Genomic DNA, 57,671 nt, shown 5'->3' with positions numbered 1-57,671 from the left:
TGGTGACCCAAAAATTAAGCCAGCGATTAGCTTTCGCCTGTTTGAAAATCGCATTGTGAGAGGCATCATGAACAAGATTGATTGCAAGTAGTAAGGCAAAGCAGATAAATAGCGGATAAAATACAAAAAAAGTCCATGTACTATTTAACCACAATGCAGCAGCATAACACCCCAAGCAACAACTCATCAGCAAGATGCTTTTTAGGTAAAATTGACTGTCAGCAAAACGGTGATCGCCATGCTGTTGCAAATAGTGGTTCGCTGCCTTCATCAATGCTTGGCGAAACGCTTGATCAAGGCGTTGTTGATAGCCAAGCGGCCTAAGTGGTTCAGGACGCATGCTTAACCTGCTTAGGCTGTCGGCCTATGCCAAACAGTAATAGTAGACTATGTAGCCAAAGAGCCGCAGTAAAGATTAGCCAAAATGGGCTAAGCCATTGCCAAATAAATAACACGCAAACAAATAATATAGAAGCAATGGTGAACCAGCTCCATAGGCCGGTTGTACTGCCGTCAGAAAGCCCCGATAAAGCTAAAGTACCCGAGGCAAGTAGCACAAATAGAATGACTTGCTGGAGAGTGGTTCCTTGGTAGCCATAACCATATAAATACACATAGCCAATCACTAATGTGAAAAGTAACAGTGTCCCCAAGACAAGCTGCCATTGGTTGATTTGATACTGTGAAACCTTTTGCTTAATCGACTGTGGTTTGCCCTTGAATATGCGCCAAAATGGACGGTTATTATCAATAAACGGATTTTCAGTTGCGGGTTCACCTTTGATGCCATAGTGGTACTCGGTATCAGGAAGGGCAGAAAATGTGCCGAACCATTTATCCCAAAAAATAAAACTACCGCCAAAGTTACGATTTGAATAATGGCCTTCTTTTACATGGTGAACGCGATGGTGAAGTGGGGTAACCATGATTTTCTCCCACCAACCGAGATGTGGTATCAAGGCACTATGGTTAAAAAACTGGATGCTATAGTGCAGGATCGAAATGGTGATAAAAATCTCTAACGGCACTCCAAGTAGCGCTAATACCATAAAAAAGGGAATTGAGGTTAATGATGAATACCATGAATTGCGCACACCCAGTGAGAGGTTAAAGTGTTCACCTTGATGGTGTACCACATGGACGGCCCACAATAAACGGAATTTATGGTGTAAACGGTGTAACCAATAGAAGCCGAAATCCCAAGCAAATAAGGTAAAAATCCAGACTAAGGCGATAGGCCAATGATCCACGACACCCAATGAAAAGTGGCTAACCACAAAACCGTAGCAAAATAATTCTAATCCACGAAATAGCCACAACATGATATGGCCTGAATTGAGGTTAAATACCCATTCTTGCCAGCTAATTGAACCTTTCTGAGTTTTCACAATAATGACTCCCTCAAGAGTCACAACCAGCAACATGAAGATAATAGGAAAAGTTAATTCATTCACTAGCGCTTTCTCCATGGGGCAAACGGTTTTGTATCCAGCGGGCAATATATAGTGCCGCGATTGCTGTGATAGCCCCTGTGACTACATCAATAAATAGATGGCGCTTCAATACTAAAACAGAAAAACAGATAGCAGCGGCCCATAATAAATAGAGAGTCGTACGAAATTTGTGGTGTTGTGACCATAATGCACTGAGCACGACAAGAGTCAATGAGACATGTAGAGAAGGTAATAAGTTTTGTGGGCTATCGACACTTATCAAATCACACAGTGCTCGTTCAGACAGTGAAATACATTCAATAAATGGATAATGCATGGTGGTTGGATAAATCAGATAAACAGCCCCCGAAACTAAAGCACAGACTATCATGGCTAACATTAAAGAGCGTATACGATGGTAGGCGCTAAATAAGTAACCGAAAGGGATAAATAGGAAAAAAGACAGATAAACCCATATTGCATTGGTACTGTATGCGACAGTATTATCAACCCAACTTGGGGACAATAACGTCGCATGATCACTGATTTTGCCGGTGAAGTTATACACAATGCCGACAGTTCCCCAGCCAATCAGGCAAGAAAGCAAGCGTAAGAAAATATGATTAAAATTCATTCAGCACCTTCACGCGTGATCCTTCTGCGCTTTACGGCAAAAGACGGTAACACGGGGTCAACGGTGAGAGTCCAAGAAAGCTTATCGGTATCAATATGCTGTTTTGCAAAATAAGCTACTAGATGGCGCTGGCACTGGGTTAATTGATGCGCAGAGCATTCACTCTGTAATGTCAGGTGGTTACCTTTTTGGAGTAGCCTAAAATCAGCCGTGATGGGTAATTGATTCACGATAATACGCGCAACGGGATCGGCAAACAGTGTGACTAAATTACCATCATGATCAGGTAATAAAAGTTGATCGTCACAACGGCCTTCTATTTGCTCAATAGCTAATTGAGGATCACCGCAAGGACAAGGTGTATCTCGTACGACTAAAATATCATCGAGTTGATAACGAACGATTGGCTGTGTTTTACGAGTAAAATCGGTAATGATTGGTGAAAAACGCCGTTCATCTAACCAATGTGGTTCAATATGCAAAAAAGCCTCATTGAGATGCATCGTCCCATGCGGACATGTGCAGCCTAAAAAACCTTCTGTCGCTTGATACACTTCAGCGACATGGGGAAAGCATTGCTGCAACCGTTGCTTATCATGGGGTTGTAAAACCTCGGCAACGGAAATGACTTGATTGACATTAAGCTGTATACGCTGCTCTTCTACCGCTTGAGCAATTGCACATAATACTTGAGCTGGGGCGACAATGATGGATGGCTGATAACGTTCCAATGCCTGTAGTTGCTGGCAAAAATCTGCATAGAGATCGTAGAAACGCAGTGAGATCCAACGGTTATTCACACTCTCATATAGGTTATTATTAGCACGTAAAAACAAGGCCACGCGCTCACCCTTGAATAAGCCATTTGGCAACATTTTGGCTAACATGCTACCTGACCAGATATGCTGCTCTTGAGGGCTGACGACAAACAACCCACGACGCCCAGAGGTTCCAGAGGACAGCCCAACACTGTACTTGCCAACTTTGGGGGCAAAATCACGTGATTGTTCGCTTTGCTGAGCACAATGGAATAGTACTTGGCTAGATAAACCTGCGGTATTCATTTGATCGAAGTGATCCATCATGATTTGTTTATTCATAATGGGAAATTGTTCAAGAGGGCGATCAATAAAGGCTCTAAAATAGGGGCTTTTACGCAATACCTTATGTTTGAAAGCCGTAAGCTGTTTTTGCTGATAAGCTTCTAGTTCAGCTCTACTTTTAAAATGGCGATGGCGAGTACGCCAATAATGCCATAGCATTGCGACTATCAAATTAACTCCCCTTCGTGACACAGCTGAATGGCAATATTTTGCTTATCAAGTTCATGTAATTTATTCAGAGTTTGATAATAAGCTTGTTTATTATCCATGATGATATGTGCAATCGCCATTGGGCCACGTAACTCACGGTAATTGGTTGGGGACCAAGCGGCATCCCCTGCCAGCAATACCCAGCCATGCTCAGTGAGGACGCATAGGCCGATATGCCCTGGGGCATGTCCCGGTAGTGGAACAATCAATAATGTTTTTTGTGAGTTGACAGCGAAGCCTTGACCTAAGATTTGTAATTCAGCGGGCAGATCAACGGCTTCAAAACCTTCATAAAACTGTGCGCGTTGTTCAAAGTCCTCTGGGATCAAACCGCGAACAAAAGCCCCTTTAAGCGCTGCAAAGCCAGTTAGTCCGCGTGTTTTTTGCCAGCCATCGCCTGAACAGAGAAGCGGCACATCGGGGAAATCACGGAGACCTGCAATATGATCACCATGAAAATGTGACAAAATAATGCCATTGAGATCGCTAGGGGTGATCCCTTCACGAGCAAGTTGGTTAATGAGTGCATCTTTAGGGTCAAAATAGACAGGTGTGACAGTACGGTATAAACGCATGATGCCATTACGGGTACTTTCATAAAAGTGGTTTGCATAACCCGTATCAAATAGCCAACGCTGCTTTTCATTATGTATGAGCCATGCCCTAGCAGGAAATTTACATGCCTTAAAACTGGCTCCTTTGAGCGCTACGCAACCGGGGTGAGTACAGTATCCGACTTCGAATTGCTGGATAGTTAACATCATTTCTCCTGCTGACGGAGCCATTGTGCAGTTAAATGGATCCCTTCTTCCATATCAAAAATAGGGGTATAGCCTAACTCTTGCTGTGCTTTACGGTTATCAAGTGTCATGGTGAAATACGCCGCACCTAAACTATAGCGAGTGAGCAATGGCTCTTTTTTGGTGAGGTGAGAAACACCCTCCAGCAATGTCGCTAGTGTGAATAACACGGGATAGGGTGCAGCGCTTATCTGACAATCTAATTGTAACTCATTAAATAATTGCTCTAAGGTTTGCCTGAGTGGTTGAGGTTGCTGGTTCGTTATATTATAAGAAGCACCACTCGTGAGTTTGTCTTGAGTTGTGGCCAACATCATGCTGTGCACAACATTGCCAACGTAGGTTAAATCAAAGGCGTTTTTTCCACCATCAGGTAGAATGAGTTTGCCATTTCTGGATTTTATTTGCGCCAATAAACGTGGCAACAGCACGCGATCATAAGGACCAAACAACCCTCTAGGCCGAAGAATGGTATAACGGGTTTGCGGATAGTAAGCAACACTACGAGCAATAGCGGTTTCCGCTAAATATTTGGTTCTTGCGTAGTGATTGGCGAAACGGAAATTGGCTTGTGATTCAGGAATATTTTGCTGATGTGTGAAATTAAAATAAATCGCGGGGGTTGAGATATGAATAAATCGCGAAATCTGCTGTTCACCTGCGGTATCGGCTAACATTTGTGTTGCATAATAATTGATGCGAGCGAAATCATCATATTTCCCCCAAGGGGATGATAGCGCAGCACAATGCCAAACAGCATCACAATCGTGCATCATGGTTTTGGCATCTGTACTCGATAAATTAGCAAGATCACAAGGGAAAAATTGTGCGCCTTGTTGGGTAAGCAAAGTACCGATTTCTTGATTTCTCCCACAAGCCACCACTTGGTGTCCCTGTTGAAGGAGGCCATCAACAGCATTACGACCAAGGCCGCTGGTTGCGCCAGTCACTAAAATTTTCATGGGATCAGCACCATAGAGCAAAAAGCTAACCCAGCAGCGGTACCAATCAGCATGACATTAGGTTGTCCATAAAAACGCCCACTGATGATTGCTTCATGGAGTGCCGAAGGGATCGACGCCGCGACTTGATTGCCGCGAAAACGATAAATATCAATTAATTGTTCTGATTTAACTCCTAAGCGTTGCCGCATATGTTCAAGGGATAAGTGGCTCGCTTGGTGGGGAACGACGGTACCAATCTGATTAAGCTGTAACTTTGAGTCAGTTAATACCTGCTGCATAAAATCTTCTACCAATGAAGATGCCATGCGGAATAGCTTTTTGCCTTGCATATGAAATAAAAAGTCATCGTCAGTCATGCCTGCGCGTGGGTTTTTACGTGTTCCCCCCGCGCGGATCTCGCACAGCTCGATGCCTTTAGTATGTGTTTCATGGTGATAAGTGATAATTCCGCTGGTGCCATCCCCTTTTTCGACAATCATGCATGCGGCACCATCACCAAAAATTAATGAGGATTCTTGGTCTTGCCAATCAATACCGCGAGAGGCCAAATCTGCCGAAACAATCGCAATGCGTTGATATTGGCTAGTGGCAAGAAAGCCTGCTGCAACTTGCAGTGCAGTGATAAAGCTGACACAGCTGGCATTCACATCAAAGCAAGCAATACCTTGTTTCAACGAAGATTGCTCAAGAATATGCGCGGCGGTGCAAGGCAGTGCTTGTACGGAAATCGCTGATGCTGAAATCAGCATATCAATGCTGTGTGGCACAATGTGTTGGGTTTCTAGCGCGTGATGGATTGCCTTGGCGGCTAGTTCAGCTTGGGAGTCGTTATCTTTCGCATGGAAGCGATGTTCAATACCGGAGCGTTTAGCAACATAACCTTTTGGTTTGTTGAGTTTAATATCCAACTGCCATGATTCTATTTTATTTTCAGGAAGCGCAATGCCTGATGAAATAATTTTTATTGGAGTTAGGCCATTAGGCATCGTGAGACTTACCTTTATAAATCATTATATTCGTCATACTTCAAGATGCAGGGTTGTTGCCTAGCTGCGTCGCGAATTATTTAGAGTATATAAATAGCAGAGTTCCTTTACCTGTCATATAGGATAAATGCTGCTATTTAAACAGGGGACCCTTGATTGAAGTGATGGACTGTTTCTTCAAGTAAAGTTGTTATTATATGTTGTAAATGGGCTGAATGTGATGAGAGCCAAGCTACATCAATCGGCCAAGTCGAAAATGGTTTATCTTCAAGAGGAATAAAGTGGATATCGTGATGGCTAATATGTCGAGCGCTATACGGTAATAAACTGATCCCTGCTCCAGCAGCAACTAAAGCAATAATGGTTTGAATATCACTAGACTCTTGGGCTGGTTTGAGTGATAGCTGCTGATGTTCTAAAAATTGGCTAATTTGCTGAGACAAACCCGCACCTCGCGCTTTGCGTAATGCCAAATAAGGATGGATTGTTAACAGCTGTTCTATGGGTTTATCCACCCATTGTGAATGTGAAATAGCGAGAGCTAAGGTTTCTTGTTTTAGCGGGTAGATTGAAAATTGTGATGGAAGTTTTTTGTCAGGGCGACGTAGAAAGGCTATTTGTAGCTGGCGGTTTTCCAATTTTTGGATCATGGTCTCTGATGGCATATCATCCAACGAAATTGTTGTCTGAGGTAAATGTTCCCGTAAGTGGGCAACAAAAAAAGAGGCTTCATGAAAAGCTGAAATGCCAAAACCCACGCTCAGTGACGTTGGAAGTTGTGTATTTAACTCAATAGCTTTATGTAGCAATTTTTCTGTTCTTGATAGAATTTGTTGAGCTAAAGGTAATAACGTTCGACCACTGTTTGTCAGGTGTGCTCCATGGCGCCCACGTTCAAATAAAACCACTGAAAGCTGCTGTTCAAGTAGCTTGATTTGTTTGGTTAGCGCCGGTTGGGTGATATGCAACAGTGATGCGGCCGCATGATAGTTAGCCGTTTCAGCTAAAATGACAAATGCACGTAATAAACGACTATCCATCATGCCTCTTTAATAATCTGAATGGGCCAAAACCATAATTAGTTTTATCAGTATATGACTTATTATGACTTAACACAGGGCTTTGAGATAGCCACCGCAGTATCAGCAAAGCGTACACTTCGGGTATCACGTTCATAACCCATGGTTTGTGTTAGCGCACCATATAGCTCAGGGCGGCGCCCTGAAAGCCAACGACGGCCTGTTGACATCGGGAGCAGGTCTAAATCGAGATCAGCAATAATGATGTCATCTTCTATTGCATGACTTTCTTTGATGATGCGGCCATATGGATCGATGAGCATGGCATTACCCGTGCGTATCTCGTCCTCATCTCGGCCGACTCCATTACTGAAAACGTAAAAAACACCATTATCATGAGCTCTAGCAGGTAGCCAGCGCATTAACCAACCACGGCCGTGTTCACCTTGAAATGCGTTACGCAGTGCTTCTGGTGCTTGTTGTCTATTTTCCCATAATGCCATCGGGATTGGTTTCATGCTGTGAGGGCTACGAGAATTTGTTCCACCTGTTTGGTGAGGTGCTAAAATAATATCAGCGCCCATTAATGCAGTAATACGTGAGTTCTCGATCAGGTTGTTATCCCAGCAGATCAAAATACCCGCCTTTACCCCCCAAGGTGTATCGAATACCGTGTAGCTATCACCTTGTTGGATGATTTGATGTTCAAAAGGATGCAGTTTTCGATGTGCGTGATAGCTACCATCAGGCATACAGGCGACCCAAGTATTATAGCACTTATCATCTAAACCTCTTTCAATTAGCCCAACACCAATAATCATATTGAGTTCTTGTGCTCGTTGCCGGATCGGAGTGAGTGATGGGCTATTATGTAAGGTTTCACTGAGTTGATAAACATCTTCATCGGACAATTTGGGTACATGCCAATAACCTGTAATACACATTTCAGGTAAAGCTAAAATTTGCACATTTTGTGAGGCAGCCTGATCGATAAAATGATGGATCTGCTGAAGGTTATAATCTTTGTCGGAAGCTTTATGTTGAAACTGTACGGTCGCAACTCGTATTTGTTTGGTCATGGCATCAACTCCTCTCTAATGAAAAGTAGATGACACCATATAATGAAACCTAAATATAATGAGATATTCTCTAATTCAATAACTATTGGTTATCGAATGGAGCGGCGATCTGGATAGAATATTGTATGCTTATCGCTTGAGTTGTTGGCCAAAAAGAGGGGTATTTCATCGATTGATTTTTAATTTTTTGTACAAACTGGTATTTAATATTGATAGTTGTATTTTTTCTAATCAATTTTGTGAGTTATTGTCACATTTTTTTTGGGGTTTATGTTGTTTTATCATAATTGATGTATTAAATAGAAACACTTTTTATTGGTTTGTTACATTCACCTATCCATATAACTGATTGATTATAATCATTTATTATTCTGAAAGATAAACTAAATACTAGTAAATATAACCAATAAGTCTGATTTATTATGAGTTATAAGGTTAAAATCAGCTAAGCATTGATTAAGTATATAAAATGTATCTAAAAGGAGGCGATCTTAGTTTTTAATATGTTCCGTACTCCTTTATTGTGTATTGATTTGCTGCTGCACTCTTAGATTGAAAGGATCGGATAACATAAATAAACCATTGTGAATGGTAAAATTATTATAATCTAAAATAAGTGATTTAAATTAAATTTTAATTTAAATTATTTTAATTTCTCTATATATATCAATAATGAAATGAAATTATTTCATAATAGTACATGGAGTTTATTATTAAATTGTAACTAGAGAATTTTTTTATACAAATACAACGTTTAAGTGTAATATGTAATAGTTTTATTTATCATTGAGTTATGTGTTTAAATTTATTTTTTTCAAGAAGATCAAACATAGTAAAATACTAACTAAATTATTTTAAAATTTAAGATTTTCTCAAAGGATATATTTGATAGGTTTTATCTAATTTGATTGATTGTATCGATCGTTACAAACAGTTTTACTTTCAAATAATGAAATCTATAATTAAGTCAAATCCCATATTTATAATCTGGGCTGTTTCTTTTAATTATGACGATTTAAAATAACAATTTACTAAATTTACTATAGTTAAATCTTACTGATTTTTATTTTCGTCTATAGATCGCTTAATATGAGCTCGGGTCTGAACAAATGAAAAATGTAAACCAGATCGTTGGTAAAGAAATTCGCAGAAGAAGAAAGAAACTAGGTCTCTCTGGTATTGAGCTTGCCGATCTTATTGGTGTAAGCCAGCAGCAAATTTCTCGTTATGAAAGAGGGGAATGTAATATTACCTTAGGTAATCTTCTTAATTTAGCGAAAGCACTAGAAACAGACTTGATTTGTTTTTTTAATGACGATATTTTTTTAATTGAAAAATATTCTGAATCAAAGAAAACAGCCGAAAATAAATCTAACACTATGAAGTATAGAATGGTGAATCATTATTTATAGTTTGTAATTTATCTTTAATAAATCGCCTTAATAAAAATTAAATTCTACCTGACGATTTTATATCGTTAGGCAGTTTGTATGTCAGTCGTCTTTCTTAAAATAGGAATATAAAATGAAATTATCTAAAATTGCATTAGCTACAATCATTGCAGCTTCATTTGTAACTGGTGCCGCAAATGCAGCAACTGATCAAGGAAGTGGTGTTATTAACTTTAAAGGTAAAGTGATCAATGCACCATGTACTTTGCCTGGTGATGGCACCGTTAACGTCGATTTAGGTCAAGTTGCAAACAAAGTATTAGAAACTGGTAATAAATATAGCCAAAGCGTTCAATATACGATTGCATTAGAAAACTGTGACTTAGGCGAAGTTAAAGATTCAGATGATAATGTTCTATTCCCAGCTGTTAGCAAAGTTAAAGTCACTTTCTCTGGTACCCCTGATTCAACAAAAACTGAGCTATTAGCGAATACAGGTACATCTAAAGGCGTTGGTGTTCGTTTGATTAACGCTGATGGTGCAGTAATGAAAGTTGGTGATACTAGTGTTGAATTACCAATGGTTGCTGGTCCTAATAAGTTGACTTTCAGTGCACGTGTTGAAGCGAACGGTAGTAAAGTTGAAACAGGTAGCATTATCTCTCAAGCAACTTATGCATTAAATTATCTGTAATTTAATTCGTTATATTTTAAATTATCTAATTACTGATACAGTAAAAATACTTAAATCATGCATGTTATTTGCAAGGTTTGAGGGCTGTTTATCGTCTAGATAATACTTGAACTATACCGAAAATATTAAGTAACAGGTAATGAATTGCCTGTTACTTTCCATCTTTTGTTTTAATTGGTTTACCTATTTTGACAGGGATCATCATGTCTTTATCGCCTCAATTTAAAGTGAATAAAGTATTATTCTCTATTCTGCTGGCACTGTCTGTATCCGGTGTTTCTAAGGCTGTAGAGTTTAATATGAATATTATTGATGCAAAGGATAGAGATAATATTGATCTCAGTCAGTTTTCTAACCCTGATTTTATACCCGCAGGTGAGTATCTTACGGATATTACATTAAATGGCCGAAAGCTCTCTGGACAATATTTAATTAAATTTAATGAAATTAATAAAGATACTTCTTCACTTTGTATAACCTCTGAAATGGTGCAATTATTTGCACTGAAAAAAAAAGTTAGCAATGAAATATTAAAGAATAAAAATGGTCAATGTGTTGAACTACCTAAATCAACAGATATTCACTATCGTTTCGATAAAGCTAACCAAAATATTTTATTTTCAGTGCCTCAAGCTTGGCTCGAATATGATGATCCTTATTGGGTGCCACCATCCCAGTGGGAAAATGGTATAACAGGTGCATTTATTGATTATAATTTATTTGCTAACTATTCTGCACCGAAAAATAATAGCGAAACGGTTAGTGCGAGTAGTAATGGTACCGCTGGGGTTAACTTAGGTGCGTGGCGCTTTCGTGCTGATTATCAATATCAATATAATCGTTCACAAGGAACAAGCAATCAGCGATTCGATTGGACTCAGCTGTATGCATTTAGAGCGTTTCCTGAATTAGGTGCAAAAATATTATTAGGTGAGTCTTATTTGAAAACGGATATTTTTGATAGTTTCCGTTTTGTAGGGGCGTCATTTTTTAGTGATAGCCGAATGCTACCCCCTTCTATGCGTGGTTATGCACCTCAAATTACAGGAATTGCACAAACCAATGCAACCGTCATTATTTCCCAGAATGGGCGTGTGATTAAGCAAACTCGAGTTGCACCGGGTCCGTTTAATATTCAGGACATTACTGAAGCGGTGCAGGGAACGTTGGATATTGCCATCGAAGAAGAAAATGGCTCAAAAACAACTTATCAGGTGACCGCGACCTCACTGCCATTTTTAACTCGACAAGGCCAGCTGCAATATAAGTTTTCAGCTGGTGAATCAAGTCCTTTCGGGCGTTCACAGCGAGTTGAACCACGATTTTTTGCAGGTGAAGTGTCCTATGGGCTATGGAGTAATACGTCCATATTTGGCGGTTTGATCGCGACAATAGATAATAATAACTATCAGGCTGTGAACATTGGTATTGGTCAAAATATGAACCAATTCGGTGCTATCTCGTTTGATATTACACGAACCAATGCAAGACTTGATCATTTTGGTACCTATTCTGGAAACAGTTATCGACTGAATTATTCTAAACGTTTTGAATCTACCAATTCACAAGTTACTTTTGCTGGCTATAAATTCTCGGAAAAAGAATTTTTAACCATGCCGCAATATATTGATGCGGCTAACGGTGTGTTGGATTTTAGACGCGATAAAAACGTTTATACCGCATCTTTTAATCAATATATCAGCCCACTTGATGTGACTTTGTATTTCAATGCCTCTCATCATCAATTTTGGAACAGTGAGTCGACAACAACATTTGGCATGAGTCTGAGCAAGATTTTCAGTTTAGGTAAACTGAAAAATATTTCGGCTACATTGTCGCTGAATAAAATTAAATATCAGGAAACGGATGATAACCAAGCCTATTTATCATTCTCTATTCCTCTAGAGAGTGGTGGTTCAGTAAGCTATGACATGCAATATGCAGATGGTGGTAAAAGCTTAGGCCAATCTGTTGCCTATTATAGTGAGAACCTTAATAACAACTATTGGAGTGTGCGTGTTGGTGGAGATAAGCGTGAGTTAGGTCGTATGGAGCCGAATCTTAGTGGTAGCTACCAATATTCATCACCATACGGTGTGTTAAACATCAATGGTACTGATAACATTAATTCTTACAGAGCGTTAGGCGGAAGTTGGTATGGTTCGATGACTGCGACAAAATATGGCGCTGCCTTGCATCGTAATGGAACCGCAAATGAACCTAGGATCATGATTGATAGTGGTGATGTTGCCGGTATCTCAATTGACAATGGCCAATCAGTGACTAACCGCTTTGGGGTAGGCGTAGCAACCAGTTTAAACAGTTTTTCTAACTCTGATGTATATATCGACATGAACACTCTACCAGATGATGTTGATGTGAATGACAATATTATTGGTAAAACCCTAACCGAAGGTGCGATTGGTTATCAAATGATCCGCGCAAACCAAGGTAAACGCATTTTAGCCGTAGTTCGTTTAGAAAATGGTAAATATCCACCATTAGGTACCAGTGTGGTGGAAATAAATAGCGGTAGAGAAGTGGGGATCATTGCTGACAATGGCATTGTTTATTTGACAGGTATTAACCCAGATGAGGAATATTCTGTTAAATGGGCTGGTGGAAATGAGCAATGCCGTTTGAACTTCACTAATTTTTCCGAGAAACAACAAAGTAAAGTTTTACTTCCCTGCCTTTAAAGGAAAGCGTTATGAATAAAATGTATCGATCCTCTGTTTGCTTTGCATTTATATTGCTGAGTGTGCAAACAGCATCAGCGGCAATTAATATTGACCGTACAAGGATTATTTTTCCGGGACAGGATAAATCTGTTAGTTTAGTTATTAATAATCAAAGCAAAACGATGCCTTATTTGGCGCAATCATGGATGGAAGATGAAAAAGGTAATAAGGTTTCTGAGCCTTTTACTGTGCTTCCTCCAATGCAACGAGTTGAGCCAAATGCAAAAAATCAAATAAAAATTATTAAAACTGAAGGATTAGATAAATTACCTCAAGATAGGGAATCATTATTTTATTTAAATGTGAGGGAAATTCCACCTGTTTCTGATAAAGAGAATGTGGTGCAAATCGCGATCCAGAGTCGTTTAAAAATGTTTTATCGACCGCCTCAAATTGAAAACAACAGCGATAAAGTATGGGCTAAGGAACTTAAATACACTCACACAGGCCGCAATTTAGTGATTGCTAATCCAACAAAATATTATGTCACGTTGGGGTATTTAAGCAGTGACTCAAAGAATAATTTTCCGGGTTTTGAAAGTGTAATGATTGCCCCGATGTCACAAGAAACGGTCACGGTTCCTGCCACACCTTTTAGTCAGTTATACAGCGGTTATATGGATGATTATGGTGGAATGAAAATGCTTACCTATCAGTGTGCTGCCTCCGTTTGCCAATTAACTAAAGATAGTAAATAGGAATTGACGATGAGAAATTGCTACGCATCAATAGGCTTGTTTATTTGTATGCTATTTTCTAGCACTATTTATGCAGATAGTAGCATGATGAAAGGTGATTTGAATTTTACCGGTCAAGTTATTTCATTGCCTTGTAAGATCAGTTTTTCATCATTGGATCAGAATATTGATTTAGGACCGATTTCTCTTAATTTTTTTAATGAAATAGGGGACAGAAGCCCCAAACAAGAAATTAAATTGAAATTTGATGATTGTATTTTTCCTTCATTCAATCGTAATGACAGGGAGCCAGTAGTACGGATCATGTTTATTTCTGAGCCAACAAAAAGTACTGACCGTAATTTATTTGGCGGTAAAACCCTTTTAAACGGTTACGGTATTCGGTTAATGGATAAAAATGGGAATACGGTGCCAAATGGAGAGTATCGTAATTACCCTATTTATTTTGACGATAACCAGCAAATAACAATTTATTCAATGTTAGAAAGCTATCTTCCTCGAAAAGATTTAACTGTAGGTAATATTAAAACACAAATTACGTTGAGTATTGCCTATCTTTAATTAAGGTGTATAACGCATGATACACAGAAATATCAAATATAGTAGTTTCTTACTTTTATTATTATTAACGTTTTTCAGTACAAGGGGATTCGCTTTAGATTGCGTGGAAAGTGGTACCGGTGTGGTTATTAAACCTCCTGTCCCTGTTGGGCAACTGGCTATTCCAGCAGATACGCCTGCTGGTACCATTATATGGCAGTCTGATCCTATGACTGTGACAGTATTTTGCGATAATGTACTTGGGAATATGGTTGACGTCGTTCATATGTATTTCAACCCAACATCCCAGAAATTAGGAACTGGCCTATTACTAGGCGCTAATTACCAAGGCCAGCAGCTGGAGCGTGATAAACAAAAAGTCAGTTTAGGGACACCACCTATTAGTGGAAAACAAAATGTTACGGTAGTCGTTAATTTCACATTGTATATTAAAGTTACAGGGGTTGTTCCCCCATCAGGACATTACGATGGTGATAATCAATTTACCGTTTTCCAATTTGATGGTAGTGGTGGAATAAATACGACACCAGGTGCAAAAAACCTAAGATATTCAATTTCAGGGTTGACAGGCATTCGATTTTTAAAATGTGGTGCAGATATTAAAGTTTACCCTGAATCTCAGCAAATTGATTTTGGCCAACTGATGATCACGGAATTGAATCGCGGCCAAGAGTTTACTAAGCAATTTCAAGTTCAAGCGTTAAAAAGAGGCTGTTTAGATAATTTCTCGATGAATGTTAATTTTGAAACAACCGATAAGCTTAACGGTGATTATGCGATTGACCTAGGAAATGGAACAAATTTGACCATCGCAGATGATAAAAACAATCTAGTGAAGTTTAACTATTTCGAGTTTTTTGGTTCCTTACCTAAGGGAAGCACATCTGTTACGCGAACGTATAATGCATCGATTAAGAAATCCAGTACGGTGAAAACAGGGAGCTTTAATGCCTCGACCATTGTACGAATAAATTATTATTAGTGATGTTTGTGGAAGTGTTTTGCCAGGGAATGGCTTTATTGCGCATTAACAAAAAGGTGGCAGGATTAACTGCCACCTGCTTTATTATTTAATACAATGTTTACAGGTTTGATCTTGAACCTGCTCAAAGAAGTTATTCCCTTTATCATCCACTAAAATAAAGGCAGGCAGTCCTTCAACTTCCATTTTCCATACAGCTTCCATGCCGAGTTCTGGGTATTCAAGGCAGCTTAAGCTTTTGACGTACTCTTGCGCAAGTATTGCTGCTGAACCACCAATACTTCCTAAATAAAAACCTCCATGTTTTTTACATGCATCGGTGACAGTTTGGGTGCGATTTCCTTTTGCTAACATCAGCATGCTACCACCATGGGATTGAAAGAGATCAACATAAGGATCCATTCGATTTCCAGTGGTAGGACCTAAAGATCCGGAAACTTTATCTTCAGGTTTTTTTGCTGGTCCTGCATAGTAAACCATGTGATCTTTAAAATATTGTGGTAGCTCTTCGCCACTATCGAGGCGTTCTTTGAGCTTCATATGGGCGATATCACGCGCAATGATGAGTGGCCCACTGAGTGACACCCGCGTAGAAACTGGATGTTTACTGAGTTCAGCTAAAATATTTTTCATTGGTTGGTTTAAATCGATATGCACCACTTTAGCTTCATTGTGATGGCGTAATGACTCTGGAATATATTGCGCAGGATTGTGCTCCATTTTTTCAATCCATATTCCGTGTTTATTGATCTTCGCTTTGATATTGCGATCAGAAGAGCAGGAAATCGCTAATCCGATCGGACAAGAGCCGCCATGACGAGGCAAACGGATAACTCGAACATCATGTGCGAAATATTTCCCACCAAACTGAGCACCAAAGCCGAAGTGGCGAGTCGCTTCTAATAAGGTTTCTTCTAATTCAATATCGCGGAAAGCTTGACCATGTTCATTACCTGATGTCGGTAAATTATCATAATATTTTGTTGACGCCAGTTTTGTCGCTTTTAAGGTTGCTTCTGCTGAGGTACCACCAATAACAAAGGCGATATGATAGGGAGGGCAAGCTGTTGTACCTAGTGCCTTCATTTTTTCAATTAAAAATGCTTTGAGTTTGTTGGGCTCTAAGATTGTTTTTGTTTCTTGAAATAAAGCGGATTTATTGGCTGAGCCAGCGCCTTTATTGACGAATAAAAAATGGTATTCATCGCCTTCGGTGGCAAAAATATCAATTTGAGCAGGTAAATTAGTGCCGGTATTGACCTCGGTATACATATCTAGCGCAGCATTTTGTGAAAAGCGTAGATTCTCTTGCTGGAAAACTTGATAAACACCCCGTGATAATTGCTCCGCGTCGTTACAACCAGTCCAAACTTGCTGGCCTTTTTTAGCTACAATGGTTGTTGTGCCAGTATCTTGGCAATTGGGTAAGATCCCTTTTGCAGAGATTTCTGCATTACGCAGTAGTTGTAACGCGACATACTTATCGTTTTCACTGGCTTCTGGATCCGACAAAATAGCGGCAACTTGTTTTTGATGGGCCGTTCTTAAAAAAAATTGGGAATCATAGATAGCTTGTGCTGCGAGTACGGTTAATGCTTCTGGTTCAATCTTTAATATATCCTTGCCAGCAAATGATTGTACAGAAACATACTTGTTAGTTAATTGATAATATTCAGTATTATCCTCTGCTAAAGGATACGGATCTTGATAGAAAAACTCTTTATTAGGCATTTTGTTCACTCACATATTAATTCAGTGGAATATATTCGTCATACTGCAAGTTGTGCGTTGTATGTTGAGGTAGGGTGATGAAACCCACTTATTACCTAGCTGTCCCTCGAATTATTTAGCGTATTTTGAAAATATGCCCCGTACAGGCGACTGTTATTACTAATTAAATTTTGTGTTTAGATGGTCGATAAAACCGAAATAGATGATACAAAAACTGAATACACTTATTTTTAATAGGGATATTATATTCAATAAAATGGACGAAATAATATGATATTGATTAACATTATAGGTATTAGCTTGCTATTAAAGTGAGAATTGGCATGGGATTGCTGAAGGGATATGTTATTAATGTTACAAGCTATTTGCTGATGAAACCTAAATTAACATGTGTTTATTCATCTTGAGCCAATATTCAGGCATTGATCGGATTTCTACCACTTAATTAACAAATTACTTTTAACAATAAGACCTCTCACGCGATATATAGAGATAAAATATCGATGATGCTTATCATCTTAAGTGTAATAAAAATCATTATAAGACGTAACTCTATGAATAATATATTTAACTTATTTAGAGTATAGTTAGGGTGTGGAGGAGGAAGGACAAAAACTTCAGATCACTAACAATCTTGTTAAGTTGCTTATTTTTCTCATAAAGACAATTATTTCATTGAATTTTCAAAATGAAAGACAAATGAAGTGCCGAAAATGGCTTTCAATTTGCACTAACTGTGTTTATCATGCAGCACTTAATGAAATTTAAATGGCGCTACTGGTTTTGGGCTTTGCTGGGGTTATCTCCGATGAGCTTATACAGTCTTTAACGGTAGCGATTCTATCTGCATTATTAGTAGGGATAGAGTGTAATATAAATGACTGAGACAACCTCTCTGACACCACTCGTTGAATTAAAAGCATTAAATAAAGCTTTTGATGGCAAACAAATTATTTCTGAGCTTGACTTAACCATCCAAAATGGTGAGTTTCTAACCATTTTGGGGCCTTCTGGCTGCGGCAAAACAACGGTTCTGCGTTTAATTGCTGGCTTAGAAGATGTTGATGACGGCAAAATTATTCTTGATGGTCAGGATATTACTGATATCCCTGCCGAGCATCGCTTTGTGAATACGGTATTCCAAAGTTATGCACTTTTCCCGCATATGACTGTTTTTGAAAATGTCGCTTTTGGCTTGCGAATGCAAAAAAACCCTGCTGATGAAATTCAAAAAAGAGTTGACCAAGTATTGCGCATGGTACAGCTTGATGATTTCGCGCAACGCAGACCCGCTCAACTATCTGGTGGGCAACAGCAACGTGTTGCGATAGCGCGAGCGGTGGTGAATCGCCCAAAAGTGTTGCTTCTGGATGAGTCGTTATCCGCCCTTGATTATAAGCTGCGTAAACAGATGCAGAACGAATTAAAAGCGCTACAACGCAAGTTAGGTATCACTTTTATTTTTGTTACGCATGATCAAGAAGAAGCGCTTGCCATGTCAGATCGCATTATCGTAATGCGAGAAGGTAAAATTGAGCAAGATGGTTCTCCTCGTGAAATTTATGAGGAGCCAAAAAACCTGTTTGTGGCTCAATTTATTGGTGAAATCAATATTTTTGATGCAAAAGTACTTTATCGTATTGATGAACAAAGGATCCGTGCCAGTGTAGAAGGTCATGAATGCGATATTTTCACTGCACTTCCTGTAGAAGAAGGCCAATCGGTTCATGTGTTACTACGTCCTGAAGATCTTCGAGTAGAAGAAGTCAACGATACAGAAAACTATCCAGGGTTGATTGGTTATGTTCGCGAGCGTAACTATAAAGGGATGACGTTGGATTCTGTTGTTGAGATGGAAGATGGCAAAATCATTATGGTCAGTGAATTCTTCAATGAAGATGATCCTGATGTTGATCACTCCTTAAACCAAAAAGTTGCTGTAACTTGGGTTGAAAGTTGGGAGGTAGTACTGGATGATCAAGCGTAAACACAAGATCCTGCAAAATGTGATTATCACAGGAGTCGTTGCTTGGTTAGTGTTGTTTGTATTTTTACCAAACATCATGATCATTGGTGCTAGCTTTTTGACTCGTAGTGATACAGACCTTGTTGATATGATTTTTACATGGGATAACTACATTCGTTTGTCTGATCCCATGTACGCTGAAGTTATGCTTCATTCGCTAAATATGGCGTTGATAGCCACTTTTTTCTGTTTGATTATCGGCTATCCTTTTGCGTTTATATTGGCAAAATTACCGAAACGCCTCCAACCTTTAATGCTGTTTTTATTGATAGTGCCATTTTGGACTAACTCATTAATCCGTATCTATGGATTAAAAGTTTTTTTAAGTACTAAAGGGTATTTAAATGATTTTTTGCTATGGATTGGCATTATCGATAAACCTATGAGGCTGATGTATACACCAGAGGCTGTCATATTAGGGTTAATCTATATACTGCTACCATTTATGGTAATGCCGCTCTATTCCAGTATTGAAAAACTGGATAAATCTTACTTAGAAGCAGCAAGAGATCTTGGCGCGAGCAAGTTCCAGACATTTGTGAAAATCATTATTCCGTTAACTATGCCAGGGATTATCGCAGGTTGTTTATTGGTTTTATTACCTGCAATGGGGCTGTTTTATGTGGCGGATTTGATGGGGGGAGCAAAAAACCTCTTGATAGGTAACGTTATTAAGAGTCAGTTCCTGAATATTCGCGATTGGCCGTTTGGTGCAGCAACGAGCATCTTCTTGACAGTGATGATGGGGCTATTGCTATATGTGTATTACCGAGCTGCTAAGCTACTGAATAAAAAGGCATATGAAGAATGATCGGTCGCACGCTACGAGGTGGCTTTATGGCCATCATCTACGCTTATCTTTATATACCCATTATCATTTTGATTGTTAACTCTTTCAATGAATCACGTTTTGGGATTAATTGGCAGGGCTTTTCGACGAAATGGTACGAACTGTTAATGAATAATGACAGCCTGCTGCAAGCGGCTGGGCATTCCATAACGATGGCGGTATTATCGGCAACCTTTGCAACCATTATCGGCACATTAACCGCTGTTGCGTTATTTCGTTACCGCTTTAGAGGTAAGCCATTTGTTGGTGGAATGTTGTTTGTGGTGATGATGTCGCCTGATATTGTGATGGCAATTTCTTTGCTTGTACTTTTTATGATCTTAGGTGTTTCCCTAGGTTTTTGGTCACTATTATTTTCGCACATCACTTTCTGCTTACCTTTTGTTGTCGTAACGGTATACGCAAGATTGAAAGATTTTGATGTGAAAATGTTGGAAGCTGCTCGTGATTTAGGTGCTGGTGAATTTACGATTTTGCGTAAAATTATCTTACCTCTTGCATTACCAGCGGTGGTTGCAGGTTGGCTACTAAGCTTTACTTTATCAATGGATGATGTGGTTGTTTCATCATTTGTGACTGGGCCAAGCTACGAAATCCTACCATTGAAAATTTACTCGATGGTCAAAGTTGGGGTTTCCCCAGAAGTTAACGCACTGGCTACCGTGTTATTATTAATGTCGCTGATTTTAGTTTGCTTGAGCCAATGGGTGATGCGAGATAAGCTGTCCAAGCAATCACAATAGTTTTAGTGTTAAAAAACTGAGCGGCAGCGATTGTCGCTCAATTCTTTTAATGCCATTTGGCGAAGAGGGTAGGTTCTGTTAGGAACCTATAAGATACATATACGCAAAATAATTCGAGTTTGTAACGGTTAGTTGTAACTTGATGCATGGCGAGTATAAACAACACTTTGTTGAGGAATGCTCAGTAATGAAAAAATGGTCCTATTTACTGGCTGCTGGTGTGATGGCTGCAAGTATTGGCGTGGCAACTGCCGCTGACGAAAATAAAGACGTACTGTATTTCTATAACTGGACAGAATATGTTCCCCCCGGTTTATTAGAGCAATTTACTAAAGAGACTGGGATCAAGGTGATTTATTCCACCTATGAATCAAATGAAAGTATGTATACCAAGCTCAAAACCTACAAAGAGGGCGCTTATGACTTGGTGGTACCTTCAACTTATTTTATCTCCAAAATGAGTCAAGAAGGGATGCTGCAAAAGATCGACAAAGACAAATTGAGTAATTTCAAAAATCTCGATCCTAACCTGCTACATAAAGAATTCGATCCACAAAATGATTACTCAGTGCCTTATATTTGGGGAGCGACAGGTATTGGGATTAACGGTGAAGCTGTTGACCCTGCGACTGTCACTTCTTGGGCCGATTTCTGGAAGCCTGAATACAAAAATAGTTTACTGATGATGGATGATGCACGTGAAGTATTCCAAGTTGCTCTAACTAAACTAGGCTATTCAGGGAATACCACCGACCCGAAACAAATAGAAGAAGCCTATAAAGAGCTACAGAAACTACGCCCTAATATCTTAGCTTTTAATTCTGATAATCCAGCAACTCCATTTATTGAAGGGGAAGTCGATGTTGGCATGCTTTGGAACGGTTCGGCGTTTGTTGCTCGCCAAGCAGGCTTACCGATTGAAGTGATATGGCCAAAAGAAGGCGGTATTTTCTGGATGGATAGTTTAGCCATTCCTGCGAATGCGAAGAATCCTGAAGGGGCTCATAAGCTAATTAATTTCTTATTACGTCCTGAAATTGCAGCTCAGGTCGCTGAGTCCATTGGCTATCCAACACCAAATCTTGAAGCGAAGAAAATGCTGCCAGCAGAAATTGCTAACGATCCATCACTCTATCCAAGTGAAGAAGTACTGAAAAAAGGTGAGTGGCAAAGTGACGTTGGTAATACCAATATTTTGTATGAAGAGTATTTCCAAAAGCTAAAAGCTGGCCGCTAATTGATTTGTTCTTGTTTATCTTAAAAATCTTAACGACTGCCGACAAACAGAATAGGTTTGTCAGCAGTTATAGGCATCGCGATTGGCGATGCCTTTTCTTGATTATTTCGCTATATTTTTTGTCACAAACAGTGCGTAGGCATCAGCCCATGTCTGGATAAACTCTTTACTCTTCTGGGCAAAATTATTTTGCTCATCCACCATACCATCAAACCATTTCAAAAAGCACTCAGGTTGATTGAGTGTTGGCATATTTAAAAATGCCAAGCTATTGCGCAGGTGCTGTTGTGCAATTGCTGTACTGATGTTACCGATTGAAACGCCAAGTATACCAGCAGGTTTGCCATTCCATGAATTATCACCCCACGGGCGGGAGCCTTGGTCGATAGCATTTTTCAACACGCCAGGGATTGAGCGATTGTATTCTGGGGTAACAAAAATAATGCCATCACATTGGCTGATTTGTGATTTAAATTGAGCCACAGTCGTAGGCACATGCTGATCAGCATCTTGGTTGTATAAAGGAAGCTCACTAATATCAATGAACTTAAACGTGAAATGACTAGGGAACAGCTTAATCAAAGCATTTGCGACCTTTTTGTTGTATGAATCGGAACGCAAGCTACCAACAACAACACCAATTTGATATTGATTTGACATAATAAAACCCTTTTCACATGAATGAAGAAATACATTTGTATCTTAGTGCTTTATACGGTGGAAGGTGATATTTTCATCATCAAATATCACATTTAACGTAAGTGGTATACCGTTGTATCACGATTATGACTCATATAAAAATTTTAATCATTTCAGTAAATTTCTCAGTGAGAAAATTCATTATACATACTTTAAATAATTCGAAATGCAGGTAGATGCAGAGCATAGATCAACACGCCGACTCGGCGAGCGTAGCGTAATCAACCTCTTGCACCTTGATGTATGAGAAGTATAGTCATAACAGCGTTTTAGCCAGCTATGACCTTTTGACAATATAAAATGCGTGTTTGGCGATAAAAGCGCAGCTCAATTTTATGCTAGTTTAAGTCATGATCAGATAATAACCCGAGACTAGAGTATGCAAATAATTGAATGGGATGATTTCACTCGTGTAGAAATGCGTGTAGGCACAATCATTAAAGCAGAAGTGAATAGCAAAGCCAAAAAACCTGCTTATGTGATGGAGGTAGATTTAGGCGAACAGGGTATTAAACGCTCAAGTGCACAGATCACCGTGAATTATACCCCAGAGCAGCTGATTGGTAAGCGAGTACTCTGTGTTTGTAACTTCGAAGTTAAGCGGATTGCAGGTATTAAATCAGAGGTATTGATTACAGGTGCACCCGATGAAAAAGGTGCGATTGTGTTAGCCGAATTTAATTTGCCGTTACCTAACGGTGCGCTTCTCGCTTAATCATTGTGTTTGTCATGACTTCACGTTACGTATTTTTCGCTAAGCCGCATGTGAATTATTTAGCGTAGGCCGCGCTTTAATTTTTAAAATCGTTATAATTCTCCTATTCGTTGTGAATAGGAGTTATCTATTGCTATTACCTGAACTGCACTATCGACAATACTCTGAAGATGTTATTTCTCATCAACATGATGGGCAGTGGCAGATCGTGTTTGCATTATCAGGGGCAATGGAAATCAATATGCATCGGCAGCACTTTTTATTAGGTGCGGGCAGTGGTGTGGTGATTGCCCCAGGTGTGAAGCATGCCTTTAGTGGGCAATTGGGTAATCAAAACTATGTATTAGAAATGCCAACGACCTCACAGTGGAGTGTTGATGAAAAACTGACCCAGTTTTCGTTAACACCCGCAGCAATAGGGTTACTCAATTGGTTGCAACGCTTTCCTCAGCCGCCCGAACAAAACTTCATGTTAGCTCGATTGTTACTTGCCCAATTAAAACCAGAGAGTCAGTGGATTGATACTGTAAATCAATGGGTAGATGCCCGATTACATTTACCGATCAGCTGCCAAGATATGGCAAATGCATTTTGTATGTCAGTGAGTACTTTGCAACGTAAATTTAAGGCAGAAACACAATTAACTGCGATGCAATTTATCTTACAAAAACGAATGGAAACAGCGAGCCGGTTACTGATGACAATGGCATCGATTGAACAAGTTGCACTATCGGTAGGCTATGAGTCTCATTCTGCTTTTAGCCAAGCATTCCGTCAGTTTTATGGTAAAACACCCATGGAGTACCGCTCCTCTATTCGGGGTTAAATCGTTGCTTAATAAGCGCGTTATATTCGCCATGCAGAAAATCGGTATTGATATTCGCCTGTTTTAACTTTAATTCTAATAAAGTAAGCTGTTTAGATAAAGATGAGTAATTTGGATCGTCCTCGGTGAGGCTTTTTAACATTTCGGCTAGGGTTAATGCATCTTTACGGTATTGCAACTCAGCGGGAAGATAGCCTGAATTTTTCAGTAATCGATAGCTAGCTCTTAATTCAGCTGGGATCTGGCTATCGTCATCGAGTAATAAAGGATGGCCTTCTCCTTTAAGATTATCGAGTTCACCGTTATTTAAAGCTGTTTGAATATGGCGTTCAGCCCAATCATCGATTATAGACATGGTATTTGTTTTCTATTTTATATTTCCTATATAGGATAAACCACATATAGAAAATATAAAATAGGCTGCGTTTTTAGCAGCCTATTCGCAATCAATGACACAAGGCGTAATCTTTCAAATGGGTTCCAACCATCAAATCCTTTAGTCTCTTTTAAGTCATAAGCATAGCTAGCGATTGCAGCCCTAAATAGCTGAAATCCCTATATCTAAATCTGTAAATATGCCTTGTGGAATGGAGTAATCGACCATTGCACTAATGATAGAAAGTACGACTACAAATGCGATTGTCATGCCGAACATGACTAATTTCAGTGATGCTCAATATTATTTAGAGTATAATGTCGCCTCTGCTTGTAACTGCATTTTATTGTATCTTTTATTTGCAATGGGTTGGTACTTTGGTTCGTCATCTAAAAATTGTGCTAGTTGCTCTGTAATATCTTCTAAGAACCAATGCATTGGCGTTTTTAAGGCAATTGATATACGAAATAAATGCAGTAAATCAACTTTGTTTTTACCTCTTTCATAACGTGAAATTTGTTGTTGGCTCACACCAAGTATGGTTGCTAATTGGGAGCCAGTGTAACCCAGCTCTTTGCGTTTTCTTAGGATCCGTTGACCAATCAGATAATGCATCTTTTCACTATTATTTTGAATATACATAATGACCACCTAACTCATTAAGGTATGGTTAAAATGACAGAGCCTGCACCAGCAAATGGCCCTGCGCTAACACGCCCATTGACTTCTAGTTCAGAGCTAATCTGAACCTGAGTGGTGCCATTCTTCGGCACATAAATTGAAACACCGGTTTGTCCAGCGATATTATTATTTAGGTATAAGTTTGCTTTTAAACTATTATCTCTACGAAGTGGGACTTTGCCGCTATCAGCCCCTGATGCGATGACTAATACTGTCATTTCTTGGTTACAGGTTACGTGGAAAGACGTGGACTTTCTGGCTTTAGGTAAGCTAACTTCATCGATATCACCATAATTAATGTTGATACTTGACTCAACGATGCGACATGCCCCAACAGGAGGTGGTGCAATACCACACAGAGAACCCGGTAGAAGATAACCTGAAGTTTCCACTAAACCTGAGTTGATACTTTGATAAAAAAGTCCCACGCATTCTTGGTTTTTTGATAAAGCATCACCGGTATGTAGAGCGGTTCCGCTCAAAGGAAAGCCACTAGATTGCATAACCCTAGCTCGGACTTCCCTCATGGTTTTTAGGCCTGTCACATTGGCTATTGTTTGTGTGACTCGGCCTGGCTGACCGTTTGCGTTGTGTTTATGGTTAATATTGATATAGCAAGAAGACCAATTGGCGCATGGGCTAGGAGTATAAGGGTCTTCTTCATCCCAACGCTCGATAACATAGGTATACGTTGCGTTAGCAGGGGTTCCTGTCGATTCCGTAATATACGAAAAAATTGCCGCAGAAGCAGAAAATGAGCTAGCTGCTATACTGGCAGTGAAAAAATAAGGTAACCATTTCATGTTAGTGTGCAGCCTCTAAGTTATTCGTAGTCCAGTTTGAATGTTGCTATGGCATTAAAAGGGCCTCGTTTGATCTCTCTCTTGCTGATCGCTTCAGGTTCACCTTTTAAATAAGCCTTAAATTTCAATGCAGTCGTACCATTTTGCAAAGCAAGCTTTTCACCTTGAGTGTTGACGGGTAAAAAAGTGCCATCTGCATCTTCAATACCAATTGCAAATCCACTCGCGTTACTACTCGATTGCAGTGCAAGATAGCCGGGTAGAGCCATATTGGCGGTGCCAGAAAAGGTGACATTGACGGATTTACCTACACTGGTATCACATTCAGATAAATTGATCGTAAATGCTTCACTGACTGTTCTGCCGTAGGCATATAAGTTCTTATCGGGAACATTACCGAAATCTAAGCGAACTGATTCATCACCCGGCTTGATGATGCAAGGCTCTTCCACCAAAATGCCATGAAAATGTAAGTTATCAGGTATGGCAGACGCGCTACCTATATAAGAGAGCATAAACATTAATATCAGTGTCTTTACGCTGTTATTCATTATTGATACTCCGCTAACAGTGTTGCTGTCACCGAAAATGGTCCTTCAGTGAGCGTAGAGCCTGGCCGTTTAATCGGAACAGCTTTAATTGCTGGTGGTGTTGTTGGTGTGATAGTAATGGGTTTATTAATCTCAAAAGGCTGACCGTTTTGAGTAATGCGGATTGCTAAATTCTTTTCATTAGTTTGCAGAGCTGCGCTATCAAAATTGCTTTGTGGCCCTGAAACTGAAAGCTTAAGTACCCAGCCTTTTGAGTTCTGTGCACACACCAATTTATAGTCGACATCTTGGGTGTAATTAATGCCATCAAGGCGGTGAATACCGACATTTTTGCCAAAGAACACATCAATGACATTGTCGTCTTGGATGGTACAAGCGGGTGGCTCAAGTAAAATACCGTATAACTTCATGTTTGAAGCAAATGTGCCTGTGGCGACTAACGACAGTAAGAGGCCAACTATCAGGCTGTATTGTTTGTTCAGCTGAAACATAGCAATTCCTCTCACTGATACTCAATTAATAAAGTAGCGATCGATTCAAAATAACCACCTTTTAGGTTGGCTGTTAGATCACGTACGGGAACGACTGCAAATTGAGGTGCATTGGGGTAGATAAAATTTACGGTTCGACCAACGGGTAGCTTGCTATTGTTGTAATGAATGGCAATGCCAAGTCCATCAATGTTGGTGGAGAGGGATTGGCTATCAAAACTTGCCTTATTGCCCTGTACTGACATTTTCATGGCATTTTTTGCTGATGCAGGCATTTTGTTACATTGAACGGTGTACAGGACGTCTTTTTTATAAGCAGTACCATCAATGCGAGAACTCATGACTTCGCCAAAATTAACTTCAATAAGATTGCCATCATTGATAATGCAAGGTGGAGGCGCGATCACTGTACCGGTAATGTTGACGTAAACAATACCGGGTATCGCCCGTACTTGAGCGGTAGGATTGATCCTAGATTGAGGTAAGTCTGCATAGACAGTCGATACCCCAAAAAGCGCACTGATACAGAGGCATAATGTGAAAGGCTTAATATTTAAATCAATCATAATTCACCCTAAAGTCCATTACGGCTCTAAAATGTCCTTCACTCAATTTTTCAGGAGTACGTACTGGAATGACGTAATAGGTTAACTGCCCTTGAGGAAATTCCAGAAATTGTGGACGACCACGGCTACCTAAACGGATAGTGTTCTTTTGTTGATCGGTAACTTTCAAGGCCAATCCACTTATTCCACTGACCGCCAACATTTCAGGAAAATACGTATCAGCGGGGGCAACAAATGACACAGTGACAATAGGTTGCATTTCACTCCATGTCGGTGTGTCGGTTCGTTGATCATAAAGAACGCCTTGTGAACGAATACAATCACGAAATAGTAGAGTGAAAAGCACAGGCTCTGCTTGGTTACCAGGCTTACGTAAACGATAAGCAGGAACATCACCGAGAGAAACTTCTTGCCATGCAGAAGCCATATCTAACGTGCATGGCGCTTCAGTTAAGGTACCTCTCACATGTATTTCGCCATGCAGCCCCTCAACTTGCCAATTATCACTATTGGCTGCCAATAGTGGCGGAGCTACACAGAGCATGGTGCTACAGAATAAGAGAGCCTTTTTCATGAAAATCCACCATTAATTATCTGAAGAAGAGGCAACGATACAGCTGGTACCACTGCATTTGAATGTCAGCTTAGGTCGACCCCCATAATCATTGATATAAGTCAGTACAGGTGAGGTTCCTAGCATACTAGCGCTACCGCGCAGGGTGGCATTCCCCTTCGGTGAAATCATTACGGGCTCAAAATTACCTACTGTGTCACTCTTCAGATCTTTAGCGGCGTCAACAATCGTTACAAAGTAAGCGGTTGGATTATGGATTTGGTAACTATCCCCTACACGCTGTAGAGTGATTTTTTCTTGCCATGGGTTATCGAGATCACTGCGTGAAGCGTAGAGTGCTTTTGGGCGATAGAACAACTTAATACGCGTTTGTAGTGCGATTTGCAGGACATTAGGTTGGCTGCTTTTAGGGGGTATTTCACGTAAATTAAAATAGAACACGCTTTCTCTATCTTGTGGTAACTTCGTAATGTCTGGTAGAGATTGAATTTTGACCTGACTTTTATCTCCTGCCTCAACGCGCTGTACTGGTGGCAAGACCGTGAGTGGGGATTCGATTTTGGTGCCGTTAGCATCTTCTATCCAACCTTGAGCAAGGTAAGGAAGCTCTTTGTTTTGGTTGGTCACATTGAGGCTGATCGTTTTTTCATTGCCATTAAAAATGACACGCGTCCTATCTAAAGCGATAGCTGCATTTGCCTCACTACAAAGAACCGCAGTTAATGTCATTGTGGTGGTAAAAAGTGCGATATTGTTCATTTTCATATGTATTAACTCTTTTTATTAAGCTTTATCTTTACAGTGATGCATCGTCAGCGGAATACTGAATATCGGGTCGCGTCAGTAACCAGCGTTCGCGAGGAATGATGTTTTGCACAGGTGTCACTGGTGGCTGAACATTATGGATTACAGGTGCTGTGGCAGTATTTACAGGTGTTGCACTTGGATCCATATCACAAGGTAGTAGCAGTGAATTAAACTCGACACTTTCAATATTCTGTGGGATTTGAATGCGACACTGTGTCTGCCCATTCCAATTCACATCCAATATTTCGTTTGGATTGATACCTGAAAGATATACAGAGCCATTATCATTGACGATGCCAACTTCATGTTTTTTAGCATTAAGAATAGAGGCACCAAATGGCGGATAAGAGCCATCAGCAAGCGCCAAGCGAACCATCGTTTTCAAACCAGAAAGGACATCAAATTTACGATAGGCAATTGCCCCTTCAGTAACGGTAAATTGCTGAACAGATTTCACGGCTTCAACATTATCTGGTAGCTTGTTCAGGTCAACACTGGTACTCATACGGTAGTAATCGTTGATATCAGCAATAACCGCTTTACCGAATCGGTTAGTGCGAGTGTTAGCGCCAAAACCTTTGATTGGGACATTAGCAACATTCTCTGTATCCACCATAACTCGGCTCGCTCCCGGTAAGTTGATACGGTGAAGTGCCGCACCATAACCCGTTAATGTTGCACCGCCTTGTAATGAAAGAGCTGCGGAAGAGTAATCTCCTGCGACATAGCTGGCGTTACCCGTTACGGTCGCTGCATCACCATAATGGATGTAATAACCGTTCGCTGTAGCTTTACCTCGTGAACTTAAACCTGTACCAAGGCGATAGCTATTTCTGTCATCTAATCGATCGTAGTAACTGACTGTATGGGAGTTACCTGTTCTATTGATCACGCTGTTATAGCTAATGGTCGCTGCATCACCCATTGGCAAGGAAACGTTGAGGTATAAACCATCATCATTCTTTCTACCTTCATATTGGTTACGAAAGGCATTCAAACTGACGTTAATATTTTTGAATTTACCTAGATCAAAATATTTAGAGAGAGAAAGGTTGTAGCGCTTGGTATTTGGTCTATTCCAATAGGTTTCATGGCTATAATCAAAGTAGGCACTCAGACCAAGTGCAACAAATTGCTTATTCAGCATGATGGTATAAAGTTCTTTGGTATTATCTTGTGCTGAATTACGATAGCGTCGATCGAGATATTGGTTCATATTCATGAAATCGCGCTCAGAGAACCGATACCCAGCGAAAGTGACTTGGCTATCATATTGTTCAAAGCGTTTTGAATAGCTAAGACGATATGAACCGCCAGTATAGGTTTTATTATCAGAAGGTAGTTTTGCTCTAGATTCAGTGATATCGAATGAAATAGCACCAAACATCATGAGGTCACGACCCACACCTACAGATAGCGCATTATAGTCACCTGCTCCAAGTAGCCCGCCGTAGAGCGACCAACCATTTGATACACCCCAAGAAAATTCACCTAATGCGAATCCTGGACCTTCAGTACGGTGATCCATATTACTTGGGCGGCCACCAATTAATTTAAATTGCACGCGACCAGGACGAGTTAAATAAGGAATGGTTGCGGTGTCCATTTGAAATTCTTGAACAGAACCATCTTGCTCTTCAACACGCACATTGAGTTTACCGTTTACGGCATCACTTAAATCTTGAATACGGAAAGGACCCGGAGCCACTTGGGTTTCATAAATAACACGTCCCATTTGGCTTATTGTCACTTTGGCATTGGTTTTAGCAACACCGCTAACTTCTGGTGCATAGCCACGTAAATTCGGGGCTAGCATGTTATCTTCAGAGACTAAGCTGGCGCCAAGGAAACGAAATGAGTCAAAAATACCTGAACGCAAATATTCTTCACCGAGAGTTAATTTTGCACTCAGTTCAGAGATAGCTCTATAAGCATAATATTGGCTCCAATCCCAGCTACGTTCAGTTGATTGGCCCGTGGTATCGTTATAGTTTGCTTGCCAATTTGCACGAAAACGCCATGCGCCAAGGTTAAAGCCCATTACGCCATTACCTGTTATTTGCTGATTGGTATTTGAGTTTTTATGATCGGTAACTTGAGCATTAATATTATAATCAAATAACGCTCCTGAAATTCCGTTATCCCAACGTGAAGGTGGATCCCAGTTCTCAGCGGTATATTCAAGATAGGCTTGCGGAATAGTAATATTAATCGTTTCTGTTGCAAGAGAACCTTGTGCTGACATTCCCGTAATAGAATCTATTTTTAAGCACTGTCCATCGTGCCACCATTGTGCTTTTTTTTGCCATTCATTACGTAATGCTAATTGCGAAATAATCTCAGGTGATAAACAAGGAACGGTTTCTTGCTCATTTTGTTCAGAAACAATATAAGGAACGTCATAAGTTGATGGCAGTGTATTATTATTTAAGCTGATATAAAATGGGTAAGTGCCGGGCATAATATAGCCGGCTTGCGTAAATTCACTTAAATCGATATTCTCACGATCTTTGAGATCGAGAATATCCGTATTAAATTCAATATTTCCAGTCGCTAAAACAGAATTAGGCTGTGCGAACGCAATAATTATCATTAATGCGATAGGATTAAAATAATGACGCGTTGAGTCAGCTAAGACTTTATTTGTTTTTGTTAATAACAGAGCCATAATAGTCCCTTCGCGGTAACTCAGTAATAATCCATTTTGAAACGGACAGTGGTTTGATAATTCCCTGACTCAAGTCGCTGATTATTTGTGACTAAACGCATGCCATAATTTAGCGTCATTGAACCTGATTCAATGCTACGAGCAGGCAGAGGTTTTCCTGGAAATGCATGATTTCCTTGTTCGTCTGTAATTTTTAACGAAATTCCTTTTGCTTTGCCGAATAAACGGAAATTATCTCCATCATGTGAACCATCAAAAGTAATTTCAAACGACTGCCAGTCAGGTTTGCCCGGTGTTAATGGTGTCAGGACGCAATTAATCAAACGAATAGAAAATGGGCGAATAGGGCCTTGTTTATCATGTATCATTTGACTGATGGGGATAGTCTTCAATTCAATAGATTGATTACGGCTCCCTGCCTCAATTGCGCAAGGGCTATCAATAATTGAGCCTTCTACTGCGACATATCCATCACCCTGCATTGCTCGGTATGTTTGAACACTCGCACTTACAGGGATGGCTATCATTCCTGAAAACACCATGGCTAAAATGCCAAAGTGATTCATAGATATACTCCGTTTAAAATAGTGACTGATACTCGTTATATTTTAGGTTGCTGCACTTTCGTTAAGGTACAGAGGCTATATTTGTTGATGTTAATCGCATAAATTTAGCTATTTTTAGCGACTTATTTATTACTTAGCTGAACCTTAAATTATTTAGAGTATCTTTATCCATCATATATGCATGCGATAAAATAAGGCCTATACTTCCTTGTTGAGGCCTTTTTACTGTTATTGGTAGTTTAAAGCGAAGGTAGCGATAGCTTTGAATTCGCCTGGTGTTGCTGCATTCGCTGAGTTACCTTGCATATAAGCTGCAAAGTTCAGGTCATTGTTACCATCTTTTAGGGTTACAGCGTCAGATGCCGTACCTAGTTTGATTTGTTTTCCACCTGCGTTAGTTAGGACGATAGCTGCATTTTGCGCTTTACCTTCGATAGCTAAAGAACCATCAACGATGGAGCTTGGTGCGCCAGTAAAAGTAGTCTGTACTGTTTTTAGTGTTTCAGTCGTACAGTTTTCTAATGCAATTTTAAAAGCACGGGAATTACTACGTCCGCCATCTTTTAATTCTGCTGTAGAAATCTGTCCCATGCGAACGATTTGCTCTGATGTTTCAGGAGTAATTGAGCAAGGTGCATCAATAATGGAGCCAACAAATGTCACTGTGCCATGTCCTTGGTCTGCTGCATTTGCTGCACCAGCAGCGATTGAAAGTCCTAAGCCTAAAACTAATGCAATTTTATTCAGATTCATTTTATACATTTCCATTAAATAAAAAGACGTTATAAAAATTAAATAAAAACAACGGATTCATTAGCTGTTTTTATTCTTTATTGATTTCTCTAATGTGTTTGAATTTGATGCATCAAATAGAAATCACAGTCAGTAAAGTTATTTTCTATGAACAAGAAATCGAACAATATGCACCAAATTGTCCAATTAAGTTTTTAACTTTATGAAATTATGTTTATTGAAATAAATAACTTTATTGAGATGAATTATTGTTATTTTATTATGTTTTTAACGGGTGCGGAGCGTACTCGCGGAAGGCTTAACTTTTATTCCGCTATCACTTTTAGAGTGTAAATAAAGTAAAATAAAATTAATTGTTTTGTATCAATGCGTTATGAGGTAGAGGGCACGAGTTAACACGGAATTTGACTTAATTGGATAATGGAACAATAATACGGACAGTTTGGTGCAAAGTGTTAATTTTAAATGTAAAAACTAGAATTCGACGATCGGTTTTATCTGTTTTACTCATAATAGGTAAAGATAAATAATCAAATTTATCCTAAACTTTTAGCTTTGAAGTAGTGTGTTTTGGTGTTTTTTTCTGGTTAATATTTAATCTTTAGTTTATTTTTTTTAAAGTTTTGCTATGTTAGATTCATTGCGATTTCAGGAAATTACTTTTAAATGGGATATAAATACTATGAAGCAGAGGAAATTCTTAACTCGATATGAAATAGACGCAATATTGAGTGAAGCTAAAAAAGGACGTTATTCTGAGCGGGATTATTGTATGTTATTAATGTGCTTCATTCATGGGTTTCGCGTCAGTGAATTATGTCGTTTATCTCTGAAAGATATCGATCTTAATTCAAAAGTTCTTTATGTGAGACGTTTAAAAGGTGGTTTATCAACGACACAACCTTTAGTTGAAAAAGAATATAACGCATTAAATGAATGGCTGAATATACGTCGTCATTGGCGAGAGGCAGATTCACCATGGGTTTTTTTATCACAAAAAAATGGCGCTATTTCTCGTCAGCAAGTTTACGGATTAATTAAAACCTATGGAAAAAAAGCTGGGGTTTCGATTGATGCGCACCCACATATGCTACGTCATTCATGTGGTTATGCATTAGCGGATTTAGGGCGCGATACACGCTTAATTCAAGATTATTTAGGTCATCGAAACATTTCACATACTGTTATCTATACAGCGAGTAATGTAAAAAGATTTTACCATATTTGGGATATCTAATTATTAATAATGCTTAAGTTAAAAAAAATCATGAGCAACTCAGTATCACATTGGTAATATAAAGCATATCTTGATATTAAAGGATGTTTATTTCTTTTGATTTCAATATATATTATGCAAAAAATATTATTTTTGAAAGATGCCGTTACAATTAAAGTGTTAATATTATTTAATTTCAAATTGACATGTTAATTTATTGGTATTAATAAATGAGAAATTTGTAATTGATAATTTAATTTATATTGCTTGGAATTAGGAGTGATTATAACTTAATTGATTAGAATGTCATATTTTAAGATTATTCTTGCTGATTATTTTTTAGAAAAGTAAATATATTCTATACTTTTGGGGCGTTAAGGTAGCTCTAATTAGTTTATTTTACTCAATTGAAAACTCAAGTAGGTCTTCCCCACTTGAGTGATTTATTTTATGGCATTAATGGTGAGGGGGTAGGGATACGATCGTCATTGATTACTTTACCAAACCGAGTACTACCTTGATTCCATTCTTTTATTGCGGTGGCTATTTCTATTTTTGTACGACCAATGAAATTCCACCACATTAAAATCGATTCATGCAATGGCTCTCCACCTAATAAAAGAAGATGACTTCCAGATGAAAGATTTATAGTAATTTTACTTAGATTTTGACCTAAATAAATTAATTGATTAGTTTGGCTGTGCTGAGTTTCAATAACGGCATTTCCTTCAATAACAAAAATACCATATTCAAATTCAGGACGTAGCAATAATACGATTTCTTCATCACTTCGTGTGGTGATATCTAGCCCTATTAGCGATGAAAAAGATAGAGTTGGTGCCTTGTAGGTTTCGTATTCACCGACTAATAAGTGGAATTTAGCTGAGCCTACAGACCACTCAGGTAAGGTTGGATAATGGTCAAAACGTGGAGGGATATCTTTAACTGTCTCTGGTAATGCAATCCATAGCTGAACTGCATGTAGTTTATGACTTTCTCCATAGGTATCTTCTGAGTGGCTAATTCCTTTGCCTGCCGTCATTAAATTAACTTGTCCGGGACGGATCACCTGCTCGCACCCTAAACTGTCTCGATGAAGCACTTCGCCTTCGATCATCCAAGTGAATGTTTGTAATCCAGTATGCGGATGTGGCGCTACACGCATTCCTTCTGAATCACCTTTAAAGACAGTTGGCCCCGCATGATCGAGGAAACACCAAGCGCCAATTAAGCGTCGCTCTTTTGTTGGTAAAACTCGGGAAACAGGTAATCCGCCAACATCTTTAATACGTGCACTAATTTGCTGGAAATTAAGTTCACCCTGATTAGTTGGAATGCTCATATTATCCTCTTTATATTTTTTATAGATGCTATTGGCGAATATCACTATACTCAGGCGTTCTATCAAATATGGCTTTGGCAAAAGGGCAGAGTGGAATTATTTTCCGGTGCTCACCTCGCATTCTTTCGACAACTTTAGCAACGAGTTGTTTGGCAATCCCTTGGCCTTTTAGGCTCTCATCGACAATCGTATGATCAATAATGGCGAGTCCTTCTCCCGTATAGACAAAGGTAATTTCAGCCAAACGGATTTGTTTATCGTCAGATAAAATAAAAAAGCTAGTATGGTCAGATTGAATATTCAGCATATAACACTCCGAGTAATGAAAGCAGATTTATAGTCGTCATACTTCAAGTTGTAGGGTTTTTTGTTGAGGTATAAGTGACGACGTTACGCTCACCAAGCCACATAGTTTATCTATGCTCCCTATCTATCTTTGCTTTTCGCCTACTTAAAACTCGAATTATTTAGAGTATATATTTAGCTTAGTGAGAATCTATCGCAAAGACAATTAAGTTTACCTGTTCATTCATATCGAATTATTTGAATGAATTCCCCCTCCTTTGTAGCCGAATTTGCTTGTCTACTGAACAATCGTGATGAGCGAAATTGTTGCGTATTTGTCACATAATTATTTCAAAATGTTAATTTAAACTCTGTAAAGTGATTTCAATCACAATAAACCCGCCGTTTTTTGCATATAAATCGCTCACATTCATGTCGTTTTCATCAAAAGGGGATCATCCCAATGGTATTTTCTATTCGAGATACACTCTTTTCTTTATTGACGTTAGATGGTATTTCAGGCCACGAATCTTCTATTGCGAATGTGATGAAAAGCCACTTTAAAACTACAGCAAAAGAGGTTTGGCAGGACCGATTAGGTAACGTAGTTGCCCGATATGGCAGCGAAGCACCTAATGCTATGCGTTTAATGGTGTTTGCACATATGGACGAAGTTGGCTTTATGGTTCGAAAAATCGAACCATCAGGTTTTATTCGTTTCGAACGTGTCGGAGGGCCTGCACAAGTGACGATGTCGGGTTCGGTTGTGCGCCTTGCTGGAGAGTTTGGTTCAATACCGGGTTGCATCGGTATTAAGTCTTATCACTTTGCCAAAGGCGATGAGAGAACACAATCCCCTTCTATTGATCAGCTATGGATTGATATTGGTGCAAAAGATAAAGCAGATGCTGAGCGAATGGGTGTGAAGGTTGGTACAGCAATTACCCTCTATAATCCACCGCAAGAGCTAGGCAATCAAATGGTTTGCAGCAAAGCACTAGATGATCGGTTGGGCTGTACGGCATTACTCGGTCTAGCAAATGCAATTCATAATAAAGATCTTGATATTGCAGTTTATATTGTTGCATCGGTACAGGAAGAATTTAATATTCGAGGAATCTTGCCTGTACTAAGGCGTATTAAGCCCGATCTTGCTATTGGTATTGATATCACCCCTTCTTGCGATACTCCCGATCTTAATGATTACTCTGATCTGGTTATTAATGGTGGAGTGGGTATCACCTGCCTCAACTATCATGGCAGAGGCACCCTTGCGGGGTTAGTGACTCCTGTTCGCTTAATCAAGCTATTAGAAAAAACGGCGATAAACCATCAAATTCCAGTTCAAAGAGAAGTTGCCCCAGGAGTCATCACTGAAACCGGTTATATTCAAGTTGAGCAAGATGGTATCCCTTGTGCCAGTTTATCTATTCCTTGTCGGTATACACATTCACCTGCCGAAGTGGCCAGTTTAAATGATCTGAATGACTGCATTCGGCTACTCACTGCATTAGCGACATTACCAGCTAATCAATTTCCTATTGAGTCTGACTCAAACAATGATCAAGAGGTTATTACAAAATGAAAAAAATCCTCGTTGCATGTGGAACGGGTATGGCGACTTCCACCATGATTGCCCAAAAACTTCAAGACTATTTAGCTTCTGAAGGTATTTCAGTCGCAACTTCACAATGTTGTTTGAATGAAATACCACTCAATAGTCGCGGTGTTGATTTGATTATTACTGCAATGAAAACAGACACCGATTACGGGGTTCCTTCACTTAATGGAGCAGCTTTACTTACAGGGATTAATGATGATGCATTAAAACAACAAATTAAGACATTGTTATCACAAGAACACTCTAAATAATTCTAATTGCAGGTAGGTGACAAGTGAGTGAGTTGCTAGAAGCGTAGAAAACTATGCGATAAGTAGCGAATGAATGAAATCAACAATACTGCAATTGAAATATGACGAGCTAGAACCTAATAGGTGACGTTATGTTTGATTATATACTTTCATTAGGCGGTACTGTATTTGTCCCAATTGTCATGATAATTATTGGTTTAATATTTCGCCTTCCGTGGCTGCAAGCCATCAAAGCGGGTGTAACCGTTGGCATTGGTTTTGTTGGAATGGGGCTAGTGATTGTGATGGCAATCGATAGCCTTAGTCCCCCCATTAAAATTATGATTGAGCGCTTTGGCTTGTCACTTCATGTACTGGATGTTGGTGCAGGGCCGGCATCTGGAGTGGGATACGCAACAGCCGTTGGTGCTGTTATCATTCCAACTATCTTTCTATTGAATATCGCTTTGTTGTTTACACGTCTTACAAAAACAATGAATGTTGATATTTATAACTATTGGCACTATGCAATCACTGGTACGGTCGTGCAAATGGCGACAGGAAGCCTAGTTTATGGGATTGCAGGAGCGATGTGCCATGCTATTTTATCTCTCAAAATGGCTGATTGGACGGCAAAACGTGTTCAAACGATTGTTGGCTTAGAAGGCATTTCGATCCCGCAAGGTTATGGCTCCAGCTCAGTCCCTTTATTTGTCCTTCTTGATAAGATTTATGAAAAAATTCCATTCCTGAAAGGGAAAAGTATTGATGCACAAGCGATCCAGAAACGCTATGGCATGGTCGGTGATCCTGTGATCATCGGGGTAGTTCTTGGATTATTATTTGGCCTTGCAGCAGGGGAAGATTTTAAAGGCTGTGCAACCTTAGTGATCACTGTTGCCGCGATTATGGTGCTATTTCCACGCATGATCCGCTTAATTGTTGAAGGATTATTGCCGATCTCTGAAGGTGCTCGTAAGTTTTTTCAAAAACATTTCCATGATCGTGAAGTTTTTATTGGCTTAGACTCTGCTGTGACTTTAGGACATCCAACAACAATTGCAGTGGGTTTACTCCTTATTCCTATCATGTTGGTGCTTGCCAGTGTTTTACCCCTTAATAACGTTTTACCGCTAGCCGACCTACCCGTTGCACCTTTTTTTATTTGTATGGCGACAGTGATCCATCGTGGTGACTTACTTCGTACTTTAATTAGTGGTGTGATTGTCATGAGCTCAGTTTTATTAATTGCGAGCCAATTTGCTCCTTTCTTTACAGAAATGGCGCGTAATGGCGGCTTTGATTTCGCCGCAGATGGGGCACAAATCAGTGCATTATCAGTCGGTAATATGTTTGGTTGGTCGATATACGAATTGATGTCATTTGGTTTGATAGGTGTTGTGGTGACCGTCGGAGTGGTTGCCTGTGTGGTTATTTTTCTACGTAATCGTGAATTACCTGAATAAGGAGTGTAGATATGAGTTGGTTAAAGGATGTGATTGGAACGGAAAAAGCCGTTATTGCAATGTGTCATTTGCGTGCATTACCGGGCGATCCTGATTTTAATGCGCAGCAGGGAATGCAATGGGTAATCGATAGAGCTTATGACGATTTAATGGCGCTACAAAACGGCGGTGTTGATGCTGTCATGTTTTCAAATGAATTCAGCTTACCTTATCTTACTCAAGTAAAGCCTGAAACAACGGCTGCGATGGCACGGATCATTGGGCAACTGATGAGTGAAATACGTATTCCCTTTGGCGTTAATGTGCTGTGGGACCCCGTTGCATCATTAGATTTAGCTATGGCAACCGGCGCTAAATTTATTCGAGAAATATTCACGGGGGCCTATGCCAGTGATTTTGGGGTATGGAATACCAATGTGGGTGAAACTATCCGTCATCAACATCGTATTGGGGCTTCTGAGGTAAAAACGCTGTTTAATATTGTTCCAGAAGCAGCGGTATATTTGGGGGGACGTGATATTTGCTCTATTGCTAAATCAACCGTTTTTAATAATAAGCCAGATGCTTTATGCGTTTCAGGGCTGACAGCTGGCGCTAAAACCGATAGTGCTATTTTAAAACAAGTTAAAGATACGGTGCCGAATACCGTGGTTTTTGCCAACACAGGGGTATGTTTAGAAAATGTGGAAGAGCAACTAAGCATTGCTGATGGTTGTGTCACCGCCACAACATTTAAAAAAGATGGCGTTTTCGCCAATTTTGTTGACCAAACTCGAGTGGAGAGATTTATGGAGAAAGTACACAGCATTAGGCAATGAAAAGGAGATAAGCAAACAAGCTTATCCCCTTAGGTAACAATAGTGAGCCCCGCAATCTTCGCCAAAAGGTAGGCAGGGCTCTATTTATAAGAGTATACCGAACCCAAAAGGAGTCAATATATAATGATTGATGATGCTAAATGGATCCAAATAAACCAAACAGCACAAGATTGGCAAGAAGCACTGGCGATAGCTTGTGCTCCGCTGATTGAGTACGGTGCGGCTGAGTCCGCCTACTTGCAAGGTATCATTGACAATACAAAAAGTTGGGGACCTTATTATTTGATTGCACCGGGTATTGCGATGCCGCATGCACGTCCTGAACAAGGTGTTATTGATAACCAAATCACACTGACGACATTAAATCAGCCCGTTGTTTTTGGCCATGAAGAGTGTGATCCGGTATGGCTATTAATTACTATTTGCGCCATTCATAGCGATGATCATATTCGATTGATTCAGCGTATTAGTGAGTTGGTTGATAGCCCCTTATCACTCGATAAAATCCGGACAGCAAAAACAGTGAGTGATGTTTTGCTTTTACTAAACTAGAGCCTAGGTTAATAAGCAGAGGAAATCCATTTATGAGTCTGTATAAACCTGATCGGATCCAACAAATGTTACAGTATTTGTGGAAATGCCGAGAGTTATCAACACAGCAGGCAGTTGAATTATTTGGTTGTGCAGAAGCGACAATCCGCCGTGATTTTCAATATATCGTTGAACACTATCCCGGTATGACACGTACACATGGGCGTATTGATTTTGATGATAGTACAACAGACAAAGAATCACAGTTTGATGTTAGACGTTCTTTAAATTGTGCATCTAAACGCGAAATTGCATTAATTGCTCGCCAATTGATCCATGAAGGAGATTGCTTTTTCCTCGATTCAGGTTCGACGTGTCTCGAACTTGCTAAATGCCTTGGTGATATTAAAGTCAAAGTGATTTGTAATGATATAAAAATTGCTAATCAGCTTGGCGCATTTCCAAATGTTGAAAGTTATATTATTGGTGGGTTAATTAGACCAGGGTACTTTACAGTAGGTGAAAGCTTAGCCTTGGAAGCCTTGAATGCTTTTGCTGTAGATCGTGTGTTTATGTCTTGCGATGCCTTATCGATTGAGATGGGGATCACAAATGCAACGATGTTTGAGGTTGGTGTAAAACGCAAGTTGATTACTCGTTCACCTGAGGTAATTTTACTTGCAGATCATACTAAATTCGATATGTTTGAGCCCCATGCAGTAGCCACATTATCTTGTGTAAAAACCATTGTCAGTGATAGTGGATTATCCAAAGAAACCCAACAACGTTATCAGCAAGCTGGATGTCAGTTAAAATGTACTTATTAGTTAAATACACTCATCATACTTCAAGTTGCAGCGTGGTTGATTACGCTCACTTAGGCTAGTTATCTTATTTTCTATGTTGCTAGCGATACGTTTGCTTGTCGCCTTAGCTGCACCTTGAGTTATTTAACGTATATTTGTATTTATTGAGGAAAAACATTGGTTATTTTTTTATGTTTTTTCCAAAGCAATACATCAATGAATAAAAATACCAATAAGCTAGCTCCTAATACTGGTAAGCAATAACCTAGCATAATCGTGAGTGTTACAATTAATAGCTGCCATGGAATTGATAATGATAGCCAACATGCAGTTAAAGTGCTTAATGGGTTATTCTGTGGACGACTGGGGCGGCGTATCCACCACATACGATATCCAAGCAGTAATAAGCAGCAAATACAGAAAGTAAAACCGAGTAACAGCAATCTATTTGCCATTCCAAATAGTTTTCCCATATGTGCATCAACACCCCAGCGCGTTAATTTAGCCATCATTGGAAAGTTGTCGAAATAAATATGGTCAATGACTTTATAGTCATGTGGGTTAATCGCGATAGCATCGACTTGTGTTGGCCAATCACGTTTATTTTCAGTGATCGTCCATGCGTCACTCGCTGTTTTTGGCTGACGTATTTCCACGTTATCAGCTTTAATTCCATTACGACGAGCCTGATATAAAACAATTTCCCAATCTAAATCAGGCTTATTAATATTTGACGCGCTATTCTGCGACTGTAAGCCTTTATGATTATGATCTTCATGTTGATGATCTCCATGATTATGACTTGAAATGACGGCTTCATTTTCAGACTTTAATTTAGTATTCAATTGTGGAGTTAACCAATCGAATGAAGTACGTAGCGCATTTATATTATCACCAGCCCATTTTGACCATGTCAGGCCTGTTACAGACATAAATAACATCCCTAAAAATAACAATAATCCGAGGGTTATATGCCAATGTCGAGTAAAAGCAAAAGGACTTCTTTTTTTCCTTGATAAGTGCTTACGTCGATGATTTATCCATAAAATTACACCTGTAATTGCAGAAACCCACAACCAAGAAGCTGCTAATTCGCTATAATGTCGTCCAACGCTTCCTAAATAAAGTTCGGTATGTAATTTCGTTAGCCATGTATGTGTAGGTAAAAAACCAGAAACAGGCGAGAAAAAATAATCAGCTTTAATTGCCAGTGAGTAGGGATCTATAAAGATAGTGCGCAATTTTTCCGATTCTAGATTTGGGTACATAAATTGAATGTAGGTTGTCTCGTCTGGTTGAGGTGCTGGGCGTACTTTATGAATAAAGTATTGTTCACCAACATAATGGCGAGCCGCTGAGATTTGTGATGAGAGTGGCTTACTATTACCAGAGGGCTGTGTCGTTAAAACATCACGATAAATAATATCTTCAAATTGAGTGGAGAGTATATATATAAAGCCAGTTAATGCTGCAATAAAAATAAAAGGCGCTATAAATATACCAATATAAAAATGTAAGCGATGTACTAACGCAGTTAGTGAGCGACGATCTAAAGGTTGCATGATTTACCTCAATATCAGTCAATTGTTGGATTAATTAAATTCTAATTTATGATTTATATTGTAACAAATTGATTGTATCTATAATTCATGATGCTTTTAAAATAGGTAATAAGTAAATTTAAGCTTATTAAAAAATTAGTTAATTAAAAAGAAAATGGAGTATGTCTTTAACAAAATATTCTTTAATTAATAAGTAAGTTAGGATTTTATATTTTAAAATTAAATTCACTCTTGATGCGATAACTATTCATTATTTAAAATACTAACTAGTCTTGATAATTATTTTAGCTTTCTATATGTATTAGTGAAGTAAATTCACATAGATGGCTTTTTTCTTTTCTATCCCACAAATAACGTGACCAAGGTAGTGCTAATTCATTGGCATGATTGATAATTTGAGGTTTAAATTGTTCGAGTGGTTTCGCTTCATGATGACGAGCAAAAACACTCCCTGCATATCGATGACCCGTATCAGGAGCAATAACTAAACAAGGGGTACTGGGATTGCGCTGAAAGAGATACTTTCCAACACAATAACTGCCTCCACTAGATAGACCTGCATAGATGGCATATCTCTTGATTAATTCGACAGTACCGCTGAGGCAACAATCGAAAGAAAGCCAATCGATAGAGTCATAGTTCTCATATTTCACATTACGAAAATCAATAGCACTACCAATGCCTGCGATAATTATTTCAGGATCATAAACATCTTGGGCACCAAATGTCACACTACCAAAAGGTTGTATTCCACACAGTGTTATCTTAATGCCTTTTTGGCGTAAAAATATCCCTAACGCTCCGGTTGAACACCCCGAGCCGATCCCACCTAATATAGTCAGTTTTTCTGTATTAATATCATTAAGAATAATGTTAGCGAATGCTTCATACCCACCATAATGAATATCATCATGATATTGTTGCATCCAATAATAATTGGAATTTTCTTTTAATAATTGTTCTACTTTTTCAACGCGATAACTTTGATCTAATTTTAAACTACCAGCGGATGGAACGCCTTCAACATAAGCCCCTAATAATTCAATCTGAGTTTTCATTGAGGGTTCTACTGTTTTTGAGGCGATAATATGACATTTTAATTGATACTTATGGCAAGCGAGTGCTAGCGCATAAGCATATATTCCACTGGAACTGTCAATAAGGATAGAATGTCGATTAATAATTTCCCGCTCAAGAAGGCTTTTTACGGCATATAGCGTTGAATAGATTTTCATCGACTCAAACCTAGCAAGATAAAAATTGTTTTCGAGCTTCACAATTTTAGGTTCTTTGAGCGCCTCTGCGATATGGTCGTATATCAAAATATTTCTCCATAACACGGTTGTAACCCATGTGTTTTGATGAAATCAAACACGAAAGTTAAAGTATCCCTATCTGGTGGTGAATAATAAAGGTAACCAAGTAGTGAGCCTGTATGTGCGACGACCATGCCATCTGCAAGGTTATTTTTAATTTGCTTTTTAAAATAGTGATAAAATTGTTTAGGCAATATACCTTGTGATAATTCAGCACTATTTGTTGAACATTCAATAATTTGCATTTTGTTACCAACAGAATAGGCTTGGCGTACACGCTCCAATAGCTTCTGATAATTTTTCCGTTCATCTCGGTAATAAGATACTAATATGTCACGAGTTTGCGTTGTATCGACTGTCTTATGTTCTAATCCATAAATGCAGTAAATTCTTCCTGAAGGTCTGTAAATATCAATAATTTTTTGTTGTTGACTTAAATATAAACAAGGAACATCAATAAATACTGAGTCTGAGCGCTCTACACCATATAGGCAGGTAGTTATATCGTCCAATGTTAAACGGATCCCAAATATTTTACTGACACACCTCAAGGCAGATATAATATCAGCAGTAGAACTAGACATACCTACACCAATCGTAATATTACTAGTAAAATCCCAGTGACCCGTCAGTTGTTTTATCGCGATCTTTTCAAAAAATATCGATAATGACTTTGCAACTTTTTCTTTTTCTAGTTTGGCCAGATTGCATGCCTTATCAGGGATAAATTGTGCATAAGTTGAATTATTTGATAATGCTGAAATAACAGATATTTCTATATTATCCTTATTAAAAAATGGGCCTTGATACAGTTCTCCTAATGTACCGCAACACTTTGCTATGTAATAGGGCGATTCCATTTTTTTTCCTTTGTCATACTCAATATGTTCAGTGCTAGGTGTTCTTATATTGAAAAATAATTTCTCTATTATTGATTTATAACAGTTATAGATATGTTAATTAATATCTGTAACTACTTCTGATACAATTAAGAGTATCAGGTCAATAAATGATCATTATTAAATTTATTGGTTATTGGATTATGAAAAATTTCTGATTTAACATTTTTATTAATTTTTCATTCGATCGTCGTGTAGTGTTGCTGACATGTGGATTTTCTACAAATTGTTGGGGGCCTTTAGATGATGTTAAGAAAATGTTCTTTTAGAAAAAATAGCTAGTAATCATATTTTATCTAAAAGGTAAATGAGATTTTTTATCGTGGCCAAGCAAATTTTAAGGTAGGGAATTTAATTTGAAGTGCTTTTTTTAGGGGAAAGTAAAAACTAAAAAATGCAATTATCTTATTGTGAGTATCCCAAAAGGATTGTTTTTTCTATAAAAATAAAAATCATTTCTATTTATAATTTAAATATATATTAATTTTTTCAACTCTAAATAGACTATTTTTTTCTATGAATTTAAATTTAATTTCATATTATGTATTTATTACATTAAAACCCTTTCAGTTTAATTTTAAAATCAGAATTTAAATCTATTTATATAATAATTTATGATATTTTAATCTATTTGTTTGGTTTTTGTTCTTTTTACTCTTATTTTGGGTTTAATGCGGCTCCTTTCTGTGTTGCTGTATTTTATCTTATTGATAATAAATAATTTATTTTTACGGTAATTATTTTTACAATGTAATAATTATGACTGTTTACTATTTTTGGCATTTTATGCTGTTTTGGTGTGAACATGTCAGTCATGGCGACTTTTAATACTATTGGGTTATTCTTTATTTGACTTTTTTTCTTTAAAAAATATTTGAGATTTATGTTTTAATATATTGATATTATTGATAATTATTGTTTTTGTTTTGATTTTTTATTAAATTTCACTTTTTCTCTTAGTATGTTTTTTACTCATTTGACGTTAGTTTTTGGGTTAGGTAAATTACGCTCATCCAGAGTATTTTAGGTGTGACATGTGTTGAGCTTTTTTGATGCATTGAACTTTTTTCGAATTTATTTGCGTTATTTTATGCTGTCGATCTCATCGTGATTAATTCTATGAGATAAACGTAAATTCAGTAGCTAAATTAAGCTTTAGAGACTAATAGGTGTGTTAGAGAATATAGAGTTAAATCAAAAATTACTTATTGATGATAAGAAGATTTTTACCATAGAAATTGGAAAGGAAATCAAAAGATTAAGAAGGCGTAGAGGGCTAACTGGACAAGAATTAGCAGATTATCTTGGTGTTTCTCAGCAGCAACTATCTCGTTATGAATGTGGTATTTGTGCAATTAAATTAGATTATTTAATGGTTCTTTTACATTATTTGGAAATATCAGTTGATGCTTTCTTTAAAAATGTTCTTGTGAATGTTTTTGAAGAAAATAATGAGATTGGCTTCCGTTGTTATAATATTTTTTTTCCTCTTGATAATGACTTGAAATATCAAGGGTTAAATAATGGGGTTTTTTCTTAAGAGTATTTTTTAAATTTTAAGGTGTTTATTTTTTACTGAAAACCTTAGTAAAGGTTTGTTGTATTATTTCAATTAAGGAACTTAATTTAATGAAAAAATTATTTTATCGACATTAATTTCTGGCGCAATGAGTGCTTCTGCTATAGCGGTAGATGCGGGTAAAGGTACAGTAACTTTTACTGGGTCTATTATTGAAGCGCCTTGTTCAATTGCACCTGGTGATGAAAGCCAAACAATTGATTTAGGACAAGTGTCTAATGTGACTTTACAAACAGGTGGAATGTCTTCTGCTCAACCTTTTGAAATTCATTTACAAGGTTGCACATTGAATGCCGAATATAAAGATAAAGATGGCGTGACACAAAAATATAACAATATGGTTGAAGTGAAATTTGAAGGCACTGAATGGGTTAATAATGGTAGCAATACCGGATTGATCCAAATTACTGGTGATGCATCTGGTGCGGGCGTTGTTTTGATGAATAAATCAGGTGCGAAAATTAATATTAATGATTCAACTGTTGAGCGTGCTTATACCTCTGGAAACAATACATTAAGTTTTCAAGCGGCTTTGCAAGGTTTATCTGATGCGACAGTAGTGCCTGGTAGCTTCCAAGCTGTCACCAACTTTACTTTGGCATATAACTAATCGTAATTAGTTATTGTTAATGATGTATTTCCCCTAACGCTTTAATTTGTTAGGGGATTTATTGAGAGAGAAGGATGCCATATATGAAAGCTATCTTTGTCAGCGTACTGTTATTTGTTAGTCAATTTTCCATTTCATCGAGTGTACAGGCGCAATCTCCATTATGGGGAAGCGTTAATATGAATGGCAGTATTGTTGATTCAGCATGTGCGATTGATATTGGCTCTTATGAACAGGTTGTTGATATGGGCGTTTTACCTGTAGGAACAATACGTCAGCAAGGGCAAGGCCCCATTCACCCTTTTTCTATCATGTTAATTGACTGCACTTTAACGCCTTATATGGGATCGCCATGGCAAGCTTTTACTGTGACTTTCGATGGTCCAGCTTCTGGTGATTGGTTTACGGTCTCTGGAGATGCTCGTGGTGTGGCATTGTTATTACAAGATGCTGACGGACAGTTGATTTACCCTGGAAAAACGACTGAAAAACAAGCGATGACATCTGGAAATTTGGTATTGCGTTATGGATTGAGGTTAGTTTCCGATAATAACCCTCTACGCCCAGGGGAATATCAAAGTGCCCTGCGTTTTAAGCTCGATTATTACTAATTATAAAAAATCACGTTTCTTTTTTTAGTTTGTATTTCGCCTGATTTGATTTTTAGGGATGTTATTTATGTCTTCATCACAACCTATATATTTTCGCTTAAGTAGTTTAGGGTTAGCCATTATTTTTTCAATGTATGGTTTATCGACTCCATTATGGGCTACTGAAACAATTGAATTCAATACAGAGGTATTGGATTTAGAAGATAAAAATAACATCGACTTAAAGCAGTTTTCTCGGGCTGGTTATATTATGCCAGGCACCTATTCTTTTACATTAAAGGTAAATGGCGAACAACTTTCTGAAGTATCAGTACCTTTTTATTCTCCTGAGGATGACCCTCAAGCAAGTCAAGCCTGCATATCCACGGAGATCGAGGAGCAGCTGGGATTAACTTCCTCGGCCAAAAAAGAGCTGACTTGGTGGCATGATGGGGAGTGTCTTGCACTACAGAGTTTACCGGGGATGCAGGTTAGTGGGGATTTAGCGACGTCATCATTGTATGTGAGTATTCCACAAGCTTACCTTGAGTATACTGCGCCTAGCTGGGATCCGCCATCACGTTGGGATGAAGGAATTACCGCATTAATGTTGGACTATAACGTGAATGGTAATGCCACTAAATCTTATAGTAGTAATAGCGATAGCTACGCATTAAATGGAAATGGTGTCGTTGGCGTGAACCTAGGTGCTTGGCGCTTTCGTGCAGATTGGCAGGGGCGTTTAAATCATATTACAGGCTCAGGTGATGCAGTTAATAAGGATTTTGATTGGAATCGATTTTATGCCTATAGAGCGCTCCCATCACTCGCTGCAAAATTAGTGCTGGGAGAAGATTATCTCGTTTCTAATATTTTTGATTCATTCCGTTTTATCGGGGCGAGTATTCGTTCTGAATTGAATATGCTCCCGCCAAACTTGCGTGGCTACGCGCCTGAAGTGACAGGAATTGCGAAAACGAATGCAACAGTGATAGTGAGTCAGCAAGGACGAGTATTGTATGAAACACAGGTTGCGCCAGGACCCTTTCGTATTCAAGATTTAAGTGATGCGGTTAGCGGTAAATTAGATGTTACAGTTGAAGAACAAGATGGTACAACTCAGTCTTTTCAAGTGGATACAGCAAGTTTACCTTACTTAACACGCCCTGGACAAATTCAATATAAAGTCGCATTAGGCCAGCCAACAAATTACTTGCGTCACAGTGAGGGAGACTCCTTTGTGACCGGAGAGTTTTCGTGGGGGGTAAATAATGGATGGTCATTATTTGGTGGTAGTCTTAACAGTAAAAACTACAATGCGCTATCACTGGGTATTGGGCGCGATCTATTAGCATTTGGAGCCATATCTTTTGATATTACCCAATCCTTTGCGCGCTTACCGCACATGGGAAATTTAAACGGTGGTTCTTACCGTATAAATTACTCGAAACGTTTTGAGTCAATTGATAGCACGATTCAATTTGCGGGTTATCGTTTTTCAGAGCGTGATTTTATGTCGATGTCTGACTTTTTAAATACATTAAAAACAAGTCAGCGCTATGGAGGAAGTAAAGAGTTATATACGATATCACTGAATAAAAATTTTGGTGATTTAGGTATGTCGTTATATCTCAATTATAACCACCAAACATATTGGGATCAGCCAGATAATGATTATTACAGCATTATGCTATCGAAATATATCGATATTGGCCCAATAAAAAATGTCAGTATTAACTTATCGGCAAATCGAAGTATTTATAACGGTGTTAATGATGACAGCTTATATCTTTCAACCTCATTTCCATTAAACAATGGTGCTAATGTAGGCTATTCGTTGAGTAGTAGCCGTTACGATACTACCAATCGAGCGACATATTATGATCGTATTAATGATAGAACAACCTATCAACTAAGTGCAGGCAGTAGCAGAAAAGGTGGAACAGGGAGTGCGTTCGTTACCCATCAAGCTGATGTTGCACGCTTAACGGCTAATGTGAGTTATATGCATAACCAATACAGCGCATTTGGTTTATCGGCCAGCGGTGGGATGACGCTAACCCCAGAAGGCGGTGGTTTGCATCGTCTCAATACGCTTGGTGGAACGCGCATGTTAGTTGATACGGATGGCGTCTCTGATGTGCCAATCAAAGGGATAGGCGCACCAATCACGTCCAATATGTTTGGTAAAGCAGTTGTTGGTGATGTGAGTAGTTACTACCGTAACAAAGCCCAAATTGATTTAAATATGCTGCCAGACAATGTCGATGCACAACAATCAGTCGTGCAGGCGACACTGACGGAAGGTGCTGTGGGTTATCGCCATTTTGCTGTGGTGTCAGGGCAAAAAGCAATGACGGTTCTGCGGTTGCCGGATGGTAGCCATCCACCATTTGGCGCTCAAATACAAAATAGTAAAGGACAAAATACAGGGATCGTTGGTGATGCGGGAAGTGCTTATATTAGCGGTATTAACCCTCAAAGTGTGATGACGGTGACTTGGGGAGAGGATAAAACGTGCCAGGTAACATTTCCTAATCAGTTTGGTTCGTTACAGGATGTATTACTGCTGCCATGTGCACCAACAATGTAACCTGTCTCAATGATGACTGCAAAACAATAATATTATTTGCGAGCAAAGTGACCAAATAAACTCAAAAAATTGCATGCATATACAGCGTGTAGTTTAAGAGAAAACATAGAAATAAAAGGTAATATAACAATGCAATTAACGACTTCTTATCGTGCCGTGATCAGCCTGATCAGTTTGGCAATATTCAGTAGCTCTGCTTATTCGGCAGTATCAATGGATAGAACACGTATTATTTTTGACGGTGGACAAAAATCAATTTCACTGAATATTTCAAATAATAATAAACAGCTGCCCTATTTGGCTCAAGGATGGATTGAAAATAAAGAAGGGCAGAAAATTCAATCGCCATTAGTTGTATTACCACCTGTGCAGCGTTTAGAACCAGGTAAATCAAGCCAAATAAAAATTGAAGCGTTACCTGCGATTAATTCATTACCACAAGATCGTGAATCTTTATTTTATTTTAATTTACGGGAAGTACCACCTAAAAGTAATAAGCCTAATACATTGCAAATAGCCCTACAAACACGAGTTAAATTATTTTATCGACCGAAAGCGATAATACCAGAACAAAATAATGCGCCGTGGCAAGAGAAATTAACCTTAGATAAACAAGGTGAGCGTTATATCGTGAAAAATCCAACGCCGTATTACGTCACGATTATTAATGCAACGACCAATGGTAAAGCCTCTGATGGAAAAGACTTTACACCTGTTATGGTGCCTCCGTTTGGACAAGATGATTTAGGCCTCAGCGTGAATCAACTCGGGAATAACCCTGTGCTGACTTATATCAATGATTATGGTGGCCGCCCTAATTTGACCTTCCGTTGTCAGGCGTCGAGTTGTCAGGTTGTACCAAATGATAAAAGCGAATAATTCAAATGAGTGCCTGACTAACGGGGCTCATACTGACTGGCAGTAAGGAGTGAGAATGAAAGGCTTACAGAGAAAAAACTTTTTTCGATACGGCTTATTAACCATAGCGTTGAGCTGTATGGCTTTACCGAGTCAGGCAGAGGACAGCAATCGCAGTATTTACCGTCCAGTTGATAACTGGAATGTTGATGGGCAGCATGGGATTGTTTATGTCAAAGGTTCATTAACTGAAAGTCCATGTCGTTTGGCTATGACTTCAAGCTATCAGTCGATAGACATGGGAAATATAGACATAGCGACTTTACAACATAATGGTAAGGGAGCACCGGTACCACTTCAGATTGAGTTAGTGGATTGCTTAGAAACCGCAACTCGACTTGAAAATGTCCAAACTGGAATGACGGCTTGGAGCTCATCTCAGCCAGCGGTGAAAATTCGATTTGTTGCGCCTTCGGTACCTTTTTACAACGATTTTGTTCGCGTAAGCGGTGTAAAAGGCTTGGGACTCGCGATTACGACACCAAGCGGAGTTTTATTACCCCTAGGGCAAGAAAGTGAACCTCAGTTATTGCCTTCAGGACAAAGTAAGCTGACTTATTATGTGACTCCTGTCCGAACGGGGCAGTTACAGCCGGGTGCATATTCAGCCTTAATTGCTTTTGAAATGCTGTATGACTAAGTAGGAATGCGACATGAATATAACAAAATGCCGCCTCCCTTCATGTCTAATGACTGGAAGTGCGAAAGGATTACTACTGGGAATATTGTGTTTATTTTCTAATTTCGTTATGGCGGAAATCTAGACCCTGACCGTTAAAGTCACAGTAGTCGAAAAAACCTGTGATATCTATGGCAATCAAGGTCCTAATCAACCCATTACTGTCGAGATGGGCGACCTTATTATCAAAAATATTGATGGTAAACGATATAACACTGAGATCCCTTATATCTTAGAGTGTGAAAATTCAGCCGACAATCCCGCATTGAAATTGAAAATTAATGGAACGCAGATGGCAGGACAAGCAGCAAATGTGTTGAAGACATCAGTGGATAATTTGGGGTTAGCCTTAAAGGCGGATAGTAGCAATCTTAATATAGGCGCATGGCATAAGTTTAATTATAAAACTCGGCCTAGATTGAGCGTGACTCCAATTGCCAGTGGTACAGGAGGCATTAATGATGGAGAGATGACGGCCTCCGCCACTTTAAGTGTGGAGTATCAATAATGAGGCTAAAAACAATATTAAGGTTAAGTGTTTTTGTATCAGTAAGTTTGCTATTACCGATGGCACATGCTGTTGACGTCAATTTCACGGCGAATTTAATTCAAAACCCACCGTGTGATGTGTCTGGGCCTGAAGGTATGAATCAACCCATCAAAGTCCCATTCGGTGAAGTTGGTATTACTAAAATTAACGGGGTTAATTATCAAAAAGACTTTACGCTAACGCTAAGTTGCGGTGCAGGATTAGGGCAGTCGGTCGCTTTATATCTAGAGTACCGAGGCATGGTAGCGCCTTTCGACGATAAGGCATTACAAGCCAGTGTACCAGGACTTGGGATCCGTTTATATCACGAGGGGCAGGTAATTCCACCGAATACGGGAACCCCAATAAAAATGTCGAGTAATGGCAGCGCTGATTTACCGTTATATGCGGTGCCTGTCAAAGATACTGACCCTTCAGTGACCTTGTTTGAAGGGGAGTTTACTGCAACGGCTAGCGTGGAGATGAATTATCCATGAATAGACTCAATGATAGGGTAATACGCTGGATATCAATAAGTGCAGGCCTATTACTTTGTAGTTGCTTGCCATTAACTGCTCAGGCGATGAACAGTAATGATATTCAGTACAGCGGAAAGTTGATTGCATTGCCATGCACAGTCGATCCTCTCTATGAAAATTTTGGGGTTGATTTTGGTGGCAATATTAATTCGAAGGATTTGCTGAATGGACAACGCCGTTATAGTAAGGAAGACATCCAATTTCATTTGACGGATTGTGATACTTCTTTGGGAAATAGTATTGCAGTGAAATTTAGCGGTGTTTCGACGACAGACAATGGATTATTGAATGTGGATACGGTGAGTCAGGCAAGTGGGATAGCAATAGGTCTGGAAACTCCAAGTGGGGTAGCGCTGCCAATTAATAATACTCAAGTAGAGCCTATAATATCGATAAAAAAAGGGGATATGACTATTCGGCTGCGAGCATATGTGCAGGCGGTGGAAGGCGCAACGGTAGAAAGTATTCAACCGGGTTTTTTTACAGCGGCGCTGACGTATAGCTTGGTATATGAATAGTGAAAATACTTCAATACGAGCTGAAAAATGGGCAATAGCTAGTAGTAACTTTTTTGGGCAAGACCTATATCGTTAGATTGAGTTCTAGGCTTAATTTGTTTTAAACCTCTAGAAGGGACTTGAGTATATATAACTGACCTTCCTTTCTTATTATATTGGTGTGTGTTGACGAGAATAATATGAAATCATTATTAAACTTAATTATACTAATTCCATTCTTTACATTCGGAGATAATTATGAATTAGAACTCAAGTACCCCTTGCCTGGCTCTAGTTGGATTATGCCTGATAAAATAACTTGGATTTCAATTGAGAATATCCGTTCTCCAGGACAGCTTGGGCATAAGGCAACGTGTGGTTATACCAGTTCTAGTGGTCCGAATTTTGTCCCTTGTAATACATGCACATTTAGCAGTCGTATCTCGTACAAAAGCATAAACGGAAAAGAAACAGTTAGATGGTCAGATAGAATTGACTTGCCAGGTTCCTGCCATAATTATAGCCGTGATAGTCTTATTCGTGCTCTCACTTTCAAGACTGTTGATTTGGGTTATAGTTTTGGGTCTGAAGGCCAGAATGAAATGACGGCGGGCACAGCTGTTTGCGCGCGGCTATATGGAGTAGGTAACACAGGACATGTAACTACTCCTTGGGATTTCGAAAACAATGGGACTCCACTTCATTATGGTTCAACATGCAAGTATATCAAAGCTGCTCCAGTCCCTCCGGTTTGTGTAACTTCTGTACCAAATATTAACCATGGTGTTATTAGCCGTGAACTCGTGGCAGGACACGTCGCTACTGGACAGGGCAGCATTAACTGTAATAAAAGTGCAAATGTGAGTATTTATGTTATGTATAATGACCCTGTATCGAAAACTGATGTAATGAAATCCCCCTCTGGCTCCCAACTTTCTCATACTCTTACTATATCCTTGGACGGAAAAGATTATGTAAATGCTATAGAGTCCACTATTGAGGGTGGGAATATCCCCATTTACATCTCTGATACATTAGGAACAGAAGCGGCGGTTGCAGGTGAATACCTAGGTAGTACGGTTATTGTATTTGATTATAGGTAGCAAAAATGGCTCCTCTGGTTTTTTTAAATTAATAAATTAGAGCTTTTTTGCTGAAGGTTAAATAGGAAAAAATAGTGGCAGATGCCACTATTGCGGAAATATAGATAACTAAAAACGATATATAATACCTAACATAATGTCATTTGTTTTTACTTTAATTTTCGATTTAGACTCAATGTAGCTTATATCAGATTTCCCTGCGTCTAAATAGCGATAGCTCAGATCTAATGCTAAGTTTTCATTGAAGGTATATTGTGTTCCGACTCCGAAACTCCATGCGAAATTAATCGCTGTTTTGGATTTTGAATATGAATCAACATCACTTACATCAGGGGAATAAGGTATTTCTGTATATTCGTATGTTGTTTTATGTTTTAAACTTGCAATTCCTAACCCTAGGCTAATATAAGGAGTGAATGCACTACTATTTCTGAAATCATAATAGGAATTGGCCATAAAGGTATTGAGGGTGATGTCATTCTTCGCATCATCGGGATCCCAATAGCCATGAGATCCAGGTGTACCATAGGAGGATGTCGCTAGATTATAATGAGAAGAAGCTTTATCTCTCATTGTTATATCGAATTCAGTCCGAATAGGTAGGCTAAACATATCATAAAAATCATATCCAACCGAGATCCCACCACCAAATACTCCTTTGGTTTTGTTTCCACCATGATAAGTTTCATCTAATCCATCTTCTGATATCCATTTTTGGTCAGACAACTGGACGATTGAACTACCTAATTTACCCGTAATATAAACGCCATTGTTTGCATGTGCGATATGGCTAAATAATATCGCGGTGACAGCTAAGCCAAGTGTGCTTTTTGGTAACCCCATACTTATTCTTATACATTTACGAATGTCCCTTTATCATGAAGACGCTCTATTTTAAATTAGCATTATTTTTAACGAGGGCTAAACCTAACACAAATTTCATGATGGTTCTTTATACAAATGCTAAAAATTTAACGTGAGTTTGAAATAAATAACGATTAGGTTTTTTCGGAGGATATTTTAGCGAAAAATAAAAGAATAAATTTAGTTTGAATTGTGTTCTAACTCATCAATATAATCCTCATACCACTGCATTATTTCACTTCTCCCTTCCAAACCAAGAGAAACATCAGGGTAAACACCAATCGATAATTTTTTCTCTTTACCTGAGAAGCGATATTTCATTCGTCAGTAACGAGCGCCATTAGGTTTTGTCCACTTCCCATTAATTGAGACACACCAAACTAGAATTTTCTAACTGTTTACGATATACCTCCGGTGGGAGGTGATTTAAACTTTCATGGGTTCGGTTAAGGTTATAATCTTGTTGCCAAAACCACACCATTTCTCGAACTTGGCTTAATGATTTAAATAAATACGCATTTAAAAACTCACGGCGAAACGAGCCATTAAAACGTTCGATAAAGCCATTTTGTTGCGGTTTACCCGGTTGAATATGGCACAGTAAAACTTGGTTATTCTCACAATAATTCAATAGATTAACTGAGATTAATTCAGGACCATTATCGACTCGAATTTGTTTCGGCAATCCTCTTTCGGTTTTTAAACGCTCAAGCACTCTGATAACGCGCTCCGCGGGTAACGATGTATCAACCTCAATCGCCAAACATTCACGCGTTCCTTCATCAATAATATTGAGTGTTCTGAAGCGCTTACCACAATATAAACTATCATGTACAAAATCCAGCGCCCATTGAACATTCGAGATTTTTTCAATCACTAATGGTCTTTTTTCTCGTTTCGGAAGTATTTTTTTTACTCGCCGTTTCAGGTTTAGCCCCAAGCGGCAATAAACGCGATAAACTCTTTTATGATTAAAGGGATAACCTTGAAATCTTAGCCGAAAATAGCATTTCCAGAAACCTGACTGAGGTGATTTTGCTATAACAGTTTGTATGGCATCGATCACCACACTATCTTTTTTACGCCAATCTAACGGCTGACGATAAAACGAGGCTCGGGGTAATGATGTTAATTTACAAGCTTTACTGACTGATAAACCTGCCTCTTTTAATGATTGAGCACAGGACTTTTTCTCAGCCATTACCAACCCTTTTTTGCGAAAAGCTCCTTCATTGCATGATTTTCAAGGCTAACTTCTGCAAACATTTTTTTAGCTTGGTATTTTCGTCTTCAAGCTCTTTTAATCGTTTAACATCATTAGCTTCCATACCACCGTACTTTGATTTCCAGTTATAGTAAGTCGCGTTGCTGATCCCATTTTGACGGCAAATATCTTCGACTTTCATACCAGAGTCAGCGAGTTTTAAAATATTAACGATTTGAGTTTCAGTAAAACGGGCTTTTTTCATCATGACCTCTGTAATGGTTAGGGCAGAAAATCTAATTATAGCAGTCTTATTTTAGGGGAAGTGGACAGCATGAACACATTTATATTTAAAATCAAACGATTAAGTAAAGGCTTTGTTTTTAAAATTAGCGCGTGGGCTCTGATTGGTATGTTCGTACCGTTCTATTTGAAAAGGGATTGAGATAGGATGGGGGCCTTGAGATTACTGACTTGGCGAGGATTTATTGATTTTGCACTAAAGAATATAGATTTATTTTACGTTTTTTTGCATTCTATTTTGCATACTAATGCTCTTATTTTAGGCACGTTTAAACGGTATTTAAAGGAGAATTGGGCAGTGCTCAATCATCCGGTATAACAGTCAACTAGAATTGGAAACTGCTTTAGGAACTTTTTAGTAACTACCTCTCATGTTGTGCAAGATTTAAACAATTTACAGTGTTTGCAACTATGTATGGATGAAAATAGTTTCTAAGTTACAGAAGAGTTTTTTGTTCTTCAGTGGTTTTGTTGTAAATACCTTATTTATAATACAGTGAGCTAAATTCGTCCTAAATACTACCTGTGCTCTATAAGTGTTTTAATTTGTTCTACAGTAATCAATTTTCTTGAGTATCCCTTAAAATAACAATCGAAATTCAGTTTTGAGTA

At 38.8% G+C, this 57,671-nt stretch carries 58 protein-coding genes and 2 pseudogenes (2 of these 60 only partly in view); 29 read left to right on the top strand and 31 right to left on the bottom strand.

What is annotated here, in order from left to right:
- The 9 genes from JI723_RS17595 to JI723_RS17555 form a co-directional block, all read right to left on the bottom strand.
- Positions 1-340: the beginning of a fatty acid desaturase family protein gene (locus tag JI723_RS17595; RefSeq protein ID WP_319067193.1), read on the bottom strand. The gene continues 758 nt to the left of window position 1, outside the view; only the first 340 of its 1,098 coding nucleotides appear in the window; the start codon lies at positions 338-340; its stop codon lies beyond the left edge, outside the window.
- A complete protein-coding gene (locus JI723_RS17590) occupies positions 330-1,454 on the bottom strand; it encodes a sterol desaturase family protein (RefSeq protein ID WP_319067191.1) in 1,125 nt (374 codons plus the stop codon). The genes JI723_RS17595 and JI723_RS17590 overlap by 11 nt, the downstream gene beginning before the upstream one ends.
- Entirely contained in the window at positions 1,447-2,067 is a 621-nt protein-coding gene (locus JI723_RS17585; protein WP_337979610.1) for a phosphatase PAP2 family protein, read from the bottom strand. The genes JI723_RS17590 and JI723_RS17585 overlap by 8 nt, the downstream gene beginning before the upstream one ends.
- Entirely contained in the window at positions 2,064-3,329 is a 1,266-nt protein-coding gene (locus JI723_RS17580; RefSeq protein WP_404826926.1) for a F390 synthetase-related protein, read from the bottom strand. The genes JI723_RS17585 and JI723_RS17580 overlap by 4 nt, the downstream gene beginning before the upstream one ends.
- A gap of 8 nt (positions 3,330-3,337) precedes the next feature.
- Complete coding sequence (locus JI723_RS17575) at positions 3,338-4,141, bottom strand: MBL fold metallo-hydrolase (protein WP_140182766.1); 804 nt, start codon at positions 4,139-4,141, stop codon at positions 3,338-3,340.
- Positions 4,141-5,142 carry an NAD-dependent epimerase/dehydratase family protein gene (locus tag JI723_RS17570; protein ID WP_337979609.1) on the bottom strand — a complete coding sequence of 334 codons (1,002 nt, stop codon included), beginning with the start codon at positions 5,140-5,142 and terminating at the stop codon, positions 4,141-4,143. Before JI723_RS17570 ends, JI723_RS17575 begins: the two co-directional genes overlap by 1 nt.
- Entirely contained in the window at positions 5,139-6,131 is a 993-nt protein-coding gene (locus JI723_RS17565) for a 3-oxoacyl-[acyl-carrier-protein] synthase III C-terminal domain-containing protein (protein WP_319067184.1), read from the bottom strand. The genes JI723_RS17570 and JI723_RS17565 overlap by 4 nt, the downstream gene beginning before the upstream one ends.
- Positions 6,132-6,268: 137 nt before the next feature.
- Positions 6,269-7,171 (bottom strand): LysR family transcriptional regulator, encoded by a 903-nt coding sequence (locus tag JI723_RS17560; protein WP_337979608.1) that lies wholly within the window; start codon positions 7,169-7,171, stop codon positions 6,269-6,271.
- Between the two features lie 62 nt (positions 7,172-7,233).
- Complete coding sequence (locus tag JI723_RS17555) at positions 7,234-8,229, bottom strand: nitrilase family protein (RefSeq protein ID WP_319067181.1); 996 nt, start codon at positions 8,227-8,229, stop codon at positions 7,234-7,236.
- Positions 8,230-9,338: 1,109 nt separating this feature from the next.
- On the opposite strand from JI723_RS17555, the gene JI723_RS17550 reads away from it, so the two are divergent.
- The 6 genes from JI723_RS17550 to JI723_RS17525 all read left to right on the top strand — a co-directional run bounded on the left by JI723_RS17550 (position 9,339) and on the right by JI723_RS17525 (position 15,296).
- Positions 9,339-9,641, top strand: coding sequence for a helix-turn-helix domain-containing protein (locus tag JI723_RS17550; RefSeq protein WP_070925368.1), 303 nt, complete (start codon positions 9,339-9,341; stop codon positions 9,639-9,641).
- A gap of 112 nt (positions 9,642-9,753) precedes the next feature.
- Positions 9,754-10,314 (top strand): fimbrial protein, encoded by a 561-nt coding sequence (locus tag JI723_RS17545; RefSeq protein ID WP_319067179.1) that lies wholly within the window; start codon positions 9,754-9,756, stop codon positions 10,312-10,314.
- A gap of 203 nt (positions 10,315-10,517) precedes the next feature.
- Positions 10,518-13,013, top strand: a complete 2,496-nt coding sequence (locus JI723_RS17540) for a fimbria/pilus outer membrane usher protein (protein ID WP_319067177.1) — start codon at positions 10,518-10,520, stop codon at positions 13,011-13,013.
- Positions 13,014-13,024: 11 nt separating this feature from the next.
- A complete protein-coding gene (locus JI723_RS17535; protein ID WP_140182753.1) occupies positions 13,025-13,753 on the top strand; it encodes a fimbrial biogenesis chaperone in 729 nt (242 codons plus the stop codon).
- Positions 13,754-13,762: 9 nt separating this feature from the next.
- Positions 13,763-14,314 (top strand): fimbrial protein, encoded by a 552-nt coding sequence (locus JI723_RS17530; RefSeq protein ID WP_070925370.1) that lies wholly within the window; start codon positions 13,763-13,765, stop codon positions 14,312-14,314.
- Positions 14,315-14,330: 16 nt separating this feature from the next.
- Positions 14,331-15,296 (top strand): fimbrial protein, encoded by a 966-nt coding sequence (locus JI723_RS17525; RefSeq protein ID WP_319067174.1) that lies wholly within the window; start codon positions 14,331-14,333, stop codon positions 15,294-15,296.
- Positions 15,297-15,380: 84 nt separating this feature from the next.
- Here the strand turns inward: JI723_RS17525 and JI723_RS17520 are convergent, their stop codons facing one another.
- Positions 15,381-17,027, bottom strand: a complete 1,647-nt coding sequence (locus JI723_RS17520; RefSeq protein WP_070925372.1) for a fumarate hydratase — start codon at positions 17,025-17,027, stop codon at positions 15,381-15,383.
- 877 nt (positions 17,028-17,904) lie between these two features.
- Between JI723_RS17520 and potA the strand changes: the two genes are divergently transcribed.
- The 4 genes from potA (at position 17,905) to potD (ending at position 21,883) form a co-directional block, all read left to right on the top strand.
- Positions 17,905-19,014, top strand: coding sequence for a spermidine/putrescine ABC transporter ATP-binding protein PotA (gene potA, locus JI723_RS17515; protein ID WP_337979607.1), 1,110 nt, complete (start codon positions 17,905-17,907; stop codon positions 19,012-19,014).
- Positions 19,001-19,864: a spermidine/putrescine ABC transporter permease PotB gene (potB, locus tag JI723_RS17510; protein ID WP_140182750.1), complete on the top strand. Its 864-nt coding sequence runs from the start codon at positions 19,001-19,003 to the stop codon at positions 19,862-19,864. Before potA ends, potB begins: the two co-directional genes overlap by 14 nt.
- Positions 19,861-20,646 (top strand): spermidine/putrescine ABC transporter permease PotC, encoded by a 786-nt coding sequence (gene potC, locus JI723_RS17505; protein WP_070925374.1) that lies wholly within the window; start codon positions 19,861-19,863, stop codon positions 20,644-20,646. The genes potB and potC overlap by 4 nt, the downstream gene beginning before the upstream one ends.
- A gap of 187 nt (positions 20,647-20,833) precedes the next feature.
- Positions 20,834-21,883, top strand: coding sequence for a spermidine/putrescine ABC transporter substrate-binding protein PotD (potD, locus tag JI723_RS17500; RefSeq protein ID WP_070925375.1), 1,050 nt, complete (start codon positions 20,834-20,836; stop codon positions 21,881-21,883).
- A 102-nt stretch (positions 21,884-21,985) separates the two neighbouring features.
- On the opposite strand, the gene JI723_RS17495 is transcribed toward potD, so the two are convergent.
- Complete coding sequence (locus JI723_RS17495; protein WP_140182749.1) at positions 21,986-22,543, bottom strand: NADPH-dependent FMN reductase; 558 nt, start codon at positions 22,541-22,543, stop codon at positions 21,986-21,988.
- A 418-nt stretch (positions 22,544-22,961) separates the two neighbouring features.
- Here JI723_RS17495 and JI723_RS17490 point away from each other — a divergent pair, with 418 nt between their 5' ends.
- Complete coding sequence (locus JI723_RS17490) at positions 22,962-23,297, top strand: tRNA-binding protein (protein ID WP_337979606.1); 336 nt, start codon at positions 22,962-22,964, stop codon at positions 23,295-23,297.
- A 130-nt stretch (positions 23,298-23,427) separates the two neighbouring features.
- Positions 23,428-24,123 carry an AraC family transcriptional regulator gene (locus tag JI723_RS17485; protein ID WP_337979605.1) on the top strand — a complete coding sequence of 232 codons (696 nt, stop codon included), beginning with the start codon at positions 23,428-23,430 and terminating at the stop codon, positions 24,121-24,123.
- Here JI723_RS17485 and JI723_RS17480 read toward each other — a convergent pair.
- From JI723_RS17480 to JI723_RS17430, 11 genes are all read right to left on the bottom strand, one after another.
- Entirely contained in the window at positions 24,110-24,478 is a 369-nt protein-coding gene (locus tag JI723_RS17480) for a DnaJ family domain-containing protein (RefSeq protein ID WP_070925378.1), read from the bottom strand. The genes JI723_RS17485 and JI723_RS17480 overlap by 14 nt on opposite strands.
- Before the next feature lie 324 nt (positions 24,479-24,802).
- A complete protein-coding gene (locus JI723_RS17475) occupies positions 24,803-25,141 on the bottom strand; it encodes a helix-turn-helix domain-containing protein (RefSeq protein ID WP_233445666.1) in 339 nt (112 codons plus the stop codon).
- A 17-nt stretch (positions 25,142-25,158) separates the two neighbouring features.
- Positions 25,159-25,983, bottom strand: a complete 825-nt coding sequence (locus JI723_RS17470; protein ID WP_140182746.1) for an MrpH family fimbial adhesin — start codon at positions 25,981-25,983, stop codon at positions 25,159-25,161.
- Positions 25,984-26,003: 20 nt separating this feature from the next.
- Entirely contained in the window at positions 26,004-26,534 is a 531-nt protein-coding gene (locus tag JI723_RS17465; protein WP_070925380.1) for a fimbrial protein, read from the bottom strand.
- A complete protein-coding gene (locus JI723_RS17460) occupies positions 26,534-27,025 on the bottom strand; it encodes a fimbrial protein (RefSeq protein WP_070925381.1) in 492 nt (163 codons plus the stop codon). The genes JI723_RS17465 and JI723_RS17460 overlap by 1 nt, the downstream gene beginning before the upstream one ends.
- Before the next feature lie 11 nt (positions 27,026-27,036).
- Positions 27,037-27,591 (bottom strand): fimbrial protein, encoded by a 555-nt coding sequence (locus JI723_RS17455; RefSeq protein WP_070925382.1) that lies wholly within the window; start codon positions 27,589-27,591, stop codon positions 27,037-27,039.
- Complete coding sequence (locus JI723_RS17450; protein ID WP_337979604.1) at positions 27,584-28,165, bottom strand: fimbrial protein; 582 nt, start codon at positions 28,163-28,165, stop codon at positions 27,584-27,586. Before JI723_RS17450 ends, JI723_RS17455 begins: the two co-directional genes overlap by 8 nt.
- A 12-nt stretch (positions 28,166-28,177) precedes the next feature.
- Positions 28,178-28,930, bottom strand: a complete 753-nt coding sequence (locus tag JI723_RS17445) for a fimbria/pilus periplasmic chaperone (protein WP_420704843.1) — start codon at positions 28,928-28,930, stop codon at positions 28,178-28,180.
- 31 nt (positions 28,931-28,961) lie between these two features.
- Positions 28,962-31,640 (bottom strand): outer membrane usher protein, encoded by a 2,679-nt coding sequence (locus JI723_RS17440; protein WP_337979603.1) that lies wholly within the window; start codon positions 31,638-31,640, stop codon positions 28,962-28,964.
- A gap of 20 nt (positions 31,641-31,660) precedes the next feature.
- Positions 31,661-32,206 (bottom strand): fimbrial protein, encoded by a 546-nt coding sequence (locus JI723_RS17435; protein ID WP_319067161.1) that lies wholly within the window; start codon positions 32,204-32,206, stop codon positions 31,661-31,663.
- A 228-nt stretch (positions 32,207-32,434) separates the two neighbouring features.
- Entirely contained in the window at positions 32,435-32,959 is a 525-nt protein-coding gene (locus JI723_RS17430) for a fimbrial protein (protein ID WP_140182742.1), read from the bottom strand.
- A 682-nt stretch (positions 32,960-33,641) separates the two neighbouring features.
- Between JI723_RS17430 and JI723_RS17425 the strand changes: the two genes are divergently transcribed.
- Positions 33,642-34,196 carry a tyrosine-type DNA invertase gene (locus JI723_RS17425; protein WP_140186398.1) on the top strand — a complete coding sequence of 185 codons (555 nt, stop codon included), beginning with the start codon at positions 33,642-33,644 and terminating at the stop codon, positions 34,194-34,196.
- A gap of 427 nt (positions 34,197-34,623) precedes the next feature.
- On the opposite strand, the gene JI723_RS17420 is transcribed toward JI723_RS17425, so the two are convergent.
- A complete protein-coding gene (locus tag JI723_RS17420) occupies positions 34,624-35,517 on the bottom strand; it encodes a pirin family protein (RefSeq protein ID WP_337979602.1) in 894 nt (297 codons plus the stop codon).
- Between the two features lie 28 nt (positions 35,518-35,545).
- Entirely contained in the window at positions 35,546-35,824 is a 279-nt protein-coding gene (locus tag JI723_RS17415; protein ID WP_139158614.1) for a GNAT family N-acetyltransferase, read from the bottom strand.
- Between the two features lie 441 nt (positions 35,825-36,265).
- Between JI723_RS17415 and JI723_RS17410 the strand changes: the two genes are divergently transcribed.
- The 6 genes from JI723_RS17410 (at position 36,266) to JI723_RS17385 (ending at position 41,295) form a co-directional block, all read left to right on the top strand.
- The gene (locus JI723_RS17410) at positions 36,266-37,387 is read left to right on the top strand and encodes a M42 family metallopeptidase (protein ID WP_140182738.1); all 1,122 of its coding nucleotides are present in this window, start codon (positions 36,266-36,268) and stop codon (positions 37,385-37,387) included.
- Entirely contained in the window at positions 37,384-37,674 is a 291-nt protein-coding gene (sgcB, locus tag JI723_RS17405; protein WP_070925389.1) for a PTS sugar transporter subunit IIB SgcB, read from the top strand. Before JI723_RS17410 ends, sgcB begins: the two co-directional genes overlap by 4 nt.
- 131 nt (positions 37,675-37,805) lie before the next feature.
- Positions 37,806-39,119: a PTS sugar transporter subunit IIC SgcC gene (gene sgcC / locus JI723_RS17400; RefSeq protein ID WP_283125911.1), complete on the top strand. Its 1,314-nt coding sequence runs from the start codon at positions 37,806-37,808 to the stop codon at positions 39,117-39,119.
- Between the two features lie 11 nt (positions 39,120-39,130).
- Positions 39,131-39,937, top strand: coding sequence for a BtpA family protein SgcQ (locus JI723_RS17395; protein ID WP_070925391.1), 807 nt, complete (start codon positions 39,131-39,133; stop codon positions 39,935-39,937).
- 123 nt (positions 39,938-40,060) lie between these two features.
- Positions 40,061-40,489, top strand: coding sequence for a PTS sugar transporter subunit IIA (locus JI723_RS17390; protein ID WP_319067154.1), 429 nt, complete (start codon positions 40,061-40,063; stop codon positions 40,487-40,489).
- A 32-nt stretch (positions 40,490-40,521) separates the two neighbouring features.
- Positions 40,522-41,295 carry a DeoR/GlpR family DNA-binding transcription regulator gene (locus JI723_RS17385; protein ID WP_070925393.1) on the top strand — a complete coding sequence of 258 codons (774 nt, stop codon included), beginning with the start codon at positions 40,522-40,524 and terminating at the stop codon, positions 41,293-41,295.
- A 140-nt stretch (positions 41,296-41,435) separates the two neighbouring features.
- On the opposite strand, the gene JI723_RS17380 is transcribed toward JI723_RS17385, so the two are convergent.
- From JI723_RS17380 to JI723_RS17370, 3 genes are all read right to left on the bottom strand, one after another.
- Positions 41,436-42,836, bottom strand: a complete 1,401-nt coding sequence (locus JI723_RS17380; RefSeq protein ID WP_337979601.1) for a PepSY-associated TM helix domain-containing protein — start codon at positions 42,834-42,836, stop codon at positions 41,436-41,438.
- Positions 42,837-43,120: 284 nt separating this feature from the next.
- Positions 43,121-44,113 (bottom strand): pyridoxal-phosphate dependent enzyme, encoded by a 993-nt coding sequence (locus tag JI723_RS17375; protein ID WP_337979974.1) that lies wholly within the window; start codon positions 44,111-44,113, stop codon positions 43,121-43,123.
- Positions 44,114-44,154: 41 nt separating this feature from the next.
- On the bottom strand, positions 44,155-45,012 hold the full coding sequence (locus JI723_RS17370; protein ID WP_337979600.1) for a GHMP family kinase ATP-binding protein: 858 nt from the start codon (positions 45,010-45,012) through the stop codon (positions 44,155-44,157).
- A 1,210-nt stretch (positions 45,013-46,222) separates the two neighbouring features.
- Here JI723_RS17370 and JI723_RS17365 point away from each other — a divergent pair.
- From JI723_RS17365 to JI723_RS17320, 10 genes are all read left to right on the top strand, one after another.
- Positions 46,223-46,591, top strand: a complete 369-nt coding sequence (locus tag JI723_RS17365) for a helix-turn-helix domain-containing protein (RefSeq protein WP_319067148.1) — start codon at positions 46,223-46,225, stop codon at positions 46,589-46,591.
- Positions 46,592-46,718: 127 nt separating this feature from the next.
- The gene (locus JI723_RS17360) at positions 46,719-47,240 is read left to right on the top strand and encodes a fimbrial protein (protein WP_319067146.1); all 522 of its coding nucleotides are present in this window, start codon (positions 46,719-46,721) and stop codon (positions 47,238-47,240) included.
- An 83-nt stretch (positions 47,241-47,323) separates the two neighbouring features.
- Positions 47,324-47,851 (top strand): fimbrial protein, encoded by a 528-nt coding sequence (locus tag JI723_RS17355; protein WP_070925400.1) that lies wholly within the window; start codon positions 47,324-47,326, stop codon positions 47,849-47,851.
- Between the two features lie 67 nt (positions 47,852-47,918).
- Positions 47,919-50,423: an outer membrane usher protein gene (locus JI723_RS17350; protein WP_337979599.1), complete on the top strand. Its 2,505-nt coding sequence runs from the start codon at positions 47,919-47,921 to the stop codon at positions 50,421-50,423.
- Between the two features lie 129 nt (positions 50,424-50,552).
- Entirely contained in the window at positions 50,553-51,302 is a 750-nt protein-coding gene (locus tag JI723_RS17345; protein ID WP_140182730.1) for a fimbria/pilus periplasmic chaperone, read from the top strand.
- Positions 51,303-51,357: 55 nt separating this feature from the next.
- Positions 51,358-51,981 (top strand): fimbrial protein, encoded by a 624-nt coding sequence (locus JI723_RS17340; protein WP_319067141.1) that lies wholly within the window; start codon positions 51,358-51,360, stop codon positions 51,979-51,981.
- A 127-nt stretch (positions 51,982-52,108) separates the two neighbouring features.
- Positions 52,109-52,528: a fimbrial protein gene (locus JI723_RS17335; RefSeq protein WP_337979973.1), complete on the top strand. Its 420-nt coding sequence runs from the start codon at positions 52,109-52,111 to the stop codon at positions 52,526-52,528.
- Positions 52,528-53,046, top strand: a complete 519-nt coding sequence (locus tag JI723_RS17330) for a fimbrial protein (protein ID WP_337979598.1) — start codon at positions 52,528-52,530, stop codon at positions 53,044-53,046. Before JI723_RS17335 ends, JI723_RS17330 begins: the two co-directional genes overlap by 1 nt.
- Positions 53,043-53,606, top strand: coding sequence for a fimbrial protein (locus tag JI723_RS17325; protein WP_337979597.1), 564 nt, complete (start codon positions 53,043-53,045; stop codon positions 53,604-53,606). Before JI723_RS17330 ends, JI723_RS17325 begins: the two co-directional genes overlap by 4 nt.
- Positions 53,607-53,785: 179 nt before the next feature.
- Positions 53,786-54,688, top strand: coding sequence for a hypothetical protein (locus JI723_RS17320; protein ID WP_337979596.1), 903 nt, complete (start codon positions 53,786-53,788; stop codon positions 54,686-54,688).
- A 108-nt stretch (positions 54,689-54,796) separates the two neighbouring features.
- On the opposite strand, the gene JI723_RS17315 is transcribed toward JI723_RS17320, so the two are convergent.
- The 4 genes and pseudogenes from JI723_RS17315 to JI723_RS17300 form a co-directional block, all read right to left on the bottom strand.
- Positions 54,797-55,531, bottom strand: coding sequence for an outer membrane protein (locus JI723_RS17315; RefSeq protein WP_319067135.1), 735 nt, complete (start codon positions 55,529-55,531; stop codon positions 54,797-54,799).
- Between the two features lie 255 nt (positions 55,532-55,786).
- Positions 55,787-55,876 (bottom strand): annotated as a pseudogene (locus JI723_RS17310) (Arm DNA-binding domain-containing protein); the annotation flags it as partial.
- A gap of 37 nt (positions 55,877-55,913) precedes the next feature.
- Positions 55,914-57,021 (bottom strand): annotated as a pseudogene (locus JI723_RS17305) (IS3 family transposase).
- 637 nt (positions 57,022-57,658) lie between these two features.
- On the bottom strand, positions 57,659-57,671 hold the 3' portion of the coding sequence (locus JI723_RS17300) for a tetratricopeptide repeat protein (protein WP_337979595.1). It continues 992 nt past the right edge of the window; the window shows 13 of its 1,005 coding nt (coding positions 993-1,005); the start codon falls outside the window, past its right edge — the gene reads right to left on this strand; the stop codon is at positions 57,659-57,661.

This window comes from Providencia manganoxydans, from assembly GCF_016618195.1.
In the GTDB taxonomy this organism is placed as follows: Bacteria; Pseudomonadota; Gammaproteobacteria; order Enterobacterales; family Enterobacteriaceae; genus Providencia; species Providencia manganoxydans.
Note: the sequence above shows the minus strand (reverse complement) of the source record. Positions and strands in the feature narration are given on the sequence as shown.

Coding starts and splice junctions, on each gene's coding strand:
- JI723_RS17585 (WP_337979610.1), bottom strand. CDS start 2,067: ATGAATTTTAATCATATTTTCTTACGCTTGCTTTCTTGCCTGATTGGC.
- JI723_RS17580 (WP_404826926.1), bottom strand. CDS start 3,329: ATGCTATGGCATTATTGGCGTACTCGCCATCGCCATTTTAAAAGTAGA.
- JI723_RS17575 (WP_140182766.1), bottom strand. CDS start 4,141: ATGTTAACTATCCAGCAATTCGAAGTCGGATACTGTACTCACCCCGGT.
- JI723_RS17570 (WP_337979609.1), bottom strand. CDS start 5,142: ATGAAAATTTTAGTGACTGGCGCAACCAGCGGCCTTGGTCGTAATGCT.
- JI723_RS17565 (WP_319067184.1), bottom strand. CDS start 6,131: ATGCCTAATGGCCTAACTCCAATAAAAATTATTTCATCAGGCATTGCG.
- JI723_RS17560 (WP_337979608.1), bottom strand. CDS start 7,171: ATGGATAGTCGTTTATTACGTGCATTTGTCATTTTAGCTGAAACGGCT.
- JI723_RS17555 (WP_319067181.1), bottom strand. CDS start 8,229: ATGACCAAACAAATACGAGTTGCGACCGTACAGTTTCAACATAAAGCT.
- JI723_RS17550 (WP_070925368.1), top strand. CDS start 9,339: ATGAAAAATGTAAACCAGATCGTTGGTAAAGAAATTCGCAGAAGAAGA.
- JI723_RS17545 (WP_319067179.1), top strand. CDS start 9,754: ATGAAATTATCTAAAATTGCATTAGCTACAATCATTGCAGCTTCATTT.
- JI723_RS17540 (WP_319067177.1), top strand. CDS start 10,518: ATGTCTTTATCGCCTCAATTTAAAGTGAATAAAGTATTATTCTCTATT.
- JI723_RS17535 (WP_140182753.1), top strand. CDS start 13,025: ATGAATAAAATGTATCGATCCTCTGTTTGCTTTGCATTTATATTGCTG.
- JI723_RS17530 (WP_070925370.1), top strand. CDS start 13,763: ATGAGAAATTGCTACGCATCAATAGGCTTGTTTATTTGTATGCTATTT.
- JI723_RS17525 (WP_319067174.1), top strand. CDS start 14,331: ATGATACACAGAAATATCAAATATAGTAGTTTCTTACTTTTATTATTA.
- JI723_RS17520 (WP_070925372.1), bottom strand. CDS start 17,027: ATGCCTAATAAAGAGTTTTTCTATCAAGATCCGTATCCTTTAGCAGAG.
- potA (WP_337979607.1), top strand. CDS start 17,905: ATGACTGAGACAACCTCTCTGACACCACTCGTTGAATTAAAAGCATTA.
- potB (WP_140182750.1), top strand. CDS start 19,001: ATGATCAAGCGTAAACACAAGATCCTGCAAAATGTGATTATCACAGGA.
- potC (WP_070925374.1), top strand. CDS start 19,861: ATGATCGGTCGCACGCTACGAGGTGGCTTTATGGCCATCATCTACGCT.
- potD (WP_070925375.1), top strand. CDS start 20,834: ATGAAAAAATGGTCCTATTTACTGGCTGCTGGTGTGATGGCTGCAAGT.
- JI723_RS17495 (WP_140182749.1), bottom strand. CDS start 22,543: ATGTCAAATCAATATCAAATTGGTGTTGTTGTTGGTAGCTTGCGTTCC.
- JI723_RS17490 (WP_337979606.1), top strand. CDS start 22,962: ATGCAAATAATTGAATGGGATGATTTCACTCGTGTAGAAATGCGTGTA.
- JI723_RS17480 (WP_070925378.1), bottom strand. CDS start 24,478: ATGTCTATAATCGATGATTGGGCTGAACGCCATATTCAAACAGCTTTA.
- JI723_RS17475 (WP_233445666.1), bottom strand. CDS start 25,141: ATGTATATTCAAAATAATAGTGAAAAGATGCATTATCTGATTGGTCAA.
- JI723_RS17470 (WP_140182746.1), bottom strand. CDS start 25,983: ATGAAATGGTTACCTTATTTTTTCACTGCCAGTATAGCAGCTAGCTCA.
- JI723_RS17465 (WP_070925380.1), bottom strand. CDS start 26,534: ATGAATAACAGCGTAAAGACACTGATATTAATGTTTATGCTCTCTTAT.
- JI723_RS17460 (WP_070925381.1), bottom strand. CDS start 27,025: ATGTTTCAGCTGAACAAACAATACAGCCTGATAGTTGGCCTCTTACTG.
- JI723_RS17455 (WP_070925382.1), bottom strand. CDS start 27,591: ATGATTGATTTAAATATTAAGCCTTTCACATTATGCCTCTGTATCAGT.
- JI723_RS17450 (WP_337979604.1), bottom strand. CDS start 28,165: ATGAAAAAGGCTCTCTTATTCTGTAGCACCATGCTCTGTGTAGCTCCG.
- JI723_RS17445 (WP_420704843.1), bottom strand. CDS start 28,930: ATGAAAATGAACAATATCGCACTTTTTACCACCACAATGACATTAACT.
- JI723_RS17440 (WP_337979603.1), bottom strand. CDS start 31,640: ATGGCTCTGTTATTAACAAAAACAAATAAAGTCTTAGCTGACTCAACG.
- JI723_RS17435 (WP_319067161.1), bottom strand. CDS start 32,206: ATGAATCACTTTGGCATTTTAGCCATGGTGTTTTCAGGAATGATAGCC.
- JI723_RS17430 (WP_140182742.1), bottom strand. CDS start 32,959: ATGAATCTGAATAAAATTGCATTAGTTTTAGGCTTAGGACTTTCAATC.
- JI723_RS17425 (WP_140186398.1), top strand. CDS start 33,642: ATGAAGCAGAGGAAATTCTTAACTCGATATGAAATAGACGCAATATTG.
- JI723_RS17420 (WP_337979602.1), bottom strand. CDS start 35,517: ATGAGCATTCCAACTAATCAGGGTGAACTTAATTTCCAGCAAATTAGT.
- JI723_RS17415 (WP_139158614.1), bottom strand. CDS start 35,824: ATGCTGAATATTCAATCTGACCATACTAGCTTTTTTATTTTATCTGAC.
- JI723_RS17410 (WP_140182738.1), top strand. CDS start 36,266: ATGGTATTTTCTATTCGAGATACACTCTTTTCTTTATTGACGTTAGAT.
- sgcB (WP_070925389.1), top strand. CDS start 37,384: ATGAAAAAAATCCTCGTTGCATGTGGAACGGGTATGGCGACTTCCACC.
- sgcC (WP_283125911.1), top strand. CDS start 37,806: ATGTTTGATTATATACTTTCATTAGGCGGTACTGTATTTGTCCCAATT.
- JI723_RS17395 (WP_070925391.1), top strand. CDS start 39,131: ATGAGTTGGTTAAAGGATGTGATTGGAACGGAAAAAGCCGTTATTGCA.
- JI723_RS17390 (WP_319067154.1), top strand. CDS start 40,061: ATGATTGATGATGCTAAATGGATCCAAATAAACCAAACAGCACAAGAT.
- JI723_RS17385 (WP_070925393.1), top strand. CDS start 40,522: ATGAGTCTGTATAAACCTGATCGGATCCAACAAATGTTACAGTATTTG.
- JI723_RS17380 (WP_337979601.1), bottom strand. CDS start 42,836: ATGCAACCTTTAGATCGTCGCTCACTAACTGCGTTAGTACATCGCTTA.
- JI723_RS17370 (WP_337979600.1), bottom strand. CDS start 45,012: ATGGAATCGCCCTATTACATAGCAAAGTGTTGCGGTACATTAGGAGAA.
- JI723_RS17360 (WP_319067146.1), top strand. CDS start 46,719: ATGAGTGCTTCTGCTATAGCGGTAGATGCGGGTAAAGGTACAGTAACT.
- JI723_RS17355 (WP_070925400.1), top strand. CDS start 47,324: ATGAAAGCTATCTTTGTCAGCGTACTGTTATTTGTTAGTCAATTTTCC.
- JI723_RS17350 (WP_337979599.1), top strand. CDS start 47,919: ATGTCTTCATCACAACCTATATATTTTCGCTTAAGTAGTTTAGGGTTA.
- JI723_RS17345 (WP_140182730.1), top strand. CDS start 50,553: ATGCAATTAACGACTTCTTATCGTGCCGTGATCAGCCTGATCAGTTTG.
- JI723_RS17340 (WP_319067141.1), top strand. CDS start 51,358: ATGAAAGGCTTACAGAGAAAAAACTTTTTTCGATACGGCTTATTAACC.
- JI723_RS17330 (WP_337979598.1), top strand. CDS start 52,528: ATGAGGCTAAAAACAATATTAAGGTTAAGTGTTTTTGTATCAGTAAGT.
- JI723_RS17325 (WP_337979597.1), top strand. CDS start 53,043: ATGAATAGACTCAATGATAGGGTAATACGCTGGATATCAATAAGTGCA.
- JI723_RS17320 (WP_337979596.1), top strand. CDS start 53,786: ATGAAATCATTATTAAACTTAATTATACTAATTCCATTCTTTACATTC.
- JI723_RS17315 (WP_319067135.1), bottom strand. CDS start 55,531: ATGGGGTTACCAAAAAGCACACTTGGCTTAGCTGTCACCGCGATATTA.